Source organism: Janthinobacterium sp. SUN176 (genome assembly GCF_030587335.1).
Classification (GTDB): Bacteria; Pseudomonadota; Gammaproteobacteria; order Burkholderiales; family Burkholderiaceae_D; genus Janthinobacterium; species Janthinobacterium kumbetense.
In genome coordinates this window covers 2,563,605-2,618,776 of record NZ_JAPWIA010000001.1, presented here as the reverse complement: position 1 = coordinate 2,618,776, position 55,172 = coordinate 2,563,605, and the positions used below count along the sequence as shown (strand labels likewise).

Below are 55,172 nucleotides of genomic sequence, written 5' to 3'. Positions count from 1 at the left end.
ACCAGGGCAAGAGTGGAAAGACGATGTTGCTCAGCGATTGCTAGGCGATTGCTTGGCGCGGCAGACTTGATGCCGGTCAAATAATGAGCCGCGTCTTTCATTATAGCCGTCCTCGCGGGGCCGCTGTGCAAGCCGCATCGGCGTGAGGGCTGCCCGGCTTGCCACGGCATGCCGCAGCGGGGAGTGCCATGCTATGGCGCGGCAAGGTAAAATACGCTATGTCTACCTTACTTCCCACCCTGCTTGCCATTGAAACCTCGTCCGAACTCGCCTCCTGCGCCTTGTTGCGCGGCGATGTCGTCCTGTCCCGCGCGTCGTCGGGCGTGCGCACCCATTCCCAGTCCATCTTGCCGATGGTGCAGGAATTGCTCGCTGAAGCGGGCGTGACCCTGGCCGACGTGGACGCCATCGCCTACGGCTCCGGTCCCGGCTCGTTTACGGGCGTGCGCACGGCTTGCGGCATCGCGCAAGGTCTGGCCTACGGCGCCAAGCTGCCCGTCGTGCCCGTCGTCACCCTCGACGCCATGGCGCTCGCGTGCCACCAGCAACATGGCGCGCAACGCATCGTGACCGTGCTCGACGCCCGCATGGGCGAAGTGTACTGGGCGCAATATGATTACCAGGATGGCTTGCAGATTGTTGCGCCACCGGCCCTGAGCGCGCCTGCCGGCGTGGCGCCGCAAGGCGACGTGGCCGCTTGCGGCAACGGTTTCAGTGCATACGCCGAAGCGCTGGCCCCGCTGCCATGCGCCGCGACTGCCGACGCCGCCATCATGCCGCACGCCGTGCAAGTGGCGCAGTTGGCGCGCATCGCCTTTGCGGCCGGCCAGTTCGTGACCGCGGCCGAGGCGCAGCCTTTGTATTTGCGCAACAAGATCGCCTTTACCAGCGCGGAACGGCAAGAGATGCAACAGGCCAAGGCCGCTGCGGAGTCCGCGCAATGAGTGTGGCGGACCAGGACCGCGCTGCCGGCTGGGACTTGCTGCGCCTCGACTATCAGCCGATGGCCGAAGCGGACTTGACCGAGGTGCTGGCGCTGGAGCAGCGCGTGTATCCGCATCCCTGGACGCACGGCAACTTCGTCGATTCGCTCAAAAGCGGATATCCGGCCTGGGTGCTGCGCGACGTGGATGGCACCCTGCTCGGCTACTTTTTGCTGATGCTGGTCGTCGACGAGGCGCACTTGCTCAACGTGGCCGTCGAAGGCGCGATCCAAGGCCAGGGGCTGGGCCGCTTCCTGCTGAACCAGTCCTGCGCCTGCGCGCGCCAGCTGGGCATGGAATCGATGCTGCTGGAAGTGCGCCCGTCGAACGTGCGCGCGCTCGATATTTACCAGCGCTATGGATTTGAACAGATCGGCCGGCGCAAGGGATACTATCCGGCCAGCAACTCGCAACGTGAGGACGCCATCGTGATGCGTTATACCTTATGAGCCGCAGCGCCGTTTTCCTCGATGAAATGGGCGTCGGCCCCCTGTGGCGCTTGCGCCAGGGTGGCGCGCCCGAGGCCGCTGAAGCGGCTGACGTCGCCGAGATCGTGGAAGCAGCAGCGGCACCGGTGGCCGCCGTGCTTGAAGCTGTTGCGCCGGCCGTACCCGCAGCGGAGGTTGTTGCTGAGGTGAAAGCCGTTGACGTTGCTGCGCCTGTCGCTCCCGCTCCTGCCACGCCTGTCGCTCCCGCCGCTCCCGCCGCATCTGACGATACGGCCTGGTTCGACGATGCGCCGCCACCGCCGCCCGCCAGACAGCTGAGCGATACGGATATCGCCGCCCTCGACTGGGATGGCTTGACGGCTGCCGTCGCCAAGTGCGCGCGCTGCGACCTGTGCAAGACGCGCAAGGGCGTCGTCATGGGCCGCGGCGACCGCCAGGGCGATTGGCTGATGCTGGCCAGCAGCCCGTCGCGCCTGGAAGAGCGGGAAGGGCGCGCCTTGCCGGGCGAGCAGGGCAAATTGCTCGACAATATGCTGAAAGCCATCGCCGTCGATGCGGATCGCGATGTGTACATCACGCACTTGCTGAAATGCCGTCCGCTCGACGAGGCGGGCCAGGAACGCTTGCCGACAGAAGCCGAGTCCGCCGCCTGCCGCCCGTATTTCGAGCGCGAACTGGCCCTGCTGCAACCGCGTACTATTTTGACGCTCGGCTCGATGGCCGCCGCCGGCATCAATCCCGGCGAGAAACCCGTGCGCGGTACCGTGCGCCAACTGGGCAAGGCTGCCGTCGTTGCCACTTTCCACCCGGAAATGCTGCTGCAGGACGAGACGGGCAAGGCCAAGGCGCGCGCCTGGGCCGATCTGTGCCTGGCGAAAAGCACGCATGGTGATTCGCACGGTGAGTGATGCCGCCGCCGGCGCCTTCCAGGCCCGCTTCGAGCGCCGCTGGGGGCATCTGACGCACCCCCGCGTGCGTGCGCTGGCCTGGCTGCTCGACTCGCCCGACTTGCTGGACCCGTCCAGCTCCCACTGGGGCGGGCGCATCGCCAGCCTCGCGCCCGTCACGCCTTCTGTTGTCGATTGGCTGGGCGCGCTGCAAGACGATCCGTCGCCGCTCGATGCGGCGCTGGGGCCGAAATTCTATTCCCGCCTGGGCCTGTACGCTGAAAAGCTGCTGGCCTTTTATTTTGAGCAACACGGACTGCTGCAAGCGCATGGCTTGCAAGTGCAAGTGAACCGCAACGACACGGTGGGCGAGTTCGATTTCCTGCTGCGCGATGGAGCGCAGGGTGACGCGTTGCTGCACTGGGAATTCGCCACCAAGTTCTACCTGCTGGAAGGCGCGCCCGATCCCGGCGTCTTCAATCACTTGATCGGCCCCAACCTGGCCGATACCCTGGGATTGAAGATGCGCAAGATCCTCGACAAGCAACTGGCCTTGTCCCGCCATCCGGCCGCGCAAACCCTGCTGGCGCAGCCCGTGCGCGCGGCGCAGGCGCTGGTCAAGGGCTGGCTGTTTTATGCCCCGGACGCCACGCCCGCCCTGGACGGTATTTCCCAGGATCATGGACACGGCTTCTGGTGCGCGCCCACACAATTGCCCACGCAGCGCTATGTCGTGCTGCCGCGATTGCAATGGCTGGCGCCGTTCAAGGGCCGCGACGTGGAAGTGCTGGATGTGGAGGCCTTGCGCGCGCGCTTGTTTGATCTGGCGCAACCGGTGATGGTGGCCACGGTGGATAATGTCGAAGGCTGGGAAGTGGAGTGCACGCGTGGTTTTGTCGTGCCGCCTGACTGGACGGAGCAGGCTGCCGCGCGGCGGCTCGCTGGCATGCTGCCAGCGTAATGCCGGGGGCTGATCCGCTGGGTCAGCCTCCGAAATTAATGCTTTTGCTCGCCAATCAAGGAAAGATTGTCGTGCTCGGCCTGGTTCAGCTTGTGCTTGCGCATGATCATGTACATGGTGCCGGCGACGAACAGGCCGAACAGGGTAATGATGATGTTCAGCGGCAGGTGCAAGCGGATCATGATCGAATACACGGCCAGCATGGTCAAAATAGACAGGTTTTCATTGAAGTTCTGCACGGCGATGGAATGGCCTGCGCTCATCAACACGTGGCCGCGATGTTGCAGCAGGGCATTCATGGGCACGACGAAAAAGCCGGACAGGGCGCCGATCAGTATCAGCAGCGGGTAGGCGATCCATACGGAATGTACTTGCGTCATCATCATGACGATCACGCCCATGGCGATGCCCAGTGGAATGACGGTCAGCGATTTGCGCAGCGGAATGAAGCGGGCCGACAGCACGGCGCCGGCGGCCACGCCGATGGCGACCACGCCCACCAGGCTGGTCGCCTTGTCGAAGGGCATGTTCAAGGATTGCTTGGCCCATTCCAGCACGATCAGCTGCAAGGTGGCGCCGGCGCCCCAGAACAGGGTCGTCACGGCCAGGGTGATCTGGCCCAGCTTGTCTTTCCACAGGATGGAATAGCAATTGGCAAAATCGGTGATCAGTTTGATAGGATTGCGTTCCTGGTGCGGATATACGCAGCCCGTGTCGGGAATCTTCAGGTTGGCCAGGGTCGCCAGCACATAAATGCCGACCACCACGCACAGGGCCGCTTCCGTCTTGTTGGTGATGCCCGTGTCGATCAGGGGGAAGTCGAAGGACAGCAGCATGTCGGACACGTGGCCGCTGACGAGCGCGCCGCCCATGACGGTGCCGAGGATGATGGAAGTGACGGTCAAGCCTTCGATCCAGCCATTCGCCGCCACGAGCTTTTCCGGCGGCAGCAGTTCCGTCAGGATGCCGTATTTGGCGGGCGAGTACACGGCCGCGCCAAAACCGACGACGGCGTAGGCCAGCAGCGGGTGTACGTGGAAGAAGACGAGGGCGCAGCCGAAGATCTTGACCATGTTGGCGATGAACATGACCTTGCCTTTTGGCAATGCATCTGCGAAGGCGCCGACAAAAGCGGCCAACAGCACGTAAAACAGCACGAACGACAGTTTGAGCAGCGGCGTGATCCACGCCGGGGATTTCATGGACACCAATAAATCGACGGCGACAAAAAAGAGGGCGTTATCTGCCAGCGAGGAAAAGAACTGCGCCGCCATGATGGTATAAAAACCACGATTCATTCTGGATTGCCTGAAATCATATCTGGCTTGCTTTATACCACGAAAAAACGGCAAACCCCAAGTTTGGAAGGGGCCGCTTTGCATAGTCTTGTCTAAGCGAACCTTAATTTTTCTGCCGTAGAAAAATACACATACATGTGAGCATTTTATAAATGATGTCCTCTGCATACGACCTTGGGCGTCTGCCGTGTCCGCGTACGGTGCATCCGGTAAAATACGGCTTTCCCACCCGCCGTGAACGACGCATATGCCCAGGCCCCTTCTCGCCACCATCCATCTCGATGCCATGCAACATAATCTGGCGCGCGCCCGTGCCGGCGCCCGCGGCGCCAAGGTGTGGGCCGTCGTCAAGGCAAATGCCTATGGCCACGGCCTGGAACGGGCCATGCGGGGCTTTGCCGGGGCCGATGGCCTGGCGCTGGTCGAGGTCGACTACGCCGTGCGTCTGCGCGAACTGGGCTGGACCAAGCCCATCTTGCTGCTGGAAGGTTTTTTTGACGCCAGCGATTTGCCCGTCATGGCGCAATATGGCTTGAATGGCAGCGTGCATTGCGAGGAACAGATCGCCCTGCTGGCAGCGGCGCGCCTGCCGCACGCCATCGATGTGCACCTGAAAATGAATACGGGCATGAACCGCCTGGGCTTTACGCCGGACGCCGTGGCGGGGGCATATGCGCGCCTGCGCGCCATGCCGCATATCGGCACGATCACCCTGATGACGCATTTCGCCAACGCGGACGAGGCGGCGCCCACGCGCTTGCCCCTGGAGCAGCAGATGCTGCGTTTCGAAGCGGGCGCGGCCAGCATCGGCGCCGGCGTTGGCACATCATTGCCGCGCAGCCTGTGCAATTCGGCCGGCGTGCTGCTGCACCACCTGGACAGCGACTGGGTGCGCCCCGGCATCATGCTGTACGGCGGCACGCCCAGCGGCGCTCCCGGCGGCACGTCGGCGCAGGCGTTCGGCTTGCTGCCCACCATGACCTTGCGCAGCAGCATTATCGGCATCCAGGATATCGCCGCCGGCGAAGTGGTGGGTTACGGCAGCCGCTACGAAGCGGCCGGCAATATCAAGGTGGGCGTGGTGGCGTGCGGCTATGCGGACGGCTACCCGCGCCATGCGCCCGAAGGCACGCCCGTGCTCGTCGACGGCGTGCGCACGGGACTCATCGGCAGGGTGTCGATGGACATGCTGATGGTTGACCTGACGCACGTGCCCGGTGCAAAAGTCGGCAGTGCCGTCACCTTGTGGGGCCAGGGCATGCCGATCGACGAGGTGGCTCTGGCCGCCGGCACCATCGGCTACGAGCTGATGTGCGCATTGGCGCCCCGCGTGCCCGTGGTCGAAGCGACACAGTGACGGCGGCCCGCCGTTTGTATATACTGTATATATAGACAGCAGTTTCACCTTACCCGGGCAAAGTACACCATGGCAAAAGTCAAGACCATCTACACCTGCAGCGATTGCGGCGCCATCAGCAACAAATGGATGGGGCAGTGCACCTCGTGCAACCAGTGGAACACCATGGTGGAAACCCTGCCCGAGACGGGCGGCAACAACCGCTATTCGAACCCGCAACACATGTCGCTGGCGCAGACGGCGCCCGTGCTGTCGCTCGACGATATCGACGCCATCGACGTGCCCCGCTTCGGCACGGGCATCGAGGAATTCGACCGCGTGCTGGGCGGCGGCATGGTGGCGGGCGGTGTCGTGCTGATCGGCGGCGACCCCGGCATCGGCAAGTCGACCCTGCTGCTGCAGGCGCTGGCCAATATGTCGCACCACAAGCGCGTGCTGTACGTCAGCGGCGAGGAATCGGGCGCGCAGATCGCCTTGCGCGCCAAGCGCCTCGTCATCGACGCGAAGGAACTCAAACTGCAGGCCGAGATCCAACTGGAAAAGATTCTCGCCACCCTGGCCGATTTAAAACCGGAAGTGGTGGTGATCGACTCCATCCAGACCGTGTATTCGGACGCGCTCAGCTCGGCGCCCGGTTCCGTGGCGCAAGTGCGCGAATGCGCGGCCCAGCTCACGCGCGCGGCCAAGCAGACGGGCGTGACCATCATCCTGGTCGGTCACGTGACGAAAGAGGGCGCGCTGGCCGGTCCCCGCGTGCTCGAACACATCGTCGACACGGTGCTGTACTTCGAGGGCGACGCCCATTCCAGCTTCCGCCTCGTGCGCGCCATCAAGAACCGTTTCGGCGCCGTCAATGAACTGGGCGTGTTCGCCATGACGGAAAAGGGCTTGAAAGGGGTGTCGAACCCATCCGCGCTGTTTTTGTCGCAGCACGACAACCAGGTGCCGGGCTCGTGCGTGATGGTGACGCAGGAGGGCACGCGCCCGCTGCTGGTGGAAATCCAGGCCCTGGTCGATACGAGCCACTTGCCGAATGCGCGCCGCTTGTCCGTCGGCCTGGAGCAGAACCGCCTGGCCATGCTGCTGGCCGTGGCGCACCGCCACGCGGGCATCGCCGCCTTCGACCAGGATGTGTTCATCAACGCCGTGGGCGGCGTGAAGATCACGGAACCGGCGGCCGACCTGGCCGTGTTGCTGGCTATTAATTCGTCGATGCGCAACAAGCCGCTGCCGCGAGGGCTGGTGGTGTTTGGCGAAGTGGGGCTAGCCGGCGAAATCCGTCCCGCGCCACGGGGCCAGGAGCGCTTGCGCGAAGCGGCCAAGCTGGGCTTTACCTTGGCCGTGGTGCCCAAGTCGAACTTGCCCAAGCAAGTCATCGAGGGCCTCAAGGTCATCGGCGTCGAGCGCATCGACGAAGCGTTCAACAAGTTGCGCGACCTGGAGTAAAAGTTGGTATGGTTTAAATGCCAAGCTTGAGACAAGTCAAACAAAATTTCCGTTTAGAACTATAATATTTGTCCGATGGATGCGCCTCGCGCATCCGCATCGACAATGCATAGATAGAGAAGCGGAATACAGTGTCAGTTGAGCAAAGGCAGGGCGCACGCAAGATATTGCGTGCCAAGGCAATGTTGGTAATGGATGGCGCGGGCCCCGTGGCGGCGCGCACCCTCGATGTGGGGCCGGGCGGCATGTCGGCCGTCATCGCGGAACCGGTGCCGACAGGCAAGAAGGGCAAGGTGCTGTTCGAATTGTTTTACGATGGCGCGGCGCACATCATCGAGGCGCGCGTGACCGTCTCGCACTGCATTTTCAGCAGCGCAGGTTTCAAGGTGGGACTCACTTTCCAGCAGCTGGACATGGCCGTCAGCAGCGCCATTTCGAAATTCATGCGCTGAGGCACGCCCGAAGATAAACGGCAAGTGATTGCGCTAAAATGGTGCATATGGGTTTGCAGTCAGGAAAAACCTGTTCTGTTCGCTGTTTTGATATTCCGGTAATACTGCATAATTATCAACCAGAAGAGGGACCTTGCCGCGCCACGCGCGCCTGCCGTCCGTTTCCAGCGCAGCACGGTCAGGACCTGAACCGTGCGCCATGACCTTACACCCGACGGGAACGCCTACCATGTTTAATTCGACCATCAACAGCAGGGCCTACACCAATAACACGCAGCAGACGACGCAGGGCAATATCTCGGCCGATGTGTATGCGAAGGTGGAGCGCCAGATGCAGTCGCAAAACACGGGCGTAGTCAAGCTCAACGCCAGCCTGGCGCGCGACCAGGCCAAATTCTCCGGCCTGGGCCAGCTGCAATCGGCGCTGGCGAAATTCCAGACCGTGGCCAAGAACATGGCCGGCAGCGGCCTGGCCACGTCGGCCACGTCCAGCAGCAAGGATGTGCTGAGCGCCACCACTACCGACAAGGCGGTCAGCGGCAGCCATGAAATGAACGTCAAGCAACTGGCGCAGGGACAGACCTTGCTCAGCGGCGCGCAGAAATCCTCGAGCGCGGCCATCGGCACGGGTGCGCCCGCGCTGGTCAAGATTGAAGTGGGCTCGGCCGACGGCAAGCAATTTACGCCCGGCAGCGGCAAGATCATTGCGGTGACCATCGACAGCAGCAACAATAGCCTCGACGGCATCGCCGCCGCGCTCAAGCAGCAGGGCGTCGACGCCAGCGTGGTGAAGGGCGCCGATGGCTATTCGCTGGCCATCAATGGCAAGAGCGGCGCCGACAGCAGCATGCGCATCAGCGTGTCCGGCGACGCGGCCGTCAGCAATCTGCTCAGCTATGCGCCCGGCGCCGGCAAGGGCATGCAGCAAACGGCTGCCGCGCAGGATGCGCTGCTGACCGTCGACGGCAAGGAAATCAAGAGCGCCACGAATACCCTGACGACGGCCGTCGAGGGCGCCACCATCGAATTGAAGAAAAAAGGCACGACCGATCTCGTCATCGCCAAGGACAGCAGCCAGATCGCCAGCAACGTGGCCAGCTTCGTCACGGCCTACAATGAACTCAACAGCAAGCTGCAGAGCCTGCAGCAGGGCGACTTGAAGTCCGACACGGCCCTGGGGCAAGTGCGCTCGCAGATGGAACAAGTGCTGCGCACGGCCAGCACGGGCGTGCCATCGTCGGTGCTGGGCAGCGCCGGCGTGACCCTGGGCAAGAGCGGCGAGCTGGTGCTCGACGACAAAAAACTCAAGGCAGCCATCGCGGCCGATCCGGACGCCGTCAGCAAGATGTTCACGAATAACGGCAAGGGTGTGGCGGACCAGTTCGCCAGCAAGATCGGCGAGCTGACGGGCGAAACGAGCATCATCCGCAAGGAAGTGCAGACGGTCGGCAAGGACATCACGACGCTCACCAACAAGAAAGCCGTGCTGGCCAAGGCGCTGACGGCCCAGGCGCAGGCGCTGGTGAAAGCGTATTCCGCCCAGGAGCAGATGGGGACGAACTCGGCCTTGCCGGGTTATACCGGCAAGAATTCCCTGTTCGACTTCATGGCTTGAGAGCGCACCGCTAAAGCGCCCATGGCGGCGTTGCATCGCCTTGCCGTACCAGCGTACTGCCTGCGGCGCTGCGCCTTGCCCAGAGCGCTGTATCGGCGCGCTTTCCAGTTGGCTAGATTCTGTCGCCCTGGGCAAAGAAGGCCGACGGCGAACTGCCGAAAGTCTTCTTGAACATGGCGGAAAAGGCCGACTGGCTGGCGTAGCCCAGTTCTTCGGCCACTTGCGACAGCGGCACGCCGCGCGCGATCAGGGGCGCCGCGTGCGCCAAGCGCACTTGCTGGCGCCACTGGCCAAAACTCATGCCCAATTCCCGTTCGAACAGCCGCGCCAGGGTACGCTCCGAGGCGCCGACCTGCTGCGCCCAGTGTTCCAGGGTCTGGTTCAAGCCCGGTTTCTCGATCAGGCTGTCGCACAGGCTTTTCAGGCGCTTGTCGCCGGGCAAGGGCACGCGGATGGGGCGCGTGGCCGAGCGTTTCAATTCATCGAGGATCAGTTCGGCCAGCAGCGCCTCGCGCGCCGGTTCCTGCCCCGGATCCAGCTGTTCCAGCGCCATGATCAGCTGGCGCAGCAAATTCGATACTTCCAGCACCTTGCAGTCGTGGCCCGCAAAGGGCGCGCGCGCGGCATGGATGCACAGGGGGCGCAAGCGGGTCTTTTCCAGTATCGTGACGGCATGCTCCACGTTGGGCGCGATCCAGATGGCGCGCATGGGCGGCAACACCCAGCTGCTGTTGTTGGCGGTGATGCGCAGCACGCCTTCGAGCGCCATCGTGACCTGGCCCCATGGGTGGCTGTGCGGCAATAAAAATTCATCGGGTTGCAGGTCGCGCGCGATCATGGTCACGGGAATGGTGGCGCTGGGCGCTTCCCGTGGCGGACACATGCGGGTATGGTGGAGGATAGGTACACCCATCAGCTTGGCCTTAATTCGATAAATTATGTCGTTCTGTCGGAAAACAGACGATGGTATTTTGCATACACTTGAGCTTCACCAGTATAAGACAGGGTATGACATGATAACAACTAACTCGGCATCCGGACTTCCCACCTTGCGCGGCGATGCCCGCGTCATCGGCCTGGTGGGGCTGGCGCATGGCGTGTCGCACTTTTATCACCTGATCCTCGCGGCCCTGTTCGTCTGGCTGAAACCCGCCTTCGACCTGTCGTATGCGGAACTGGGCTTGCTGATGACGGTGTTCTTCATCATCTCGGGCGTGGGGCAGGCGCTGGCCGGCTTTGTCGTCGACCGTTTCGGCGCGCGTGCCGTGCTGTTTTCCGGCATTTTCTTGCTGGGCGTGTCGGCGCTGGCCCTGTCCACCGCCCACAGCTATGCGGCGCTGATGCTGGGCGCCATGCTGGCCGGCATGGGCAACAGCGTGTTCCATCCGGCCGACTACACGATCCTAAACCAGCGCGTGTCGGCGGCCCGCGTGGCGTACGGCTTTTCCGTGCATGGCATCAGCGGCAACATCGGCTGGGCCCTGGCGCCCCTGTTCATGACGTATGTCGCCACCAACTACGACTGGCGGGTGGCCTTGCAATGCGCGGCCGTGCTGCCGTTCGGCGTGCTGCTGATCCTGTTCCTGAACCGCCACGCCATCCGCCCCGAACCCGTGAAACAGGCCGCGCCGGGCCAGGCCGCCGGCGGTGAAGGCACGCTGGACTTCCTGCGCCTGCCTGCCGTGTGGATGTGCTTTGCTTTCTTCTTCATTACCGCCATCGCCCTGGGCGGCATTCAGAGCTTTGCCAGCGTGGCCCTCGTCAAGCTGTACGGCATGAGCCTGGCGCTGGCCACGAGCGCCTACACGGCCTATATGCTGGCCTCGGCCGTGGGCATGCTGGCCGGCGGCGTGGTGGGCGCGCGCAGCAAGCAGCCGGACCGCAACGTGGCGATCGCCTTTGCCGCCGCCGCGCTGCTGGCCGTGCTGCTGGCCATGGCCGTCGTGCCGGCCTGGGGCGCGGTGGTGCTGATGGGCGCCATCGGCCTGATGTCGGGCGTGGCGGGGCCGTCGCGCGACCTGATGATACGCGCGGCGGCGCCGAAGAATGCCACCGGGCGCGTGTATGGCGTCGTGTATTCGGGGCTCGACAGCGGCCTGGCCGTGGGCCCTCTGTTCTTTGGCGCGCTGATGGATGGCGACCATCCGGCCATGCTGTTCGTCTTCATCGGCCTGTTCCAGGCGCTGGCGATCGCCACGGCCGTGGGCGTGGGCGGCAAAACACGTGCCGCGGCGCTGCAAAAGGCATAGAATCGTTGCCATCTGCCACGAAAGGAATCCCCATGACCTTTGCCACCACCGACCTGTGCGACGACTATGCAGCCATGCTGGACGATGGCACCCTGGCCGTGCTGCCGCCCGTGTACCGCGCCTTCGGCCAGCGCGTGCGCTTCAGCGGCCCCGCCACCACCCTGCACGTGTTCGAAGACAACGCCCTCGTGCGCAGCACCCTGGAAGCGCCGGGCCAGGGCCATGTGCTGGTGATCGATGGCGGCGGCAGCCTGCGCCGCGCCCTGGTGGGCGGCCAGCTGGGCGTGCTGGCCGAAAGCAACGGCTGGGCCGGCATCGTCGTCGATGGCTGCATCCGCGACAGCGAGGAAATCAATGTCTGCCAGATCGGCGTGCGCGCCCTGGCCACGCATCCGCGCAAGAGCAACAAGACGGGCGCCGGCCAGCGCGACGTGCGCGTGCAGATCAGCGGCGTGGCCGTGCATCCGGGCGACTGGATCTACGCCGATGCGGATGGCATCCTGGTGGCACGGCAAGAGCTTGATTGAGCTGTCGCCCTCCGGAGGAGGGGGGGAGGGCGCCTGAAGACGTTGCAAATTGCTCACATTAAATATATTTTTGCAAAGTTCTTGGATTTTCATCCTGGCTGCGATATGATTTTACTTAAGGTAACTTTAATGCCAATAAGGCAAGGAAATCAACTCATGAAAATCGCCACCATCGCAGCCGTTGTCGCCCTGTTTGCTGCCGGCACCGCCAGCGCCAGCCCCGTCAACCTGATCACGAATGGCAATTTTGAAACAGTTGCTTCCGGCTATACCTTCGACAGCGGCTTTAAAGTCGTCAACAGCGGTTCGTCGGCCATCACGGGCTGGACCGTGGGCGCCAGTTCCGTCGACCTGATCCGCAATGCGTATAACGCCATCAACGGCTACAGCGTCGATTTGCTGGGTACGCCAGGTCCGGGTTTCCTGTCGCAAAATTTCAGCGTCGTTGCCGGCCAGACGTATAGCCTGACCTTTGACATGGCGCGCAATTCCGGCGGCCCCGCAGGCCAGGGCGTGAGCGTCAATTTCGGTGGCGTGGTGGGGGATTTCTACTCGACGGCCGCCGCCTCGAACACCTTGTACAGCAACACCCTGAGTTTCACGGCCGCTTCCACGGGCCTGGCGACCCTGTCGTTTGCCAGCGCCGCCAAGGCCGGCACGCCGTTCGACAATTACTCGGGCGCCGTGATCGACAATGTTTCCGTGATGGCCGCCGTGCCGGAACCGGAAACCTACGCCATGCTGCTGGCCGGCCTGGGCCTGATGGGTTTCCTGCGCCGCCGCAAGGCCGCCAAGTAATTCCAGCTTTGCGCCACGTCAAAACCGCCTGCGGCCATGCCCAGGCGGTTTTTGTTTCCCAGGCGGTTTTTGTTTTTCAGGGAGCTGGTGCTGCATCGGTATCTCCCCGCAACGGACAGGCGGCCGCCTGCGGCTCCATCCGCCGCGCCAGTTCGCCGCGCAACTGCGTCAAGCCGGCGATGCGCGCATCGATGTCGGCCAGCTTGCGCGCCAGCGCCGCGCGCAGCAGGTCCGCCATGGCCGGATCGCCTGCGCCGGCCAGCAGCGGCATGTCGGCCTCGATTTCCGCCAGCGTAAAACCCAGCTGCTGCGCCGTGCGCAGGTAGCGCAGCCAGTCCGCCGCTTCGGGCGGATAGTCGCGGTAGCCATTCGCGCCGCGCCGCGCGCGCAGCAAGCCCCGCTTTTCATAGAAGCGCAGGGTATCGCGGCTCAAGCCCGTCGCCTGCGCCATCTCGCCGATCTGCATGGAAATATTCCTTCATAAAATGCTTGACCATGGAGTGTACTCCAGCCTTGAGAATGGATGCTTTCCATACACAGGAGTTGCCATGTTGTCCGTTTCCGCCTTCCGCCGCGTGGTGCGCGCCAGCGCCATTTACGATGTGCTCATGATTGCCCCGTTTACCACGCCGTGGACGTTCCTGCTCATGCGCGAGCACTTGAATGCCCTCAACCTAGGCCTGGGCGGCGCGCCACTGCCTGTGTTCGAACCCTTGCATTTGCTCATCAGCAGCATGATGGGCAGCGTGGTGATGGTCTGGTCGGTGCTGCGCATGCTCGATCCGCAGCCGCGCTTCGGCCGCTACGACGCCGTGGCCCGCTACCTGTTTTCCACCTGGATGGCGTGGGCCTTGCTCATGACGGGCCAGCCCCTGCTGTGGCTATTCCTCGTGCCGGAGCTGGCCTGGGGCCTCGCGCAAAGCTTGCCGGTGCGCCGCAGCGAGGGTGGGCCGGAAGGGCGCGCGCGCGAATCGCTGTTGAGATGACGATAACGAAATGCAATAATGGCCGTGCTCGCAGTGCAACAATGACTGCAATGAACGACTATTAAGGGAATGACTATGCAGCAGGATGCCGCAGGAAAAAACATGGCGTTGCTCGATCCGGTGGTGGCGCCGCGTATCGCGGTGACGCGCCTGGTGACGGGCCTGCTGCAAGGCTTGCTGCTGTACTGGCTGTACAGCACGGCGCAAGACAAGGTGTGGCCCGCCACGGAAGCCTACCTGCTGGGTCCGTTGATGCTGATCAGCTTGCTGTTGCCCATCCTGCTGGTGTCCAGCCTGGGCCACATGTCCCTCAAGCGCATCGCCCTGTGGATGGCCGGCGCGGCCGTCGTGCTGGCCGTGCTGGCCTGGCACGACGTGGCGCGTGGCGCTGAGCACGTGATTTGGGGCAACTACAAGCCGGGCGCGCCGCTGCGCGTGATTTCCGCCCAGCTGTTCGGTTTTTGCGTGGTGGGGTTTTATATCGCCCACGCGCTGGTGCTGGCCAGCGCCCAGGATGGCCGGCGCATCGCCCGCTACCCGACCTACTTTGAAATCGCCTGGAAGCTGGGCATCCAGCTGCTGTTTTCCCTGCTGTTCGTGCTGGGCCTGTGGCTGGTGCTGTGGCTGGGCGGGCAATTGTTCCTGCTGATTAAGCTCAGTTTCCTGAAAAAGCTGCTGGGCCAGGCCTGGTTCGTGATTCCCGTCATCTGCTTCGCGTTTTCATTTGCCATCCACATCACCGACGTGCGCCCATCCATCGTGCGGGGCATCCGCACCTTGCTGCTGGTGCTGCTGTCGTGGCTGATGCCGATCGCCGCCGTGCTCGTCTCCGGTTTCCTGCTGACCTTGCCTTTCATCGGCTTCGAGCGCCTGTGGGCCACGCGCCATGCGGCGTCCGTGCTGCTGGGCATGGCCGGCGTGCTGGTGGTGCTGATCAATGCCGCCTTCCAGAACGGCGAAGTGGGCCATGGCGTGGCGCGCGGCATCCGCCTGGGCACGCGCCTGGCTTGCCTGCTGCTGCCATGGGTGGTGGGCATCGCCATCTATGCATTGACCTTGCGCGTGATGTCGCACGGCTGGACGTCCGACCGCCTGATCGCTGCCGCCTGCCTGCTGGTCGCCACCTGCTACGCGGCCGGCTATGCCTGGGCGGCCAGCAAGTATGGCGACTGGCTGCACCTGATCGCCAACGTCAACGTGGCCACCGCCTTCGTGACCCTGCTGGTGCTGTTCGCCCTGTTCTCGCCGCTGGCGGACCCGGCGCGCATTTCCGTGGCCAGCCAGATGGCGCGCCTGGACAGCGGCAAGGTGGGCGTGGACAAGTTCGATTTCGAATACCTGCGCTTCCAGGGTGCCCGCTATGGCCAGGCGGCCCTGCAGGAATTGACGAAACGCACGACGGGCCCGGATGCGGCCATCGTGCGGGCGCGCGCCGACGCCATGCTCAAGCGCCAGAATCGCCTCGACGAGACGGGCGCGCTGAGCGACGTGTCGATCAACCTGACCCTGCGTCCGGCGACGGCGAAGCTGCCGGACAGTTTCCTGCGCCAGGACTGGACGCAAGTGGGCCCCGCCTGGCGCCTGCCCGCCTGCTTGAAGCGGGCAGGGCCGCAGTGCGACGCCTACCTGCTCGATTTCGATGGCGACGGTAAGCAGGACGTGTTGCTGATCAGCAATGATCCGCGCGCCTCGTCGGTGTTGCTGGCGGAAAAAGAAGACGGCAGCTGGACGGCGCGCGGGCAAATCCCCACCGATGCCCTGCGCTGCAAGCCCCTGCGCGAGAAGCTGCAAGCGGGCCAGTTCCAGCTGGTGACGCCGAAGGTACGCGAGCTGGAAGTGGATGGCCAGCGCGTGCCGATGACCTTGTATACGCCGGAGGACGAGGTCAGCTGCCCGGATGAAACGGCGCCGGCCCCGTAGATGGCACGAGGAGGGCGCGCAGCGGGGCTTGCAGCGCGGCTTGCAGCGCGGGACCGAACCGCCAGCGTGCCCTGAAGGCAGCAACGTCGTGCACTGCATCATTCCGACGGTCCCGTATCGGCGGAAGCTGCGAATGACGATGGCCGGCCGGAGGCTGCCACTGAAGCGTTGAATCTGACAGCGCTGGCCGAAGCGCCCTTCTGGCGAGAGCAGATCGGACGGAAGCGGAGGTTGTCTGCTTCCCTCATCGAGGTGATTTGATTTTTCTGCAATATGTTGCGCAATATATTGTATGATTGGATTTCACCGAGGGGGAACATCAGAATGCGTTATCACTTATGTCTGCTTCAAACGCTGTCGGCCTTGTCCATCATGTGCGCACCGGGCGCCTTTGCCGGGGAGCCTGGCCTTTCGCGCAATGAAAAGAGCGAGATCATCGCCTCCCTCAATAGCACCTTGAATGCAAACTACGCGTTTCCGGACATCGCAAGAAAAATTGCGCCGGTGCTTCAGGAGCATCTGACCAAGGGCGATTATGACTCGGCGACGACGCAGGCAGAGTTTGCGGGCAAGCTGACGGACGACCTCGTCAAAGTCAGCGGCGACCTGCATTTCTTCGTGGGCGCCGACCCAGCATGGATCGCGGAATTCAAGGCAAAGGCCGACCCGACGCTCAAGGCCAAGATACGCAAAGAAGAATTGAGCAGGCTGGAGGAGACCAATTTCGGTTTCGACGAGGTCGCTCGCCTGAAGGGAAATATCGGCTATCTACGCTTCAGCTATTTTGCCGATCCGGAACTTGCCCATGATACGGCGGCGTCCGTTATGCGCTTCGTCGGCAATACGGACGCCCTCATCATCGATTTGCGCTATAACAATGGCGGACATCTGGAAATGGCGCAGTTTCTGGCGAGCTATTTCTTCTCCAGCGAGAAAGACCAGCTGCTCTTTGACTATTACTATAACGAGGATGGCAAGCGTATCCAGCGCGGGCAATGGGTGCTGCCGGGCCTGCCGGGCAAGCGCATGGTGGACAAGCCCGTGTATATCCTGACCGGCTCCACGTCGTTTTCCTCCGCAGAATGGTTTTCCTATGCGATGAAGAAGCTCGGGCGAGCGACGCTGATCGGGGAGCGCACCGCCGGTGGTGCGCATCCGGTGGCACGCAAGCCGCTCAACGACGAGTTCTTCGTGCAAGTGCCGATCGGCCAGATCCAGGATCCCGTGGACCATGGCGATTTCGAAGGAACCGGCGTGCAACCCGATATTCCAAGCCCGTCCATCCGCGCGCTGCCTCTGGCGCACAAGCTGGCGCTTGAACATCTGGCGAAGACCGATGAGGCCAGGCGAACCGAACTTGCCTGGCTGCTCCCCAGCTTGACGGCAGCGATCGAGCGCCCGCATGTCGATGCTGGGCTGTTGACGCAAGCCGCCGGAAAATATGAAGGCCGCCAGCTTGTCCTGGACAAGGGCGCGCTCTACACTATCTGGCGCGACCGGTTTCGCGTCGCGCTGGAGCCGATCGGTCCCGACCTGTTTGCGGTGGAAGGCGTGTCGGATTTTCGATACCGCTTGAATGTTTCGCGCGGGAAAGTGACGGCGCTGGAACGCGTGAACCAGGACGGCAGCATCCAGAGGTACAAGCGCCTTGACTGAGAAGACATCTCACCCGGCCGCGATCGATGACGCCGTGTTTCTCGGCCGCGCCATCGAACGGCTGAGCGTCCTGATCGCTGAGCAATCCAAGACCGTCTTCGACACGATGGGGATCGTCATCCCGGTGCGTTCGTGTTCGCTGATGACTGTTCTTGCGACGCTCGGCACGGCCTCGGCCTCGGACCTGGCGCGCGAACTCGGACATTCGCACCAGCTGGTCATGCAAAAGATACCCAAGCTGCTCCGCCTGGGCCTGATACAGCATCGGAACGATGACAATGATGCCCGGCGACGGGTATTCATGCCCACTGATGAGGGTTTGTCGCAGCTGGCGAAATTCGGGCAGTGCACGGTGCTGATACGGGCGGCCTACGCCGGCTTGTTTGCCGAGGTGGGGGACGTGAGGCAATTCGTGGATCGGGCCGCCGATGCCCTCCACGCGAAGCCGCTGGACAAACGCATCGATTCCCCGGGCTGACGCAGACGGTGTCCGCTTCAGGCCGCGAACAGAGCTTTCCGCATGCTTGTCCGGGCGGGGGGGGGCGCTGTAGCAGTCGTTCGACTGATACAGCATGTGCTTGTATGCGTCGCCTTGTGCCTTGTCCCTGGCGTGCCGCGCTTCTAGACTGGGGCCTTCTCCACCTTGCGACTGCCTGCCATGACCGAACTCTTGCCCCTGATGAGCTATTGCTTCGTGATGTCCGCCACGCCCGGACCGAACAACGTCATGCTGGCCACCACCGGCGCCAATTTCGGCTATCGCGGCGCGCTGCCGGTGATCCTCGGCATCCAGGCCGGCATCTTCGTGCAGACCGTGCTCATGTGCGTGGGGCTGGGCAGCGTGTTCGTCGCGTACCCGATGGCGCAGCAGGTGCTGCGGATCGCGGGCGCGCTGTACCTGATATTCCTGGCCTGGAAGCTGGCCGGCGCCTCGGTGGCGGGAAGCAGCGCGCCGAAGGCCGTGTCGTTTGCGCAGGCGGCGCTGTTTCAGGCGCTGAATCCCAAGAGCTGGCTCAAGGCGGTCACCATGGCGTCCGTCTTCATGCCTGCGCAGGGCAATATGCTCGCCAGCGCGCTGCTGGTGTCCGCGACCGGCACCGTGGTGGGCACGCCGTGCAACGCCATGTGGGCGCTGTTCGGCGTCTCGATCCGCAGCGTGCTGAAAGCGCCCCGCAACCAGCGCATCTTCAATCTGGCGATGGGGGCCGTCCTGCTGGTCCTCGCCGTGCTGTTTTTGCGCTAGACTGCCACCCATGTTCGCCATCGACCGCTCCTCGCCCATCGCCCTGTTCCAGCAGATCGAGGCCGCATTGCGCCAGCAGATCGCGCAACGCGTCCTGCCCGGCGGGACCAGGCTGCCGTCGATCCGCCAGCTCGCCACGCAGCTCGCGGTGAGCACCAACACCGTGGTGGTGGCGTACGACAGGCTGGTGGCCGCAGGCGTCATCGATACCCACGGCACGACGGGCTTCTTCGTTTGCACGCCAGCTGACGCCGGCAGCGCCATTCCCGACGAGGTGGCGCTGGAAGCGGGCCAGGAGCAGGAGCCGGTGTGGCTGAGCCAGCAAGTGAACGACCAGCGTCCGGGCGTGATATTGGCCAGCAGCGGCGCCTTGCCGCCCACCTGGCTGCAGGATGCGCTGCCGGCGGCCGCCGTGCAGCGCGGCCTGGCGCGCAGCGCGGCCGGCATGGCCTCGCGCTGTCCGCCGCAAGGGCTGGCCGAACTGCGCGAGCAGATCGCGCTGCTGTTGCGCGGCATCGGCGTCGCCGCGGACGCCAGCCACATCCTCACCACGTTCGGCGGCACCCATGCAATCGATCTGATCTGCCGCACGTTTTTGCAGCCCGGCGATACGGTGCTGGTGGAAGACCCCGGATATTTCCTGATGTTCGGCAGGCTGCGCCAGGACGGCGTGCGCCTGGTGCCCATCAGGCGCCGCCCCGATGGCCTCGACCTGGACGAACTGGAAGCGGCCTGCCGCGCGCACCGTCCGCGCCTGCTGTTCGTGCAGACGGCCTTGCACAACCCCACCGGGTGGAGCAGCAGCGCCGCCAACTTGCACAAGGTGCTGATCATGGCGCAGCAGCATGGCTTCCTGATCGCCGAAGACGACGTGCACGGCCATTTCCAGCCCGGCCACAGCACGCGGCTGGCATCGCTGTCCGGACTGGACGGTGTGATCTACTACTCCAGCCTGTGCAAGGCGCTGAGCCCGGCCCTGCGCATGGGCTACCTGGCCGCGGCGCCCGCCTTGCTCAAGCTGCTGATGCGCACCAAGATCCACGCCATCATGACTTTGCCTGCGCTGAACGAATACGTTTTGCTGGAAGTGCTCAAGGCCGGCAACCTGCGCAAGCACCTGGAGCGGCTGCAACGCAAGATCATGGTGGCGCGCAACGCCAGCACGCGGCAATTGAGCGCGGCCGGCGTGCTGTTCGAGCAACCCGGCGACGCCGGCATTTTCCTGTGGGGCAGCATGCCCGAAGGGCTGGACGTGGACTTGCTGGTGCAGGACGCCTACCGCAACAAGATCCTGCTGATGCGCGGCGCCGCCTTCTCGGCCAACGACACGCCCGACCAGCACATCCGCTTCAACGTCGCCTTCAGCCAGCATCCCCGCGTGAGCGCCTACCTTGAAGAGCGCCTGCGCGCGGTGGCTGGCGCACGCTCAAGCCTGGCCCGCGCCAGCGCCGCCGCCAGCCTCGGGAGCAAGTCCTGAGCATGGTCTGCGCCTTTCCTTGTCATTTGTTGATATTCTGGAGGGGTTCTTTTTTCGCCAGCGTGTCAATTTGGTATGCCGCCACCCGTCGCCGGGACGGCGCACCGGTTGCCCATTCCACTTTCACCAGGGAAACAAGGAAGCGCCATGAACAAACAGATCATCCTCAACCTGCCCGTGAAGGACCTGGAGAAATCCAGGGCCTTCTTTTCCGCCCTCGGGTTTACCTTCAATTCCCGCTTCAGCGGCGAGAACGCGGCCTTCATGAACATCGTCGACGACACCATCCAGGCCATGCTGACGACCGAAGCCTTCTTCCAGTCCCTGATCGGCAAGCCGGTGGCGAAGGCAAAGGAGGCCAATGAAGTGGTCATTTGCCTCAGTTGCGAAAGCCGGGAAGAGGTGGACAGCCTGATCGCCAGGGCCAAGGCCGCCGGTGGCCGCATACCGCATCCGCCGGAAGACCATGGCTTCATGTATGACCAGGGCTTCGAGGATATCGATGGCCACCTGTGGAACCTGGTCTGGACGGCGCCGGAAGCTTGAAGCAAACGGGCCGTATCAGTTTTTCGTGCGCACCTGGCGCACGTGGTTTTCCAGTTCGCTGAACGAGGGGCGTTCCGTGGCGGAAATGACCTTGCGGCCGAATTCCACGGCCAGCGCCGGCGCGTAGCCGTTCAGGCTGGCCAGCAGGGTCACTTTCACGCACTGGTACATCTTTGCCGTTTCATGGTGCTTGCGGCGCAGCAAGCTGGCCAGCGGCGCGATGAAGCCATAGGCCAGCAGGATGCCGATGAAGGTGCCCACCAGCGCCTGCGCGATCAGCACGCCCAGCTCGGCCGGCGGCAAGCCGACGGAGGCCATCGTGTGTACCACGCCCATCACGGCGGCCACGATGCCGAAGGCGGGCATGGCGTCGGCCAGCTGCGAAATCGTCTGGATCGGCATTTCCGCATCTTCATGGTGCGTCTCGATCTCGTTATCCATCAGGTTTTCGATCTGATAAGCATCCATATTGCCCGACACCATCAGGCGCAGATAATCGGTAATGAATTCCAGGATGTGCTCGTCACCGAGCGTGTACGGGTATTTCACGAAGATGGGGCTGCGGTACGGGTCGTCGATATCGTCCTCGACCGACATCAAGCCTTCCTTGCGGATCTTGCTGAGGATTTCATACATCAGCCCCATCAGTTCCATATAGCGCGCCTTCGTGTATTGCGAGCCGTGGAACAGGGTGGGGATGGCCGCGAACGTGGCGCGGATGGCCTTGGCGTCGTTGCCGACAAAGAAGGTGCCCAGCGCCGCGCCGCCGATCATCAGCAGTTCCAGCGGCTGGAACAGGGCCGCCAAATGGCCGCCCTGCATGGCGAAGCCGCCGAAGACGGAAAACAGCACGACGAGAAATCCGAGTATGACTAGCAAAACCTACTCCTTCATAATATTGCCATATCGCAATATTGTAGTGTAACCCGATTTGCCTGCGGTAGCCGCGTCCGGCTGCAGCTGCTGGATGAGAAAATTGATAAAAGCGCGCACTTTGGCGGGCAATTGGTGGCGGCTCGGATAATAGGCGTACAGGTCGGCCGGCGCCAGCGCGTAATCGTCCAGCACCACGCGCAGGCGGCCGCTGTCGAGGTAGCGGGCCAGGTCCCATTCCGAGCGCAGCAGGATGCCGTGCCCGTCCAGGGCCCAGCCCAGCACCACGTCGCCATCGTTGCTGGCCACCGTGCCGCGCACCTTCACCGTGTGGGTGGCACGCCCTTTGCTCAAGCGCCAGATGCCGTAGGCGTCATCGTTTTGCCGGTGCACGATGCAGCGGTGCTGCGCCAGCTCGTCCGGGGTGCGCGGCGTGCCGTGCGCCTGCAGGTAGGCGGGCGAGGCGCACAGAAAGCGCCGGTTCGACATGATCTTGCGCGCCGACAAACGCGTGTCGGGCAAGTCGCCGAAGCGGATGCCCAGGTCGTACGCCTGCTCGACCAGGTTGATGGGGCTGTCCGTCAGCTGCAGCTGCACTTCCAGCTGCGGGTGGCGCAGGGCGAATTGCGACAGCAGGGGCGCGATCACCGTGCGGCCGAAACCCAAGGTGGCATTCACGCGCAGCAACCCCTTGGGTTCGGCGCTGCCGCTGGCCAGCGACTCTTCCATGGCGCGGATATCGTCGAGGATCTGCCGCGCCTGCTGCAGATAACTTTCGCCATCGCCCGTCAGGCTGATGCGCCGCGTGCTGCGGTTCAGCAGGCGCACGCCCAGGCGCTGCTCCATCAGCACCAGCCGTTTGCTGACGGCGGGCGGCGTGATGCCCAGCTCGCGCGCCGTGGCCGACAGGCTGCCCAGCTTGGCCAGCAGCACAAAGAAGGCCATTTCCGTGGTGGCGTCGCTTTTCATTGTTAACTTCAAGTGAAGAATGGTTTAAATTACTATCGATTATACGATTACGTATCGCGGTTAAGCTGGCGTCACCATTCAAGCACAGGAGACCCGCATGAAAATCGTCGAGATCCGCGAAAAGACCATCCCCATCTCTTCCCCCATCCGCAACGCCTACATCGATTTCACCAAGATGACGTTAAGCCTGGTGGCCGTCGTCACGGATGTGATGCGCGACGGCAAGCCCGTCGTCGGCTACGGCTTCAATTCGAATGGCCGCTACGGCCAGGGCATGCTGATGCGCGAGCGCTTCATCCCGCGCATCCTCGACGCCGATCCGGCCAGCCTCGTGACGGATGACGGCGCCAACCTCGACCCGCACAAGGTGTGGGATTGCATGTACACCAATGAAAAGCCGGGCGGCCACGGCGAGCGCTCGGTAGCCATCGGCACCATCGACATGGCCATCTGGGATGCCGTGGCGAAGATCGAGAACAAGCCCCTGTTCCAGCTGCTGGCCGAACGCCACGGCACGGGCGTGCCCGACAAAAAAGTGTTCGTGTATGCGGCGGGCGGCTATTACTATCCGGGCCAGAGCCTGTCTGCTTTGCAGGACGAGATGCGCAGTTATATCGACCGCGGCTACACGGTGGTCAAGAAAAAGATCGGCGGCGCTTCGCTGGATGAAGACTTGCGCCGCATCGACGCCATCATGGACGTGCTGCAGGACGGCCAGAAGCTGTGCGTGGATGCCAACGGCCGTTTCGACCTGGACACCTCGATCGCCTACGCCAAGGCGCTGCGCCAGTACGACCTGTTCTGGTATGAAGAGGCGGGCGATCCGCTCGACTTCGAGTTGCAAGCGACCTTGCGCAGCTATTACGACAAGCCGATGGCGACGGGCGAAAACCTGTTTTCCATGCAGGATGCGCGCAACCTGATCCGCTACGGCGGCATGCGCGCCGACCGCGACTGGCTGCAGTTCGATTGCGCCCTCAGCTACGGCCTGGTGGAATACCTGCGCACCCTGGACATGTTGCACCAGCACGGCTGGTCGCGCAGCCGCTGCATCCCGCATGGCGGCCACCAGATGTCCCTGAATATCGCGGCAGGGCTGGGCCTGGGCGGCAATGAATCGTATCCGGACTTATTTCAGCCGTTCGGCGGCTTCCCCGACGGCGTCAGAGTGGAAAACGGCCACATCACCATGCCGGACCTGGTCGGCATCGGCTTCGAGGGCAAGGCGAACCTGTATGCGGAAATGCGCGCGCTGAGCGGGCAATAGGCTCAGGCCGGCGCCTGGCGTTTCACCTGCGCGGCGGGGCTGCTCTTTTCCCAGCGGAACAGCCACATGATGACCAGCTTGGTCGTGGCGCTGACGCAGGCCAGCAGCAGCAAGGGCCAGCCGGTTTCCAGCCCCATGACGCAGGCGAAGAAGATGGTGCTGGCATCCATGGCGAGGATGAACTGGCTCATTTTCAGGGAGACGGCGCCCGTCTTGCCGGAGCGCCAGATCAAGCGGATCTGGTGCGCGTAGCCCTGCGCCAGCAGCACGGTGACGGCGACGAGCAGGCCTTGCGAGATTACGCGCTTTTCATCGCTGAAGGTGGGGCCGAAGGCCAGCCCCGCCATGCCCGCGCCCAGCAATAGCGCGCAGGCCAGCAGCGCATTGCGCGATGTCAAGCTGCGGCGGTCGCGGTGGATTTCATACAGGATGGCCAGCGCGATCAGCGAGGCGACCAGGCGGGGCCAGACGATGTAGTGGTTGAACGGCGTGATCGAGTAGCCGTACACAAAGAACGCGCAATACGCGAGGAAGCTGACGGTGAATTGGTTGATGGACAGGATGTCGGTCGTCTTGCCGGCGCCGATGCCGGCATCGCGCTTGCGCTGCCAGATTTTTTGCAGCTGCGACCACAGGCCGTACAGGCTGACGACGATGAAGAGGGAATTGAGGCTGCCGGCAAGGGCGTACAGGGAAGGGGGCTGCAAGGTATCTCCAGGGAAAGCCAAGGCGCCGCCATGACAGGCCGCCTTGTCTATACATTTTATTTTGGCAATATGCTCTCATGAAATAAATTAGCAGGCAAGCAATGATTGCGCTGTCGGGGCCTGTTGCCGCGGTACTTGCCTGAACGTACCTGTTCCTGCGCTTGGCCCTATAATTGCGGCATGACTTTCTTATCACATCGTGCCCGCTCCGTGCTGGGCAGTATCGGCAAAATGGCCGTTTCCCTGATTCTCCTGTTGACCGCACTGTGGGGCGCGCTGGCGCTGTGGTACCAGTTGTCCGGCGGCACGGCCGCGCAAGCCATCGGCGCGCTGCTGTGGGGCGCGCTGGGCGTGGCCAGCATCGCGCTGTGGTGGACGCGCGGCGATGCGCGCGTGCTGCTGCCGTATGCGGCCGGTTTTCTCCTGCTGCTCCTGTGGTGGAGCCTGATCACGCCGAAGCAGCAGCGCGTGTGGGCCGACGACGTGGCGCGCAACGTCACGGGCACGGTCAAGGGCAGCACCGTCACGCTGGACAATGTGCGCAATTTCGACTGGCGCAGCGACGACGACTACACGGTCAAGTGGGAACAGCGCAGCTACGACCTCGACGAGCTGCGCACGGTGGACACGGCGCTGTCGTACTGGACGGGGCCGTACATCGCGCATACCCTGATTTCGTTCGGCTTTGCGGACGGGCGCTTTTTGACGTTTTCCATCGAAATCCGCAAGGAAAAGGGCGAGAGCTTTTCCGCCATCGGCGGCTTTTTCAAGCATTTCGAGATGAGCCTGATCGCCGCCGACGAGCGCGACATCCTGCGCGTGCGCACGAATGCGCGGGGCGAGGACATGCATCTGTACCGCGTGATGATGCCCAAGGCGGCCATGCGTTCGCTGTTCCTCGCCTACCTGGACGAAGCGCAATCGCTGAAGAACCAGCCGCAGTTCTACAACACCCTGACGGCCAACTGCACCACCATCGTCTTCGAGATGGTGCGCCGTACCGTGCCGGGCCTGCCGCTCGACTACCGGCTGATGGCTTCGGGCTACCTGGACCGCTACCTGTTCGACGTCAAGGGCCTGGTGCCCGGCCAGACCTTCCAGCAGCTGCGCGATGGCGGCCACGTCACGACGCGCGCGCGGGCGGCCAACGACGACGCGGACTTTTCGCATGCGATCCGCCGCGGCATGCCGGGCTACGATGAAACGGGCCACCCGAAGCTGCAAATGCCCAGGCAGTAAGCGCCTGCTTTATACTGTCGCTATCCCGACCGGCCGCACATTGCGGCCGGTCTCACTTCATGACTAAATAATAAGAAGGCCCGCTATGCCATTTTCCTCACTGGGTCTGATTCCCGCCCTGGTCCGCGCCGTCGACAAGGCCGGCTATGCCGCGCCGACGGCCATCCAGGCGGCCGCCATTCCCGCCATCCTGCGCGGCAGCGACGTGCTGGGCGCGGCGCAGACGGGTTCCGGCAAGACGGCCGCCTATGCGCTGCCGCTGCTGCAGGCGCTGATGGCGCCCGTTTCCGGCCCGCGCCAGGTGCGCGCGCTGATCCTCGTGCCCACGCGCGAGCTGGCGGCGCAGGTGGGGCAGACGGTGCACGCGCTGGCCAAGCCGCTGCCGATCAAACTGAAGATTTCCGTGCTGTTCGGCGGCGTGTCGATCAATCCGCAGATGATGGACTTGCGCGGCGGCGCCGATATCGTCGTCGCCACGCCGGGCCGCCTGCTGGACCTGGTGCGCCAGAATGCCGTCAAACTGGGCGGCGTGTCGCTGTTCGTCCTGGATGAAGCCGACCGTTTGCTGGACATGGGTTTCAGCGAGGAAATCAACGCCATCCTGGCGCTGCTGCCCAAGCAGCGGCAAAACCTGTTCTTCTCCGCCACCTTCCCCGACAACGTGCAGGCGCTGGCCGACGGCCTGCTCAGCGAACCCGTGCGCATCGAAGTGGCGTCCGAACCGCAGGACAAGCCCGACATCGTGCAGCGCGCCATCACGGTGGACGTGCCGCGCCGCACGCAGCTGCTGCGCTACCTGATCCTGCAGCAGCAGTGGGAGCGCGTGCTGGTGTTCGTCGCCACCAAGTACGCGGCCGAACACGTGGCCGACAAGCTGCAGCGCGCGGGCCTGCACGTGGGCGCCTTCCACGGCGAATTCAGCCAGGGCACGCGCAGCCAGCTGCTGGCCGACTTCAAGGCGTGCCGCTTGCAGGTACTGGTGGCCACCGACGTGGCCGCGCGCGGCATCGACATCGCCGGCCTGCCGGCCGTCGTCAACTATGACTTGCCCCGTTCGGCCGTCGACTACACGCACCGCATCGGCCGCACGGGCCGCGCCGGCGAAAGCGGCACGGCCATCAGTTTCGTGACGGCCGATACGGAAGCGCATTTCCGCCTGATCGAAAACCGCAACGACTTGCGCATCGTGCGCGAAGTGGTGGCCGGTTTCGAGCCGACGGAGCTGCCCGCGCCCGTGAATCCCGTCACCGACACGGTCAACGGCGGCGTAAAAGGCGCGCGCAAGAGCAAGAAGGACAAATTGCGCGAAGCGGCGGCCCTGGCGGCAAAGGCGGCCGAGGGCAATTAAATCCACCTTATGTGCGCTAGCCGCTTGAACGGCCACGTTTCCCGGACTAAGATTGTGTTTCTATAAAGCAAGGGGACGTGCATGCACAGGATCATGATCAAACGGGCGGCCGCTGCCGCCTGCCTCGCGGCGCTGGCCGCTTGCGCCGGCATGGGCGGCAACCATGGCACGTCCGGCATGCAGATGCCGGGCAAGACGCCGGCCGATGCCGCCGTGGCCGCCACCTGGTACAACCCGCCCAGCGAATTTCCCGGTATTTGCCTGACCCAGTTCAAGGATGGCAGCCTGCGTTTCGACGGCGGCTTCGCCTTCTTCAATCCAGGCCGCTGGGCCTATGATGGGGCCACGTCCGAACTGCGTTTGCAGCTGGCGCCGACCCCGTCGCTGGAACTGGCGCACGCGCAAACGGTGCTGCACCAGAACCTGCTGAGGGTCGAGGCGGCCAGGAACACGCTGGTGTACGCCGTGAAAGCCGACACGCAAGCCATCGGCCTGGGCGGCTTTGTGTTTTACCGCGACACGCCGTGTCCGGCACGGCGCGGATAAGTGCCGGATAAATGCCGGATAAGTGCCATAGAGGAATATTTAGTCGTATAATTTCAAGGCAGGCTGGCTGCCGCGCAAGACTCTCCCGCGCGGCAAATCCCCCCTCCAGGCAAGCTCCGATATCGCCGCGGCGATGAGAGGATGGTCCGATGGATGTGCACGATGAGCATGGTATGCCAGGGACTGTGGCGGCGGACGCCGTGGCGCCGCCGCGCACCTTGCTGCTGGTCGATGACGAGCCGAATATCCTCGCTTCCCTGAAGCGCCTGCTGCGGCGCGACGGTTACCATATTTTGACGGCCGCCAGCGGCCAGGAAGGGCTGGAAGTGCTGGCCAGCCATGCCGTCGACGTCATCGTGTCGGACCAGCGCATGCCCGGCATGCTGGGCGCCGACTTCCTGCGCAAGGCCAAGCTGCTGTGTCCACAGACCATCCGCATCATGCTCTCGGGCTATACCGAATTGCAGGCCGTCACGGACGCCGTCAACGAGGGCGCCATTTTCAAGTTTCTTACCAAGCCCTGGGAAGACCATCAGCTGCGCGAGCATATCGCCGAAGCGTTTCGCCTGAAGGGCATCGACGACGACAATGTGCGCCTGAATGCGCAGTTGCGCGACGTCAACCAGGCGCTGGCCGCGGCCAATACCGCCATGCAGGCGCTGGTGTGCCAGCAGCAGCACCAGATCAGCCGCGATGAAGTCAGCCTGGGCATTGCGCGCGAAGTGCTGCAATTCCTGCCGCTGCCCGTGATCGGGCTCGACGAGGACGGCATGATCGCCTTCATCAACGGGGCGGCCGCCAGCCTGTTCGAACGGGGCGCGGCCTTGCTGGGCAACGAGGCGGCGATCGTCCTGCCGCAACTGTTCGACGGGCAGGCCACGCCCCGCCTGGCCGCCATCGATGGCCAGCCGTATGTCGTGGCCGTCCATCCGATGGGCTTGCATTCGCGCTCGCGCGGCAGCCTGGTCACCCTGAGTCGTCATGGAGTGGGTACATGAGTACATGCGGACGCGAGATTTCCATGGAGCAGGCGCAGGAAGGCATGGTGCTGGCGCAAGCCTTGAACGACGCCAGCGGCGCCGTGTTGCTGGCCCAGGGCGCCACGCTGACGGCGGCGAACCTGACGGCCTTGCGCAGGCGCAATGTGGAGCGCTGCCACGTCGTCATGGACGAGGAGCCGGACCCCGCCGCGCAGGCGCATGCCGAGCAGGAACGGGCGCGCCGCCTGGAGCGGCTGGCCGTGCTGTTCCGCGCCACGCCGCCCGACTCCGCGGGTGCGGAACTGCTGACGCTGCTGCAGCGCTACCGGCAAGGGGGCGCGGCATGACACGCCTCAGTTTTGAACACATCATCCGCCAGATCCAGGAACTGCCCTCGCTGCCGGTGGTGGTGCTGGAACTGCTGTCGAGTATGGACCAGGACGACACGGACGTGCATGTGCTGGCGCAAAAGATCGAACTGGACCAGGCCCTGGCCGCAAAGACCTTGCGCATTGCCAACTCCTCGTTCTACGGCATGCAATCGAAGGTCACCAGCATTCCGCAAGCCGTTTCCGTGCTGGGCTTTCACAGCATCCGCACCGTTGTCACGGCCTGCGCCCTGACGGGCAGCTTCGCGCCCGTCAGCGGCGGCTTCGATTTCCAGGCGTTCTGGCGCCACTCGCTGGCCACGGCCATCGCCGCGCGCCTGCTGGCGCCGCACTTGCGCGTCAATCCCGAAACGGCGTTCACGGCGGGACTGCTGCACGACCTGGGCACCCTGGTGCTGGTGACGCGCTTCCCGGCCGAGCACGCGCTCGTGCGCAGCCACCGCCAGGCGCAGGATTGCCAGATGGCCGAGGCGGAACTGGCCGTCATCGGCATCGATCACGCGCAGGTGGGCAGCGCCCTGGCCGCTTACTGGAAGTTTCCCGCCGCGATACAACAGGCGGTGGCCGACCACCACGCCATCGACCGCCTGGACGCGGGCGGCTTGCCGCTGGCCGTGCACCTGGCCAATGCCGTCGCCCTGGCGCTCGACTTGGCCGGCGTCGACGATGCGCTCGTGCCGCCCCTGTCGCCCACGGGCTGGCGCAGCGTCGCCCTGGACGAGCCGGCCTGGCTGGCGCTGCTGCGGCAAACGGAACACACCTTCGATGAAATGTCGCGGATCATGCTGGCATGAACAGGACTGAGGCCATGGACACAGAAGCAGGGCAGGCACTGCCGGCCACGCCGGAACGCCGCAAGACCGATTCCATCGCGCTGTCGGCGTTTTTCGACGGCCATCCCGTGGCCACGTTCGCCATCGACACGGACCACGTGATCACGCACTGGAACAGCGCCTGCGAACAGTTGACGGGCTTCACGGCCGCCGAGATGGTCGGCACGCGCGACCACTGGAAGGCGTTTTATCCGCAGCCGCGCGCCTGCCTGGCCGACTTGCTGGTGGCCGACGATATCGCATTCGGCGAAAATGAACTCTATCTTGGCAAGCTGAAGCGCTCTTCCGTGATCCCCGGCGCCTACGAAGCCGAGGACTTCTTTGCCGATATCGGCCCCGACGGCCATTGGCTGCATTTCACGGCGGCGCCCCTGCGCGACCGCCAGGGCTGCCTGGTGGGCGCCATCGAAACCCTGCGCGACGTCAGCGAGCGGCGTCTGGCGGAACTGGCGCTGCGCAAGGCGCACGACAACCTGGAACATCTGGTGGCCAAGCGCACGGCCCAGCTGGCTGCAATGAACGAGCGCCTGGCCGACGATATCCGCCAGCGCCAGATCGCCGATCTCGAGTTGCGCGAGCGCAACCTGGCCTTGACGGAATTGAACAGCAAGCTGTCGCTGGCCCAGCAAAAGCTGCTGCAGTCGGAAAAGCTGGCCTCGATCGGCCAGCTGGCCGCCGGCGTGGCGCACGAGATCAATAATCCCATCGGCTATGTGTTTTCCAACGTCGGCACGCTGGAAGGCTACCTGGACGACCTGTTTTCCATGCTGGACGCCTATGAGGAAGCCGAGCCGGCCGTCGCCGACCCCGTGGTGGCGGCGCGCCTGCGGGCGCTGCGCGAGCAGATCGACCTGGATTTCCTGCGCACCGACATACCGCTGCTGATGGGCGAATCGAAGGAAGGCATTGCGCGCGTGCGCCGCATCGTGCAGGACTTGAAGGATTTTTCGCGCACGGACGCGCACCAGGAGTGGGTCTGGGCCGACTTGCGCCAGGGCATCGATACCACGCTCAATATCGTGAACAACGAGGTCAAGTACAAGGCCGACGTGGTGCGCGAATATGCCGACATTCCCGATATCGAATGCCAGCCTTCCGAGCTGAACCAGGTGATCATGAACCTGGTCGTCAACGGGGCCCACGCCATGGGCGAGGCGCGCGGACGCATCACCCTGCGCACGGGCAGCGACAACGCCACGGAAGTGTGGATCGAGGTCGAGGACACGGGCGGCGGCATCGCGCCCGAACACCTTTCGCGCATCTTCGACCCCTTCTTCACCACCAAGGCCGTCGGCAAGGGCACGGGGCTGGGCCTGTCGCTGGCCTACACGACGGTGCAGAAACACCACGGCCGCATCGACGTGCGCAGCGTCATCGGCCGCGGCACCACCTTCCGCATCACCTTGCCCGTGCGCCAGGCGCAGGCCGTCGCACCATGACCGAACAGGACAGCATGAGCATCAGCACCAGCGCCAGTACCGCGCCACCCACCATCCTGTGCGTCGACGACGAACCGAATATCCTGTCGTCGCTGCGCCGCCTGTTCCGCCCGCACGGCTACCGCGTGCTGACGGCCGAGAGCGGCGCGGCCGGCCTGGCCCTGCTCGAGAGCGAGACGGTGGACCTGGTCATCTCCGACATGCGCATGCCGCACATGGATGGCGCGCAATTCCTGGCCCAGGTGCGCCGGCGCTGGCCCGGCACCATGCGCCTGCTGCTGACCGGCTATGCCGATATCCAGTCCATCCTCGACGCCATCAACCAGGGCGAGATCTACCGCTACGTGACCAAGCCCTGGGACGAGAACGATATCGTGCTGGTGGTGCGCCACGCGCTGGAACGGCGCGCGCTGGAAGAGGAAAAACGGCGGCTGGAAGCGCTGACGGCCAGCCAGAACGTGGAACTGCAGGCGCTCAACGCCAGCCTGGAAGCGAAGGTGGCCACGCGCACGCAGCAGCTGAAACTGTCGCACGACGAGGTGCAGGCGGCCAACGAGCGCCTGAAGGCCACGTTCGTGACGACCATCAAGGTGTTTTCCAACCTGATCGAGATGCGCGGCGGCAAGCTGGCTGGCCATGCGCGGCGGGTGGCGGAGCTGTCGCGCAAGCTGGCGCAGGCGCTGGGCCTGGACGGGCAGGAGGCGCGCGACGTGTTCATCGCGGCCCTGCTCAAGGATATTGGCAAGCTCAGCTTGAGCGACGACGTGCTGGAATTGCCTGCCAGCGCCTGGACGGGAGATCAACTGGCCGCGTTCCGCAAGCATCCGCTGCGCGCCGAACAGCTGCTGATGGCGCTGGAGGAATTGCGCGCCGTCTCCGTGATCCTGCGCTCGCAGCTCGAGCGCTTCGACGGCGGCGGCTTTCCCGATGGCCTGGTGGGCCTGGCCATTCCGCTGGGCGCGCGCATCCTGGCGCTGGCGTCCGATTACGACGGCTTGCAGATCGGCGCCATGGTGCAGCGCAGCCTGCGCGCCGACGAGGCCCGCAGCCTGATCTACGACAGCGTCGGCAAGCGCTACGACCCGGCCGTGGTGGCCGCCTTCCGCGGCATCATGGAAGAGACGGAACCGCCGGCGCGCGACCTGACGGTGCTGTCGGGCCAGCTGGAGCCGGGCATGGTGCTGTCGCGCGACCTGATCAGCCGCGACGGCCTGATGCTGCTGGCGGCCGAACACGTGCTGACGGCCCGCGTGATCAGCCAACTGCTCGACTTCGAAAGCAAGAATGGCGGGCGCCTGAGCATCCGCGTGTACGCGCCGCCGAAAGACGCCTAGGCGTTCGTGGCGCCCGGCGGCTGCAGCGGCAGGTGCACGGTAAAGCGCGTGCCGCGGCCCACTTCCGAGGCCACGTCGATGCGTCCGCCGTGCTTGTTGACGATGCCGTACGACAGCGACAGGCCCAGGCCCGTGCCGCTGCCCACGGCCTTGGTGGTGAAGAACGGCTCGAAGATGCGGTTCAGGTGCTCGGGCGCGATGCCGGCGCCCGTATCGCCGATCTCCACCCATACCCAGTCGTCCGCGTGGCCGGTGCGGATGCTGATCACGCCGTCGCTGCCGATGGCCTGGCCCGCGTTGACGAGCAGGTTCATGAAGACCTGGTTCAGCTGCGAGGCCAGGCATAGTATCGGCGGTAGCTCGCCATAGTGTTTCTCGATGCGCGCCTTGTATTTCAATTCGTTGGCGACGATATTCAGGGTGCTGTCCAGGCCCGCATGCAGGCTGGCCACTTGCCAGTCCGTCTCGCCCACGTGGGAAAAATCCTTCAGCGCCTGCACGATGTCGCGCACGCGTTTGAGGCCATCCATCGATTCGCGCACCAGGTCGCCGATGTCGTCCTGCAGGAAGGCCAGGTCAGCCTGCGCGCGCACCTGGGCCACCCTGTCGGCCAGGGCGGGGCCGTCGAGCGGCTCGCCCATCGCCGCCTCGTATTGCGCGATGACGTCGAAGAGGGTGCCGACATAGCCTTGCAGCGAACTCATGTTCGAATTGACGAAGCCGATCGGGTTATTGATTTCATGCGCGATGCCGGCCGCCAGCTGGCCGATGGACGCCATCTTTTCCGATTGCAGCAGCTGGTCGTGCGCTTCCTGCAACTTGCTGATCAGTAGTTGCTGCTCTTCGCCACGCGCCTGCAGCATCGCTTCCATGCGCTTGCGTTCCGTGATGTCCGTCAGCGAGCCGATCACCTCGAACGGCACGCCGTGCTCGTCGCGCACGAGGCGCAGGCTGTCGTGCATCCACAGATAGCTGCCGTCGCGCACGCGAAAACGGTATTCATAGGCGCGCGCGCCTTCGACGAAGATCTGCGCCAGGCTGGAAAAGATGCCGGGCGCATCGTCGGGGTGGATGTGGTCGAACCAGAAATTGGGGTCGGCCACCATTTCCTCGGGCTGGTAGCCCAGTACATTGAGGGCATTGTTGCTGACGAACGTCATCTTGAAGTCGCCGCTGGGCACGGTGCAATAGATGATGGAGGGGGTATTGTCGAGCAGGTATTGCAGGCGCACGGCCGTGGCGGCCGAGGCGTCATCGCCAGGCGCCGACCCGGCATGCCGGCCGGTATCGGGAGTGGAAAGGTCGAAATCCTCGAACTGCATCGTCACACCTCGCTGCCTGCACGGCCTTGATGTCATCCCCGCTCGATTATGCCTGATTCTGCCTGCCCTGGGCCGCCAGCGGCGCGCTCAGGGGGCCAGCGGCTGTTCGACGATCGCCATGCGCCGCGCGATGCGCTGCGCCGCCTGCGTATCGCCCGCCTGTTCGGCGCGCAGGCGCTGCACGCCCAGCCACGCCAGCAGCGGACGCCGCCAGCCCTGGTCCGAGGCGGTGGCGACGGCCGTATCGAGCAGCTCCGGCGTGGCGCGGCTGGCGCGCAGCAGCACGCCGGCCGCCACCAGCTGCGACAGCGGGTCCTTGATGGCGGCCACGGCGCTGGCGGCGGCCGTGTCCGAGCCGGCGCCGGCGGCCGCGCGCTGCGCTTCCGGCAGCAGGGCGACGTCGGCCGTTTGCGCCTTGCCGGCCAGCCAGGCCGCATACGCGCGGTCGGCGGCCGTCGCGTCGGTTTGCAGGGCGTCAAAGCCTGCGCAGTCCTCGAAGGCCAGGCTGGCCACGCGCGTGGCGCAGCGCAGCAGTTCGATGCGCGCCACCAGTTCGAGCTTGCCCGTGCCCGCCACCTGGCTGCGGGCGCGCCGGAATTCCGTCTGTTCGACGAGGGCGTTGCCGTTCAAATACGCCGCCTGAAACCGTTCGACGGAACTTTGCGCATTCATTTTCCAGTCCGGCACGGGCGGGCCGCTGGAACAGGCGGCCAGCGCTGTCATGGCCAGGGCAGACAGGAGGATATTGATATTTCTCATGGCAGTTTGATCTCCGGATTGCGCTTGAATGGCCACTTGCGGTTGATTTCATTGACCAGCTGCTCGACCTTGCGCAGATTGCTTTCCACGTCCGCGCGCAGCGGGCCCAGGTCGGCCGTGGCCGCCTTGGCGTTGGCGCCCACGGCTTGCGCCTCGACCAGCACGGCGTCGACTTTTTTCAGGCTGTTGCGCGTGTCGGCCAGCAGGGCGTTCAGCTGCACGATGGTTGCCTGCGCATCCGTCATGACGCCCTTGTCGCCGAAGACGCGCGTATCGGCATTGGCCACCAGGCCATCCGTGCGGCGCGCCAGCTGGTCGGCCGTGACCAGCAGGGCGTTGGCCCGCTCGATCAGCAGGCGCGACTGCTTGTCGTCGCCCGTCAGCAAGCCCATGGCCCCGCCCGGACCGCTCAGCTTGCCCGTCACGGCCTGCACGTTGCGCATGGTGCCGTCGAGCGCGGAATCGCTGCCCGTCAGGTTGCCCAGGTTGTTCAGCAAGTCCTTGGCGGCGGCCAGCAGGCGGGGAATTTCCGCCGCCATGTCGCCCACCAGCAAGTCGCGCGTGGCGTCGTCAGGCAGGGGAGGGTCCGTCAGGATGCCGCTGTAGGCGCGCAACTTGGCGCCGCCCACGATGCCCCGTTCCAGGGTGAAGATGGAGCTGGTGCGCAGCCAGTGCGCGTCCTTGCGCGGCACGTCGATGATGACGCGCGCGCGCCCGTCCGGCGCCAGCTCGATGCGCTGCACGCGGCCGATGGGAAAGCCGGAAAAGGTCAGGTCTGCGCCCACGCCGACGCCGTCCGAATCGTCGGCCGTCAGCACCAGCGTCTGCGTCGCTTCGAAGGCGCCGCGCGCATACATCAGGTAGACGACGGAGCCGACCACCAGCACGAACATGAAGACGAGCAAAATGGCCGCCTTCAGTTCCGCGTGGCGCACGGGCGGCGGGGCGGGCAGGACGGCATCTTGCGCGACACCGGCGGGCGCCGTCACGTCGACCTGGTCGGGATTTTGGGGTTGGCTCATGGCTTCTGGCTCTCGTTTGGGTGGTTCGGGGATGGCTGGCGGCGGCGGGCGGGGCATCAGTAGTAATTGCCCATCAGCGAAGCCACTTCGACCAGCAGGATGACGGAAAACAGGCGCAGCATTTCAGACAGGCCATGCGCGGCCCACAGGCGGTTGCGCCGGCCGTGCGGCTCGTCCGGATAGTAGGAAGAGGCCAGCGGGATCAGGGCCACGGCAAAGCTGAAGAAGATGACCTTGAGCATCAGGATCAGGGCCACGGCCGGATTGAAGATCTGTCCCACGACGCGCGTATAGCCCTGCAGCGCCCACGGCGTAAAACCGTAGATGGTGATGTAGGCGAGGATCAGCGAGGTGACGCAGCTGACGATGGCCAGCATCCACACGGCAAAGATGCCGGACATGACGCGTGGAAAGTATTCGCGGCGCAGCAGGTCGACGCCCTGGCGCTGCATGGTATCGAGCATGCCGGAAGAGCGCATTTGCGCAAACGCAATGCCGTCGGGCAAAGTCAGGCGCAGCGCGACGAACAGGGCGGCCGTCAGCGGGATCAGTTCCAGCACCAGCACGCGCACCACCATTTCCAGCGCATAGCGCGACAGGCCATAGCTTTGCGCGCTGACGACGACGATGCGGATGAGCACCAGGCTGACGAGTGCGCAGGCGACGCTGAACCACACGAGGTTCGGCGCCGTGTTCGTCACGAGGCGGTGCGCGAGGATGGGGCGGTTGTCGCGGTTATAGCTCGACGGCGACAGGGCCAGCGAAAACACGAGGATGGCGAAATGCAGCATGCGCCACCAGCTGACCAGCCAGGCCATGGTGGCCCGGTGCAAACGGCGCAGGCTGATGATGAGGGAGACGGATAGGGTCATCATGGCATCTTAACATCAGCCCGGCCCGGCAAGCACGGCTAGCGTGCGCGGCTATCCGAACAGGGCGAAGCCGGCCATCACGACCATCAGCACGGCGATGTATTGCATCGGAATCCAGAACAGGGTGTGGCGCTTGCGCAGGATGACTCTTTCCTGCGTGGCCGGGTCGATCAGTTCGCGTCCTGGCGCGTTATTCAGGCGCACGCCCGCATACCAGCTGGCGGCGGCTGCCAGCAGGAAGGCCAGGGCCAGGGTCCATGCGTGGCTCTTCGTGTATTCCTCGCCCAGGGTGGCGCCAAACAGCGCTTGCGCAGCCACTACGACGATGAAACAGATCAGGGGGGCGAGTATGCCGAAGCCTTGCCAGATAAGCATAAAAATTCTCCAGTGGATTGAGGGAACCCGCGGCGGCGTGGCGGTGGCTGTGCCCGGCGGGGTTGCGGATTCTATCAGACTTATCAAAAAGAAAGTTTCTTCTCAGCACTATTGTGCGTGGCTGTCATGCGGTGCTGGCGGTGGCCACGCTGGCGATGATGGCATCGGCCGCTGCGCGCACGCGGGCAGAGCGGTTCAGGTCGGCATGCATGACGAGCCACACGTCGTAGCTTTCCGCCCGCTCGGGCCAGATGCGCACGAGCAGCGGGTCGATATCGCCCAGGTGCGTGGCCAGTTCGGCCACGCCCAGGCCCGCGCGCGTGGCTTCCTGCAGCATCGCCGCCGAGTTCACTTCCATGGCCACCCGGGCGTTGGCGACGGATTCGCCGGCCAGTTTTTCCGCGTGACGGGGCGCCACGGAATGGTGGTAGATGACGATGTCGTGTCCGGCCAGCGCCGTGCCGCGCACGGGTTCGCCCCGCTGCGCCAGGTAGCTTGTTGACGCATACAGGCCCAGGCTGCGCTTGACCAGGTGGCGCGAGATCAGGTCCGGGTCGGTGGGGCGCACGGCGCGCACAGCCAGGTCCGCTTCGCGCCGCGTCAGGCTGGCCAGCTGCGGCGCCACGTGCAGCACGATGCGGATGTCCGGGTGCGCCGCGTGCAGCCGCTGCATGGCGCGGATGACGAAATGGCTGGCCATGGTGTCCGTGGTGGCCACGCGCACCAGGCCGGACAGGCGGTTGTCGACGCCCTGCATCTCGCGTTGCAGCTTGTCGGCCGCCCGTTCCATCGCTTCGGCCGCGTTCAGGGCCAGCACGCCGGCCGGCGTGGGCACGTAGCCGGACGGCGTGCGCAGGAACAGGGTGGCGCCCAGCGAGCTTTCCAGCGCGGCCAGGCGGCGCCCGCACGTGGCCTGGTCGATGCGCAGCAGGGCGGCCGCACCGCGCAGGGTGCCGGCCCGGCCGATGGCCAGAAAGATGCGCGCGTTATCCCAGTCCATAAGCCCAATCCATGATGTGTTCCCCTGTCGTTATCGTGATGCATTTTTGAATCACGGTGCTGATTTTATGCCTGTTTACTGCATTCTTCAACACTCGCATAATGACTGCCCCCCCGTCCCTGCAAGGAAATACCATGCCTGCCCCCACACCACTCCTGCTGACCCTGGCGTTCGGCTTCGTCATGGCCATGCTCGACGTCACGGCCGTCAACGTGGCGCTGTCCGATATCGCGCTGGACCTGGCCATACCGCTGACGGGCCTGGTGTGGGTGGTCGACGGCTACACCCTGACGTTTGCCGCGCTGCTGCTGGCCGGCGGCGCGCTGGCCGACCGCTACGGGCCGAAAGCCGTGTACCAGGGCGGCCTGGGCGTCTTCATTCTCGGTTCGGTGCTGTGCGGCGCCGCGCCCGACGGGCATTTCCTGACGGCCGCGCGCCTGCTGCAGGGCGCGGGCGCGGCCCTGTTCATGCCCAGTTCGCTCAGCCTGTTGACGCACAGCTTTGAAGACGAGCGCGAACGCACGCGCATGCTGGGCGCCTGGTCGGCGCTGGTGGGCGTGGCCGGCGCGTCCGGCCCCTTGATCGGCGGCATCCTCGTGCACCAGTTCGGCTGGCGCAGCGTGTTCTGGGTCAACGTGCCGCTGGGTGTGCTGGCCATCGTCATGGCGCAGCTGTTGCTGGCCGCGCCGGCGCGCCAGCCGCGCGATCTATCGCTGTTCAGCCATGCGCTGGGCGTGGCGGCGCTGGCGGGCCTGAGTTTCGTGCTGATCGAAGGTCCCGTGCTGGGCTGGCTGTCGCCGGGCGTGCTGGCGGCGGGGGCCTTGACGGTGCTGTCCGCCGGGCAATTGCTGCGGCGCGAGCGCAGCGGCAGCCACCCGCTGTTGCCGCGCGCACTGTTTCACAGCAGCAGCTTCGGCGCGGCCAATGGCGTGGGTTTCCTGATCAATTTCTGCGTGTTCGGCCAGCTGTTCTTGTTGAGCTTGTTTCTGCAGCAGTCGGGCGGCGCCGATGCCTTGCAGTCGGGCTTGCGCCTGCTGCCCATGATGGCGGCCTATACGGTGGGAAACTTTATGGCGGGAAGTATTGCGGCGCGTCATGGCACGCGCTTGCCCATGCTGCTAGGCTTGCTGGTAGGCGCTGGCATGGCTTTGCTGCTGATGGCCTTGCGTCCCGGCACGCCCTATTTCCTGCTGGCGCTGGGCACGGCCGTGATGAATGTGGCCGTCGGCATCGCCATTCCCGCCATGACGGCCACCGTGATGCGGGTGGCCGGCAAGCAGCATGCGAACAGCGCGGCGGCGGCCTTGAATGCGAACCGGCAAATCGGCGCGCTGGTGGGCGTGGCCCTGATCGGCAGTATCCTGCACATGGTGCCGGACTGGTCGCTGCGCCTGCCGCTGGCCTACGCGACGATCGCCGTCGCGTATGGCCTGGCGGCGGGCCTCGTCTACCGCCACGTGCATTTGCCGAAGGCCGTGGCCGCCTGAAGATTGGCTTGACGGATTATTGCCCGCGCGTGCTGCGCCACTCCACCAGTTCTTCGATGGTCAGGATCGGCATGCCGTGCAGTTCGGCGAAGCGCTCGATATCGTCGCCGCGCATCATGGTGCCGTCCGGGTTCATCAGTTCGCACAGCACGGCGGCCGGGTTCAGGCCCGCCATGCGCGACAGGTCGACGGAGCCTTCCGTGTGGCCACGGCGCTCGAGCACGCCACCGGGCGCGGCGCGCAGGGGGAAAACGTGGCCAGGGCGCACCAGGTCGGCGGGCTTGGCGTTCGGCGCGATGGCCGCGCGGATGGTGGTCACGCGGTCGGCGGCCGACACGCCCGTCGTGACGCCGTCGCGCGCCTCGATGGAGACGGTGAACGGCGTGCCGTAGCGGCTGCCGTTGTCGGACGACATGGGCGGCAATTCCAGCGCGCTGACGACGTCCGTCGGCAGGCACAGGCAGACGATGCCGCTGCATTCGCGGATCAGCAGGGCCATGGTTTCGTTCGTCAATTTCTCGGCCGACAGGATCAGATCGGCTTCGTTTTCACGGTCGAAATCGTCGAGCAGGATGACGGGAATGCCGGCGCGCATGGCGGCCAGGGCGGATTGGATGCGACCTTCCAGGTCGTTGGAAAGCAGGGTATAGCTGTTGACTAACATGGTGAAACGCTCCTCGCATAGGCGAAAAACGCTGCAGGGCAAGCGAATAGACGCAACTGGCCGCATCGCCGTGGCGATGGGACATCACACTACTGCACATCTTCTTTCATCCGGACTATACCGTCGGCTCTGGAGTCACACCAGATCTGCTGACCTCGCCAAGCGGTGCCTGGAAAGCGCTCGCGGGCTTGACCGTTGCCGGTCTTACCGCCGGTGGGGAATCGCACCCCGCCCCGAAGACGTCGTTGTGCCGGTCCACATGACCGGCGGCAACACTTTAGCACAATTGAAAAAAGATGGCAGGGCACTGTTGAGTTTGTCATTCGACAAAGTTGCCTGGGAAAAGCAGTTTTTCCTAAGCTGTTTTTAATGGCGGAAACAGGATTTCAGTGTAAGGTATGCCTACTGAATCTTACCGTTGAGAATACATGAAGCTGAGTAAATTACGCCTGATCTCGGGCGCCGTCTTGCTGGCGTGCGCCTGCATGGCCCAGGCAGAAATCCGTTTGAGCGATCCCTTGCCGCTGGCACCAGAAGTGACCGTTGGAAAATTGCCGAACGGCTTGACCTATTACATCAAGAAAAATGCCCGTCCCGCGCAAAAAGTGGAATTGCGCCTGGTGGTGAAAGCCGGTTCCATCCTGGAAGATGACGACCAGCAAGGCCTGGCCCACTTCACGGAACACATGGCCTTCAATGGTTCCACGCATTTCAAGCGCAATGAACTGATTTCCTATTTGCAATCGATCGGCGTGAAGTTCGGCGCCGACTTGAACGCCTACACGAGTTTCGATGAAACCGTGTACGTGCTGCCGATTCCGACGAACAAGAAGGAAAACCTGGAAAAGGGTTTTCTCGTGCTGGAAGACTGGGCGCATGGCTTGAAATTCAATCCGGCCGACATCAACAGCGAGCGCGGCATCGTGCTGGAAGAGGCGCGCCTGGGCAAGGGCGCCAGCGACCGCATGAACAAGGTCCTGTATCCGAAGCTGCTGAACGGTTCGCGCTATGCGGAACGCATGCCGATCGGCAAGGAATCCGTCTTGAAAACGTTCAAGCCGGAAGCCATCAAGCGTTTCTACAAGGATTGGTATCGTCCCGACCTGATGGCCGTGGTGGTGGTGGGCGACGTGGAGCCGAAACAGGCTGAAAAACTGATCCAGCAGCATTTCGGCAAGCTGAAGAACCCGGCGAAACCGCGTCCGCGCCTGTATGCGGAAGTGCCGCAGCGGGCGCAAACGGAAGCGCTGGTGATCACGGACAAGGAAGCGCCGGACGACGCGGTCTTCATCCGCTACCCGATCCGCGCCGCGCAGGAGCCCGTCACGATTGCCGACTACCGCCGCCAGATGATCGAAAACCTGTACGGGCAAATGCTCAGCGCGCGCATGCAGGAATTGACGCAGCAGGCGAACCCGCCGTTCATCCAGGGCGGCAGCAGCATGGGCAAGCTGGTGCGCGGCTATGAATCGTTCAGCGCGTATGCCTTGCTGGGTAAGGGCGGCGTGCAGCCGGCCGTCGATGCGCTGGTGCAGGAAGATGAGCGGGCGCGCCGCTTCGGTTTCAGCCAGGATGAGCTGGACCGCGCGCGCAAGAACATGCTGCGCAATTACGAGCGTGCGTACAGCGAACGCGACAAGTCCGATTCGAGCGGTTTCGTGGCCGAGTATTCGCGCAACTTCCTGGAGCAGGAAGCCATCCCCGGCATCGCCAATGAATTGCTGTATGCGCAGGAACTCTTGCCGCAGGTAACTTTGCAGGAAATCAACGAGACGGTGGCCAAGGTGATTCCCGACCAGCAAAAGAAACTGGTGGTCTTCATGGGCGCCGAGCCGAAAGCGGGCGATGCGGCCTCGGTGGTGCCGACGCAGCAGCAATTGCTCGACGCCGTGGCGAAGGCCGAGCAGCAGACCATCGAGCCGCGCACGGAAAAAGTGCTCGCCAGCAAGCTGATGGATGGCCCGCCGGCCGGCGGCAGCATCGTCGCGGAAAAGTTGAACAGCGCCATCGGCGTGACGGAACTGACCCTGGGCAATGGCGTGCGCGTGCTGCTCAAACCGACTGACTTCAAGAATGACCAGGTGCTGATGGGCTCGACCCGCTTCGGCGGCCAGTCGCTGTTCGGCGACGCCGACATCTACAACGCCCGCTACGCCAGCGCCGTGGTCGGCAGCATGGGCTTGAAAGACCTGGCGCCGCTGGACTTGCAAAAGGTGTTGGCCGGCAAGACGGTCAACGTGGGCGCTTCGCTGGGCGAGCTGAGCGAAGGCTTCGGCGGCTCGGCCAGCAGCGCCGACGTGGAAGCCATGCTGCAATTGGTGTATTTGTATTTCCACGACGTGCGCAAGGATGCGGGCCTGTACCAATCCTTCATCGGCAAGCAGCAGGACCTGGCGAAAAACAGCATGGCGCAGCCGGAAGCCGCGTTTTACGATGCCATCCAGCACGCCATGTATGGCGACAACCCGCGCGTCGATGGCGTGCCGCGCGTGGCCGATTTCGACAAGGTGGGCCTGGACCGCTCGCTGGACATCTTCCGCCAGCGCTTTTCCAGCGCGCGCGACATGACCTTCATCTTCGCGGGCAGCTTCGAGCTCGACAAGATCAAGCCGCTGATCGCCAGCTACCTGGGCACCTTGCCCGTGGCCGAGGTGCCGCACGCCTACCGCGACGTGGGCATGCGCCCGGTGACGGGCGTGGTCAAGAAGGATATCTACATGGGCAGCGAGCCGAAGAGCACGATTTCCATCACCTTCAATGGCGACGTGGCGTATTCGGACGAGCAAAAGCTGACCTTGCAGGCGCTGGGCGAGGTGCTGAACCTGAAAGTCATCGAAGTGCTGCGCGAAAAGATGAGCATGATCTATGGCGGCGGCTTCGAGACGTCCATGGGCCAGCATCCGTATGGCCATTATTCCGTGGCCCTGAACTTGCCGACGGGACCGGAAAACGTGGACAAGGTGATCGCCGCCGCGTTTGCCGAAATCAACAAGATGAAGACGGACGGGCCATCCGCGGCGGACCTGGAAAAGGTCAAGCTGAACTGGATCACGCGCCAGCAGAAATCCTTGCGGGAAAATAATTACTGGATGAACCAACTGATGGGTTCGGTAACGCAGGGCCGCGATCCCGCGTACCTGCTGCGCTACGAGCAGCGCGTGCGGGCCCTCACGCCGCAAGCCGTCAAACTGGCGGCGCAGCGCTACCTGGACATGCACAATTATGTACAGGTAGTCCTGTATCCGGAACGCAAGAACGTTGCAGCCAAGTAAGCTTCATTGTTGAACTGCGGGAGCGGCAAGGTGGCGAAGCTGTTAAACTGCCGCTGATGGATGTGATCGCAATTTAACAAGCAAGGACTGTACGATGGCTAAGAAAGAAGAACTCGATCCGGAAACCCTGGAATTGATCAACTGGTGTATCGAGGTCGAAGGCTTCCTCGTGGCCGGCGGCGCCACCGTGGCGCAGGCGCAGGACCATATCGAAGAGCAGGTCGAGTGGTTCACCGACCAGTTCTACGACGGCTTGACGCCGGAAGAGGCGGCCAAGGAAGCCTTGGCCTGACCTGTCAGTCAGACTTCAGCAAGACATATGCGGGCGGTGCCTGCCGGGCATCAGCCTGGTAGCGCCGCCCGCTTTGCTTTTCTGAAAAGATTTCCACATGGAAATTATTTATAATTCCACATTTTATTCTTTACCCAGGCTCCCATGACTCTCCGTTCGCGCATTCTCCTCCTGTGTTTCAGTACCTTGCTGGGCATCGTCCTCATCGCTTCCTTCTCCCTGTATTCGCTGCGCCAGACCATGATGGCGGAAAGGGTCGAGCAATTGACGGTGCTGGTGGAATTGGCCAATGCCTCGGTGGAAAAGGCGTATGCGCTGGAACAGTCGGGCAAGCTCACGCGTGAGCAGGCCCAGCAGCAGGCCAAGCTGGCCATCGGCAGCTTCGTCAAGGACGAGATGTATTATTTCGTGCGCGATTTCAGCACGGACTTGCTGTACGTCCACCCCAATCCTGCGCGCATCGGCACGCCGCAAAAGAACATGAAGCAGTCGGGCGACCGCTACCGCGTGGCCCTCGCTACCAGCCGCATCGGCCTGGTGCAGGCGGATGGCACGCGTCCCGGCGTGAAGGACCCGGTGGCAAAAATGTATGCCGTGGTGAAATTTGCGCCGTGGGATTGGCTGATCGGCACGGGCACGTATATCGATGACATCAACCACAAGTTCTGGGCCCAGGCGGGCGTGCTACTGGCCATCGGCGGCGCGCTGATGCTGGTGGTGGGCGCCCTGGCGGCCCTGATGCTGCGCCGCATCCTGGGCCAGCTCGGTGGCGAACCCGACTATGCAGCGGCCATCGTGGCGCAAATCGCCCAGGGCGACCTGACGACGCAGATCGATACGCGTCCCGGCGATACATCCAGTCTGTTGATGGCGATCAAGGCCATGCGCGATAACCTGGCGCACCTGGTGAGCCAGGTGCGCAACGATGCGGAATCCATTTCCACGGCATCGGGCGAGATCGCTTCCGGCAACCACGACCTGTCGGCGCGCACGGAGCAGCAGGCGGGTTCGCTGGAAGAAACGGCGTCGACCATGGAAGAAATGACCTCGACCGTGCGCCAGAATGCGGACAATGCGCGCCAGGCCAACCAGCTGGCCATTTCTGCCTCGCAAGTGGCGAGCCAGGCGGGCGGCGTGGTGAGCCAGGTGGTCGACACCATGGGCGCCATCAATGCCTCGTCGAAGAAGATCGGCGACATCATCGCCGTCATCGACGGCATCGCCTTCCAGACGAATATCCTGGCCCTGAATGCGGCCGTGGAAGCGGCGCGCGCGGGCGAGCAGGGCCGTGGTTTCGCCGTCGTCGCCAGCGAGGTGCGCAACCTGGCGCAGCGCTCGGCCGCGGCCGCCAAGGAAATCAAGCAGCTGATCGACAGTTCCGCCGAGCAAGTGGGCGCCGGTGAAAAACTGGTGGCGCTGGCGGGCGAGACGATGGAAAAAGTTGTTTCCAGCGTGCAGCATGTGACCGATATCGTGGCCGAGATTTCCTCGGCCAGCGCCGAGCAAAGCGCCGGCATCGAACAGATCAACCAGGCCATCGTCGAGATGGACAACATGACGCAGCAAAACTCGGCCCTCGTCGAGCAGGCGTCGGCGGCGGCGCAAGCGATGAACGAGCAGGCGGCGGGGTTGGCGCAGATCGTCAGCGTGTTCAAGGTGGGCGCAGCGGCGCCGGCGGCGGCAGCACTACAGCGCAGCGTGCCTGCGGCGCGGCGCCTGACGCGCTAAGCGCTTTTTTCTGTCATTGGGGAACTTAACCCCGGCTCACCTGTCCAACTTTCTTCGTCCGCAAGGGATGCACAGAAGAGGTGAGCATGACAGACGGTTTTTCGTATCACGCGGCGTTCGCCCGCAACCTGGGCTGGGTCACGCAAGCGGAGCAGGACAGCTTGCGCGGCAAGCGCGTGGCCATCGCCGGCATGGGCGGCGTGGGCGGCGTGCACTTGCTGACCCTGGCCCGGCTGGGCATCGGCGCCTTTCACATCGCCGATTTCGACACCTTCGATATCGCCAATTTCAACCGCCAGGCCGGCGCCATGGTGTCCACCCTGGGCCAGCCCAAGGTGGCGGTCTTGGCGCAGATGGCGCGTGATATCAATCCCGAACTTGATATTAAACAATTTCCAGACGGCATACACGACAGCAACCTGGCCGAGTTCTTCGCCGGTGTCGACCTGTATGTGGACGGCCTGGATTTCTTCGCCTTTCCCGCGCGCCAGGCCACCTTCGCCACTTGCGCCCGCCTGGGCATTCCCGCCATCACGGCCGCGCCGCTGGGCATGGGCACGGCCGTGCTCAGCTTCCTGCCGGGCGGCATGACGTTCGAAGAATATTTTGGCTGGGGCGACTTGCCCGAGGAAGAAAAAGCCCTGCGTTTTCTCGTCGGGCTGGCGCCGGCCGGCTTGCATGCTCGCTACCTGGTCGACCCGTCGGCCATCAACCTGAAGGAGCGGCGCGGGCCGTCGACCATCATGGGCTGCCAGCTGTGCGCGGGCGCGGCCGCCACGGAAGCCTTGAAGATCCTGTTGAAGCGGGGCAAGGTGATGGCGGCGCCGCACGGCATGCATTTCGACGCCTACCGCAACAAGCTCGTGCATACCTGGCGTCCTGGCGGCCACCGTCATCCGTTGCAGCGCCTGACGATGGCCATCATCCAGCGGCGCCGCGCTGCACAGGGGGCATAAATGGCGCAAGCACCGCAGATCGATCCCGTGCTGGAAAACATTCTCGAGCAGGCGCGCTGGGCGCCCAGCGGCGACAACACGCAGCCGTGGCGCTTTGAAGTCGTGGCGCCGCGCCATGTCGTCGTGCACGGTTTCGATACGCGCAGCCATTGCGTGTACGACCTCGACGGCCATCCCAGTCAGCTGTCGCTGGGCGCCTTGCTCGAAAGCATGGCTCTGGCGGCCAGCAGCCACGGCTTGCGCATGGAAGCGCGCCGGCGCCTGTCCATGCCCGACACCCTGCCTACCTTCGATGTGCGCCTGGTTGACAGCCCCGGCATGCCGCCCGATCCGCTGGCGGCCTTCTTGCCGCAGCGCAGCGTGCAGCGGCGCCGGCTCAGCACGCGCAGCTTGCGCGCCAGCGAAAAGGCGGCGCTGGCGGCCAGCTTACCGTCCGGCTACGGCGTGCAGTGGTTCGAAGGCAGGCGCGCGCGCCTCGCCTGCGCGCGGCTGATGTTCGACAATGCGAAGCTGCGCCTGACCATGCCGGAAGCGCACAAGGTGCACCGCGACGTGATCGAGTGGGGTGCGCGCTACAGCACCGACCGCATCCCGGAGCAGGCGCTGGGCGTCGACGCGATGACGGCGCGCCTGATGCGCTGGGTCATGCACAGCTGGCGCCGCGTGGAGTTCTTCAATACCTGGCTGGCGGGCACCGTCGCGCCGCGCCTGCAGATGGACTTGCTGCCGGGCCTGTATTGCGCCGCCCATTTCGTGCTGCTGGCTGACGCGTCGCCGCGCCACATCGACGATTACGTGGCGGCCGGGCGCGCCATGCAACGCTTCTGGCTGACGGCCACGCAACTGGGCCTGCAATTGCAGCCGGAACTGACGCCGCTGATCTTCGCCCGCTATGTGCGCGAACGGCGCGCCTTTTCGCGCACCGATGGCCTGCAGGAGCTGGCGCAGGCACTGGCCGTGCGCTGCCAGGCCGTGCTGGGGGCGGCCGCGTTGGATCGGGCCGTGTTTCTCGGGCGCATAGGCGCCGGCCCTGCGGCCAGTGCGCGCTCGCTGCGCCGTCCGCTGCAAGACTTGCTGGTGGCGCCAACGGCGGGCCAGTGAGGCGCGCGTGACGCCGTGCGCGCGCCTGGCGGTCTCGTCAGCGCCGCCGCCGGGGCGTCAGGCCGGCCAGCGCCAGCAGGCCAGCCGCCAGCAACGGCAAGGTGCCCGGCAGCGCCATTGGCGTGACGCCTGGCACGTAGGCCAGTTCGGAACTGTTCAGCATATTCAACACCAGCGTGTAGCTGCCGGCCGCCAGTCTGTCCGTGACGGCGCCGTACTGCCCGCCGCACGTCGTGCCGACGCCCGTGCCCGTGGGCGCGCCGCAGCCGCTGGGATCGTAGGTGAACACGCTGCCGCTGGTGAGCGGCGTTTGCGCGTAGCCCGTGTTGAGGCTGGCCGCATCGGCCAGTTCGGTGCCGCCCAGGATGCCGGAGCCGAGCTTGCCGTCGGGCGCCCAGCTGAAGACGATCTGGCCATGTTCATCGATGATGCTGAACGTCATCGCCATATTCGTCGTGGCCGCCGAGCCCGTGCCGGCCAGCGCGTCCAGGTACAGCTGCATGAAGGGCAGGGCCTGGAAGTCGAAGGCCAGGGTCGCGCCCGGTTGGCCGACGACGAAATTGACGGTCATCGCGGTGCTGGAACCGTTGCGCCCCGAGGCGTCCGCGCTGCCGCCGCCCGTCAGGAAGGTTTCTGCCGCGTTCACGGTATGCGTGCTGGTCGAGCCCGGTGGGAAGGGGGGGATTTGCGAGGTGACGATTTGCGCCTCGCCGCGCGCATACGAGGCGTTGCCCATGCCTTGCGGGGTAAAGTCGTTTTCCCCCTTGGTGACGGCGCCGCGTTTCGCCTGCGGCGCGTCGATTTCGTTGCTGCCGCCATTGATGACGCTGCTGCCATTGAGCGTGGCGGTCGTGCGCGACAGGTCGATGTTGCTGAGCAGGGTGACGGAGCCGGAGGGATTGCTGATGACCAGGCCAAAGACGCTGGTGTACGAATAGCCGTAGGCGGCGGCGCCGGCAGGGCCGCTGCTGGCCAGCAATAGCAAGCTCAGCAGGAGCATGGGCAATCGGGTACAAGAAAATGTAGTCATGAAAATCCTCATCTCCTGGTCGGCCGCGTTGTAAGGAAAACCGACAGGCTTGCCACATGAAAAAGGCGAGGAAACTCCCTCGCCTGTGCATCCCCCTGTTGCCTGGTTCAGGCGCTGACTTTGCGGCGGCTGGCATAGCCCAGGCCGGCCAGACCCAGGCCCAGCAGCGCCAGGGTGCCCGGTTCCGGCGCCTGCTTGACCAGGTCCACGCTCTCCACCGCATTCAAGGTCAAGGTGTAGTTGCCGGCCGCGAGGGCATTGCTGACGGCGTTGAAGTTGCCGCCGCAAGTCGTGCCCACGCCGGTGCCGCCAGGCGTGCCGCAACCGGTGGGGTTATACGTAAACAGGTTGCCGCGCGTCAGGAAGTTGGTCGCCAGGCCGGTGTTCAGGTTGGCCGCATCGGCGTTTTCCGTGCCACCGAAGATGCCGGAGCCGACGACGCCATCGGGTGTCCAGTTGAAGACGGTCGCACCGGTCGAGTTGGTGATGGTAATGGTCATCACCAGGTTGGCCGTCGCGGTGGACAGTTGTCCCACTGTGCTTTGCAGGAAGACTTGCATGAATGGCGAGGAGAAGAAGTCAAAGCTCAGCGTTGCCGTGGGCGAACCGACGACGAAGTTGACGGAAAAGCCCGTGGTCGAGCCGTTGCGGCCGGACGCGTCGGCCGTGCCGGCAGGGCCGGCCAGGTGGGCCTCGGCCACGTTCACCGCCTGCGTGGAGGTGGAGCCGGGCGGGAACGAGGGAAACTGCGTGCTGACGATCTGCGCATCGCCGCGCGAGTAGTTGCCCGAGGCGCCCTGTTGCGTGAAATTGTTTTCCCCTTTGGTCACGGCGCCGATGGCGGCGCGGGGCGAGTCGAGCAGGCCGGGACCGCCATTGATGACGCTGACGCCATTCAAGGTGGCCGTGGCGCGCGAGATCGTGGTGCTGTTCAGGGCGGTGATCGAGCCCGTGGCGGCGACGATCTGCAAGCCGAAGATGTTGTTGTAGGCGTAGCCATAGGCGCCCGCCTGTGCGCTACCGGCGGCGCACAACATGGCCAGTGCGGCCGCGGCCGGAAGCAGTTTCAGTTTTGAGAGTTTCATTGTATTCACCTCGTGGTTGAGTGAGTCTGGAAGTGTTGCCTGAGTCCTGTCTGCAGGTGCTCATGGCCAGACTTAAGCGACTTCCATGCCAACGCATGAGGTTCTTTTGAAATCAAGGACTTGGCGTGCTTTTGTTGACGTGCTGCAGGTGTTGCCGGACTCTCTGTAAGAAAAGCCGACGCCAGCCCGTCAAGGCTGGCCGCCTTGCGGCGAAAGCCCCAGCAGGGCGTGCAGATGGGGCAGCAAGCGTTGCCCTGGCACATAGTCGCGCATGGCCGTGGCCAGCTGACGCGCCGCCAGCCTGGCCCGGCCATCGTCGAGCATGCGCGTGGCGGCATGGCGCAGGGCGGTTTCCTGGAAGCGGTCGGCGCGCAGCAGCAGGCCGGCGCCGGTCCCCGCGATGCCGTGCATGTTGAGGAATTGGTCGAGGTTGCCGGCGATGCCGATGACGGGCACGCCGGCCGTCAGCGCCTGCTGGCTGGTGGGGCTGCCGCCGTTGCAGATCACCAGGCTGGCGCGCCGGGCCGCCGCGTCGCCCGGCAAGAAGGGCGCGACGTGGGCATTCGGCGGCACGGCATCGACGCGGCCGGTGCCGGCCGTGGCCGCCAATACGGTGACGGGCAGGGGCGCCAGCGCGTGCAGCACGCGCGGCAGCAATTGCCCCTGGCCGGAACTGCCCAGGGTGACGTAGATGATGGGCCGTCCACTGCTCAGTTCCGGGCGCTGCCACCAGTCCGGCAAGTCGAGCGGCGGCGCCCAGATGATGGGGCCCAGGTAGTCGTGCGTGGACGGCATGGCGTGCGGCGGGAACAGTTGCGGAATATCCGCGTACAGGGTGCGGTCCGCATCCGTATAGATGCGCCGCAGGTCGCTGCCCAGCGAGGGCAGGCCATGGCGGCGGCGCACGCGGTTCAGCGGCACGGCATGCGAGGCGAAGGCCAGCGGGCGGATCAGGCGGAACAGGGGGGCTGCCAGCCAGATGGGCAGCAGGCGGGTCAGGGGCAGGCTGGGCACCGTGTAGTGCTGGCGCACGTACGGACTCCAGTAGGCATTGCTGACGGTGAGGTAGGGAATGCGCTGCAGGCGCGCGCTGACGGACAGCGACAGGCGGAAGTCGCCGATCACGAGATCGGGCTGGACGGTATTGAGCAGGCGCAAGTCGTCTTCCACATATGCGTGCAGGGTGCTTTCCGTGTAGACGGGCTTGCCGTGCGCCAAGGCCTGCAGGAATTGCAGCGATGAAATACTGTCGATGCGCCAGCGGCGAAAGGGCGCCTGCTTGAAGCAAAAGTCATAGCCATCGGCGCAGGCAAAATGCACCTCATATTTGTCCTCGTCGAGTCCCTGGGCCAGGCTCAGGGGGCGGCCGACGTGGGCCAGGGTCACTGCCTCGGCCATAAAGAGGATTTTCTTGCGCGCCATGGGGATTGCTTGCATTCGCAGGTGAGAGACCTGTTAGGTTGGAGTGGCGCCGCGCCGTTTAGTTCCCGCAGCGGCTTGCCACTGGCGGGCGCCAGGATTTGGCCGCATCGGCTAGAGTGGGGCAAAGGAGGTCACATGCAAACCCAATTCCGTCCTGCCCTGTTGCGTGCGCACAGCACGCCCGAACCCGATATGCCGCCACCGCCGGAAGGCGATCCCGTCACGCCGCCGCCGGAAACGCCGCCCCACATCGAGCCCGTGCCCGTCGAGGAGCCGACGCCGCCGCCGCCGCCCGTGAAAATGCAGTGACGGGGCGCGGTGCACCGCCGGCATGGCGGTGACGGGGAGATGCGCGCCGCGTTTATTTCCGATCGGAAATGGACTGCGCGGTGGCCGCCAGCGCCACGCCATTTAAACAACAAAAACGCCAATAAATGTTGCCGAGTGGATACAAATCAAGCTCTAACTGTCGAGTGTCATGCGGCCGTCACGATTCTGTTCTTATAATGAGACATCATAAAAATTCTTGTACAGGAGACCATCGTGGGCAATTCCTTGCATAACAAAATTTACCTGGGCCGGCGCCCTGTGATCACCAGCAAAAACCTCGTGGCGCTGGCCCTGGCGGGCGCCGTGGCGGGTTGCGGCCTGGCATGGCTGCTGCTGCGCAGCTACAAATAACGGTCGTCGCGCCCGTGTTTCCGCCGCCTGGCCGCCTGGCGGGCGGCGGTAGATTCACGTTGCCTGTTGCCGATGCGCAGCGGGGCGCGTACCATGGGGGCCGAACACCTGGCCTTTTATGGAAAAGTAATGAAGAACGAGAAATTAACGACCGATGAATATGACGCGCTGGAGCAAGTTGCACGCGGCATCAAGACCGAGCGCCCCAGCGCTTGCGTTGCCCGCAATGCCAAGCGCCTGTCCGGCCTGAAGCTGCTCAGCTATGCACGCGATGGCCGTTTGTCCATCACCGAGAAAGCACAACAACTGCTGTTCCTGCGCCGCTGCATCATGGGGCTGCGCGCCGTCGCCACCGATCCGCTGACCAAGCTGGACTCGGACGTGGCTTATTTCCTGGGCAAGAAAGCCCACATCGTGGCGCGCGCCGAAGGCGAGGGCCACGACATTTCCGACAAGGGCCGCGACTCGCTGGCCGACATCGATACCCTGGGCCTGTAAGTCCCGCAACCGGCCCCTGGGGCCGGTTTTCACATCCTTCCCCTTTTTCTTATTTCCCCTTTGGAGAACACTTTGGACAGCGCGATGAACTGGTCGGCCCACGAACTGACGATGACGGTCTTGATGACGCCCGATATGGCCAATTTTTCCGGTAACGTGCACGGCGGCACCATCCTGAAATACCTCGACAGCGTTGCCTATGCCTGCGCCAGCCGCTATTCGGGCAGCTACGTGGTCACCCTGTCGGTGGACCAGGTGATGTTCCTGCAGCCTATCCACGTGGGCGAGCTGGTGACGTTCCTGGCCTCGATCAATTACACGGGCACGACGTCGATGGAAGTGGGTATCCGCGTGGTGACGGAAAACATCCAGCAGCGCCTGGTGCGCCACGCCAACAGCTGTTATTTCACGATGGTGGCCGTGGATGCGAACCGCAAGCCCGTGGCCGTGCCGCCGCTGGCGCTGGAGACGCCGGAACAGCAGGTGCGCTTCGAGCAGGCCAAGCTGCGCAAGCTGTCGCGCCAGAAAGTGTCGAAGAAATAAAGCGTTGCGGGCATAAAAAAACGGCCGCCAGAGCGATCTGGTGGCCGTTTTTCATTGCATGCCTAGAGGCAATGGCAAACCGTGATTAACGGTCGCCATAGCTGCGGCGTGCGCCGTCGGTGCTGCGCGGGTTCGAACCCTTGTAGCCGCCGCCGGTGCTAGGTGCGCCGTCTTTACGCGGTGCGCCCGGCTTGCTGAACGTGCGTTGGCCTGGCTTCGCGCCGCCACGGTTGTCGCCTGGTTTCCAGCCGCCTGGACGGGCGCTCGAACGTGGTGCCGATGCCGTTTTCTTTGGCTCGAAACCTTCGATGACATTGACCGGGATCAATTGCTTGGTGAAGCGTTCGATGCGCTTGACGTTCATGCCTTCAGCGTGGTTCACCAGCGAGATGGCCAGGCCATTGCGGCCAGCGCGGCCGGTACGGCCGATGCGGTGGACGTAGTCTTCCGGGAACTTCGGCAGATCGTAGTTGAACACGTGGGTGATCGTTGGCACGTCGATACCGCGGGCGGCAACGTCGGTGGCAACCAGCACTTTGACCTGGCCGCGGCGCATGCCGTCCAGGGTGCGGTTACGCGCGCCCTGATGCATGTCGCCGTGCAAGGCGGCAGCCGAGAAACCGGCGATGTTCAGACGGTCGGCGATGGTGTCGGCGTCACGCTTGGTGGCGGTGAACACAACAGCCTGGTCCAAGGTTTCGTCGCGCAGCAGGTGGTCCAGCAGGCGATTCTTGTGCGACAGGTCGTCGACGAAGTGGACGCGCTGCGTGATGTTTTCATGCTTGTTGCTCGAGCTTGCCACCTGGATGACCAGCGGGTTTTTCGTGATGCGGCGGGCCATGTTGCCGACCACGCCATCCAGCGTTGCCGAGAACAGCATGGTTTGACGGCCTTCCGGCGTCGCTTCGACGATCTTTTCGATGTCGTCGATGAAACCCATGTCCAGCATGCGGTCGGCTTCGTCCAGCACCAGGATTTCCAGTTGCGAGAAGTCGATCTTGCCCGAGTCCATGTGGTCGATCAAACGGCCAGGGGTCGCGACCAGAATCTCAGGATTCTTGGCCAGCAATTGCATCTGTTTAGGGTAAGGCATACCGCCCAGGATCGACACAGCCTTGATGCGGCGGATGCCGGTGCTGTACTTGTCGGTGTTGGTCGTTACTTGCAGGGCCAGTTCGCGCGTCGGCGTCAGCACCAGCATTTTTGGCTGGGCAGCCTTGAAGCGTGGACGCTCGCCGCGGGCGCGCGATGCTTGCATTTCCTGGTTTGGCGTCTTGCCGGCGGCGCTTTGTTCGGCGCTGGCCAGTTTGTGCAGCGACGGCAGCATGAATGCTGCGGTCTTGCCCGAACCGGTCTGCGACGAGACCAGCAGGTCACGGCCTTCGATCGCGGCTGGAATCGCTTGCGACTGTACCGCGGTTGGCGCGGTGTAGCCCGATTCGGTCAGAGCGGCGAGGATGGACGGATGCAGGCCTAAGGATTCAAATGTCATTCTTTTTCTTTCGTGAAAATCAGCGTTCTTGCAAAAAGCAGAACGCAAAATAGCAACGCCAACCAAAACGAAATGACTCAACTAGAAAGAAATTTCGGCACAAAAGCTTTGCGCCGGGACGGTGTCAGGTGCGACACACAAGGCGGGAGGGCTTTATTAAGCGGCATCCTGTGGATGCGCTAAGGCTTGCGAAGCTGCTAAGTTTGTAGTGCATATAACTGCGGTGTTGCCATCGCTTCAAGGAAACATATTGCAGCGCACAACGACACTATACCGTATTTGCTGCCGTTTTGCACGGCTTAAATGGGAAGAAACGACAGTCCTACCACGTTTTGATCATGTTTCCTATGTGAAATCAGTAGGAATACGTAGTTTTCTTCCGTTTAATGGAGCATGGCCACGATGTCGGCGGGCAGCGGCGGCGCCTGTCGCGTTTCCCTGGCCAGGTTGATTTGCCGGGCCGCTTGCGCCACGTCGACCAGGCTGCGTTCCAGCTGGTAAGTCCCCTTGGCCTGCAGCCAAGCCAGCACGTCGGCCAGGTGCCAGATGGTGGCGCTGCCCTCATGCACGGGCGCGGGGAAGCTGTGGCGGTGTTTGTTCATCAGCTTGTGCAGGTTTTGGCGAGACAAGCCCAGCACTTGCGCCACGTCCGTCAGTCCCACGAAGTCGGGGGCGGCCTCGGCCAGCACGGCCCCGGGCACGATGGCTTTCACATCGGCCATGGCGCTCAGCAGTGCTTCGCTGGCATTGCTGGCCTCGCGCGTGAATTCCAGCGCCAGGCGGCCCGCTTGCCCGAT

Annotated in this window: 55 protein-coding genes and 1 riboswitch (1 of these 56 only partly in view); of the genes, 37 read left to right on the top strand and 18 right to left on the bottom strand. The window is 64.1% G+C overall.

Going from position 1 to position 55,172, the window contains the following annotated elements; all coding sequences use genetic code 11:
* Positions 1 to 218 precede the first annotated feature (218 nt).
* Genes tsaB through O3299_RS11805 form a run of 4 tightly spaced genes read left to right on the top strand, consistent with a single transcriptional unit; the run spans position 219 to position 3,280 of the window.
* A complete protein-coding gene (gene tsaB, locus O3299_RS11820; protein WP_305056302.1) occupies positions 219 to 944 on the top strand; it encodes a tRNA (adenosine(37)-N6)-threonylcarbamoyltransferase complex dimerization subunit type 1 TsaB in 726 nt (241 codons plus the stop codon).
* Complete coding sequence (gene rimI, locus O3299_RS11815; RefSeq protein WP_099667211.1) at positions 941 to 1,432, top strand: ribosomal protein S18-alanine N-acetyltransferase; 492 nt, start codon at positions 941 to 943, stop codon at positions 1,430 to 1,432. The genes tsaB and rimI overlap by 4 nt, the downstream gene beginning before the upstream one ends.
* The gene (locus O3299_RS11810; RefSeq protein WP_305062387.1) at positions 1,429 to 2,340 is read left to right on the top strand and encodes a uracil-DNA glycosylase; all 912 of its coding nucleotides are present in this window, start codon (positions 1,429 to 1,431) and stop codon (positions 2,338 to 2,340) included. The genes rimI and O3299_RS11810 overlap by 4 nt, the downstream gene beginning before the upstream one ends.
* The gene (locus tag O3299_RS11805; RefSeq protein WP_305062386.1) at positions 2,318 to 3,280 is read left to right on the top strand and encodes a DUF1853 family protein; all 963 of its coding nucleotides are present in this window, start codon (positions 2,318 to 2,320) and stop codon (positions 3,278 to 3,280) included. The genes O3299_RS11810 and O3299_RS11805 overlap by 23 nt, the downstream gene beginning before the upstream one ends.
* A gap of 35 nt (positions 3,281 to 3,315) precedes the next feature.
* Here the strand turns inward: O3299_RS11805 and lplT are convergent, their stop codons facing one another.
* Positions 3,316 to 4,578 carry a lysophospholipid transporter LplT gene (lplT, locus tag O3299_RS11800; RefSeq protein WP_034779369.1) on the bottom strand — a complete coding sequence of 421 codons (1,263 nt, stop codon included), beginning with the start codon at positions 4,576 to 4,578 and terminating at the stop codon, positions 3,316 to 3,318.
* Between the two features lie 247 nt (positions 4,579 to 4,825).
* Here lplT and alr point away from each other — a divergent pair, with 247 nt between their 5' ends.
* The 4 genes from alr (at position 4,826) to fliD (ending at position 9,448) form a co-directional block, all read left to right on the top strand.
* Positions 4,826 to 5,935, top strand: a complete 1,110-nt coding sequence (gene alr, locus O3299_RS11795) for an alanine racemase (RefSeq protein ID WP_305062385.1) — start codon at positions 4,826 to 4,828, stop codon at positions 5,933 to 5,935.
* 69 nt (positions 5,936 to 6,004) lie between these two features.
* Positions 6,005 to 7,381, top strand: coding sequence for a DNA repair protein RadA (gene radA / locus O3299_RS11790; protein WP_230540493.1), 1,377 nt, complete (start codon positions 6,005 to 6,007; stop codon positions 7,379 to 7,381).
* Positions 7,382 to 7,512: 131 nt separating this feature from the next.
* Positions 7,513 to 7,833, top strand: coding sequence for a PilZ domain-containing protein (locus O3299_RS11785; protein WP_305052680.1), 321 nt, complete (start codon positions 7,513 to 7,515; stop codon positions 7,831 to 7,833).
* A 229-nt stretch (positions 7,834 to 8,062) separates the two neighbouring features.
* On the top strand, positions 8,063 to 9,448 hold the full coding sequence (gene fliD, locus O3299_RS11780) for a flagellar filament capping protein FliD (RefSeq protein WP_305052679.1): 1,386 nt from the start codon (positions 8,063 to 8,065) through the stop codon (positions 9,446 to 9,448).
* Between the two features lie 112 nt (positions 9,449 to 9,560).
* Here the strand turns inward: fliD and O3299_RS11775 are convergent, their stop codons facing one another.
* Positions 9,561 to 10,361, bottom strand: a complete 801-nt coding sequence (locus O3299_RS11775; RefSeq protein ID WP_180278731.1) for a helix-turn-helix domain-containing protein — start codon at positions 10,359 to 10,361, stop codon at positions 9,561 to 9,563.
* A 100-nt stretch (positions 10,362 to 10,461) separates the two neighbouring features.
* On the opposite strand from O3299_RS11775, the gene O3299_RS11770 reads away from it, so the two are divergent.
* The 3 genes from O3299_RS11770 (at position 10,462) to O3299_RS11760 (ending at position 13,022) form a co-directional block, all read left to right on the top strand.
* Positions 10,462 to 11,697: an MFS transporter gene (locus O3299_RS11770; RefSeq protein WP_305062384.1), complete on the top strand. Its 1,236-nt coding sequence runs from the start codon at positions 10,462 to 10,464 to the stop codon at positions 11,695 to 11,697.
* Between the two features lie 32 nt (positions 11,698 to 11,729).
* A complete protein-coding gene (gene rraA, locus O3299_RS11765) occupies positions 11,730 to 12,224 on the top strand; it encodes a ribonuclease E activity regulator RraA (RefSeq protein WP_289910761.1) in 495 nt (164 codons plus the stop codon).
* A gap of 156 nt (positions 12,225 to 12,380) precedes the next feature.
* Complete coding sequence (locus tag O3299_RS11760) at positions 12,381 to 13,022, top strand: choice-of-anchor C family PEP-CTERM protein (RefSeq protein WP_251351617.1); 642 nt, start codon at positions 12,381 to 12,383, stop codon at positions 13,020 to 13,022.
* Between the two features lie 76 nt (positions 13,023 to 13,098).
* Here O3299_RS11760 and O3299_RS11755 read toward each other — a convergent pair whose 3' ends face one another.
* Positions 13,099 to 13,488, bottom strand: coding sequence for a MerR family transcriptional regulator (locus O3299_RS11755; RefSeq protein ID WP_305062383.1), 390 nt, complete (start codon positions 13,486 to 13,488; stop codon positions 13,099 to 13,101).
* Between the two features lie 82 nt (positions 13,489 to 13,570).
* Here O3299_RS11755 and O3299_RS11750 point away from each other — a divergent pair, with 82 nt between their 5' ends.
* From O3299_RS11750 to O3299_RS11720, 7 genes are all read left to right on the top strand, one after another.
* Positions 13,571 to 14,008: a hypothetical protein gene (locus O3299_RS11750; protein ID WP_305062381.1), complete on the top strand. Its 438-nt coding sequence runs from the start codon at positions 13,571 to 13,573 to the stop codon at positions 14,006 to 14,008.
* 102 nt (positions 14,009 to 14,110) lie between these two features.
* The gene (locus O3299_RS11745) at positions 14,111 to 15,928 is read left to right on the top strand and encodes a DUF4153 domain-containing protein (RefSeq protein ID WP_305062380.1); all 1,818 of its coding nucleotides are present in this window, start codon (positions 14,111 to 14,113) and stop codon (positions 15,926 to 15,928) included.
* Between the two features lie 324 nt (positions 15,929 to 16,252).
* Complete coding sequence (locus O3299_RS11740) at positions 16,253 to 17,584, top strand: S41 family peptidase (RefSeq protein WP_305062379.1); 1,332 nt, start codon at positions 16,253 to 16,255, stop codon at positions 17,582 to 17,584.
* Positions 17,577 to 18,062, top strand: coding sequence for a MarR family winged helix-turn-helix transcriptional regulator (locus tag O3299_RS11735; protein ID WP_305062378.1), 486 nt, complete (start codon positions 17,577 to 17,579; stop codon positions 18,060 to 18,062). The genes O3299_RS11740 and O3299_RS11735 overlap by 8 nt, the downstream gene beginning before the upstream one ends.
* Before the next feature lie 180 nt (positions 18,063 to 18,242).
* Complete coding sequence (locus tag O3299_RS11730; RefSeq protein ID WP_289904286.1) at positions 18,243 to 18,827, top strand: LysE family translocator; 585 nt, start codon at positions 18,243 to 18,245, stop codon at positions 18,825 to 18,827.
* Positions 18,828 to 18,837: 10 nt separating this feature from the next.
* Positions 18,838 to 20,304: a PLP-dependent aminotransferase family protein gene (locus tag O3299_RS11725; RefSeq protein ID WP_305062377.1), complete on the top strand. Its 1,467-nt coding sequence runs from the start codon at positions 18,838 to 18,840 to the stop codon at positions 20,302 to 20,304.
* Positions 20,305 to 20,451: 147 nt separating this feature from the next.
* Positions 20,452 to 20,850, top strand: a complete 399-nt coding sequence (locus O3299_RS11720) for a VOC family protein (RefSeq protein WP_289904288.1) — start codon at positions 20,452 to 20,454, stop codon at positions 20,848 to 20,850.
* Between the two features lie 15 nt (positions 20,851 to 20,865).
* On the opposite strand, the gene motA is transcribed toward O3299_RS11720, so the two are convergent.
* Both motA and O3299_RS11710 read right to left on the bottom strand, forming a co-directional pair.
* The gene (gene motA / locus O3299_RS11715) at positions 20,866 to 21,729 is read right to left on the bottom strand and encodes a flagellar motor stator protein MotA (protein ID WP_077406831.1); all 864 of its coding nucleotides are present in this window, start codon (positions 21,727 to 21,729) and stop codon (positions 20,866 to 20,868) included.
* Positions 21,730 to 21,732: 3 nt separating this feature from the next.
* Positions 21,733 to 22,692 (bottom strand): LysR family transcriptional regulator, encoded by a 960-nt coding sequence (locus O3299_RS11710; protein ID WP_289904290.1) that lies wholly within the window; start codon positions 22,690 to 22,692, stop codon positions 21,733 to 21,735.
* A 97-nt stretch (positions 22,693 to 22,789) separates the two neighbouring features.
* Here O3299_RS11710 and O3299_RS11705 point away from each other — a divergent pair, with 97 nt between their 5' ends.
* Complete coding sequence (locus O3299_RS11705) at positions 22,790 to 23,959, top strand: mandelate racemase/muconate lactonizing enzyme family protein (protein WP_305062376.1); 1,170 nt, start codon at positions 22,790 to 22,792, stop codon at positions 23,957 to 23,959.
* 2 nt (positions 23,960 to 23,961) lie between these two features.
* Here the strand turns inward: O3299_RS11705 and O3299_RS11700 are convergent, their stop codons facing one another.
* Positions 23,962 to 24,666, bottom strand: coding sequence for a hypothetical protein (locus O3299_RS11700; RefSeq protein ID WP_305062375.1), 705 nt, complete (start codon positions 24,664 to 24,666; stop codon positions 23,962 to 23,964).
* Between the two features lie 180 nt (positions 24,667 to 24,846).
* On the opposite strand from O3299_RS11700, the gene O3299_RS11695 reads away from it, so the two are divergent.
* The 8 genes from O3299_RS11695 (at position 24,847) to O3299_RS11660 (ending at position 32,774) form a co-directional block, all read left to right on the top strand.
* A complete protein-coding gene (locus tag O3299_RS11695) occupies positions 24,847 to 25,905 on the top strand; it encodes a DUF4105 domain-containing protein (protein ID WP_305062374.1) in 1,059 nt (352 codons plus the stop codon).
* 85 nt (positions 25,906 to 25,990) lie between these two features.
* Positions 25,991 to 27,253, top strand: coding sequence for a DEAD/DEAH box helicase (locus tag O3299_RS11690; protein WP_305062373.1), 1,263 nt, complete (start codon positions 25,991 to 25,993; stop codon positions 27,251 to 27,253).
* Between the two features lie 81 nt (positions 27,254 to 27,334).
* Positions 27,335 to 27,799 (top strand): hypothetical protein, encoded by a 465-nt coding sequence (locus O3299_RS11685; RefSeq protein ID WP_289910749.1) that lies wholly within the window; start codon positions 27,335 to 27,337, stop codon positions 27,797 to 27,799.
* Positions 27,800 to 27,972: 173 nt separating this feature from the next.
* Positions 27,973 to 28,797 carry a response regulator gene (locus O3299_RS11680; RefSeq protein WP_305062372.1) on the top strand — a complete coding sequence of 275 codons (825 nt, stop codon included), beginning with the start codon at positions 27,973 to 27,975 and terminating at the stop codon, positions 28,795 to 28,797.
* Positions 28,794 to 29,126, top strand: coding sequence for a hypothetical protein (locus tag O3299_RS11675; RefSeq protein WP_305062371.1), 333 nt, complete (start codon positions 28,794 to 28,796; stop codon positions 29,124 to 29,126). Before O3299_RS11680 ends, O3299_RS11675 begins: the two co-directional genes overlap by 4 nt.
* Positions 29,123 to 29,962, top strand: a complete 840-nt coding sequence (locus O3299_RS11670) for an HDOD domain-containing protein (protein WP_099667234.1) — start codon at positions 29,123 to 29,125, stop codon at positions 29,960 to 29,962. Before O3299_RS11675 ends, O3299_RS11670 begins: the two co-directional genes overlap by 4 nt.
* Before the next feature lie 14 nt (positions 29,963 to 29,976).
* Positions 29,977 to 31,440, top strand: coding sequence for an ATP-binding protein (locus tag O3299_RS11665; RefSeq protein WP_305062370.1), 1,464 nt, complete (start codon positions 29,977 to 29,979; stop codon positions 31,438 to 31,440).
* Complete coding sequence (locus tag O3299_RS11660; RefSeq protein ID WP_305062369.1) at positions 31,437 to 32,774, top strand: HD domain-containing phosphohydrolase; 1,338 nt, start codon at positions 31,437 to 31,439, stop codon at positions 32,772 to 32,774. The genes O3299_RS11665 and O3299_RS11660 overlap by 4 nt, the downstream gene beginning before the upstream one ends.
* On the opposite strand, the gene O3299_RS11655 is transcribed toward O3299_RS11660, so the two are convergent.
* From O3299_RS11655 to O3299_RS11630, 6 genes are all read right to left on the bottom strand, one after another.
* Positions 32,771 to 34,096, bottom strand: a complete 1,326-nt coding sequence (locus tag O3299_RS11655) for an ATP-binding protein (protein WP_289917854.1) — start codon at positions 34,094 to 34,096, stop codon at positions 32,771 to 32,773. The genes O3299_RS11660 and O3299_RS11655 overlap by 4 nt on opposite strands.
* An 87-nt stretch (positions 34,097 to 34,183) precedes the next feature.
* Positions 34,184 to 34,855, bottom strand: a complete 672-nt coding sequence (locus O3299_RS11650) for a hypothetical protein (protein WP_305062368.1) — start codon at positions 34,853 to 34,855, stop codon at positions 34,184 to 34,186.
* Positions 34,852 to 35,877, bottom strand: coding sequence for an MlaD family protein (locus tag O3299_RS11645; protein ID WP_099667239.1), 1,026 nt, complete (start codon positions 35,875 to 35,877; stop codon positions 34,852 to 34,854). The genes O3299_RS11650 and O3299_RS11645 overlap by 4 nt, the downstream gene beginning before the upstream one ends.
* Positions 35,878 to 35,933: 56 nt before the next feature.
* A complete protein-coding gene (locus tag O3299_RS11640) occupies positions 35,934 to 36,752 on the bottom strand; it encodes an ABC transporter permease (protein WP_369811429.1) in 819 nt (272 codons plus the stop codon).
* A 48-nt stretch (positions 36,753 to 36,800) separates the two neighbouring features.
* On the bottom strand, positions 36,801 to 37,124 hold the full coding sequence (locus tag O3299_RS11635) for a hypothetical protein (protein ID WP_099667240.1): 324 nt from the start codon (positions 37,122 to 37,124) through the stop codon (positions 36,801 to 36,803).
* A gap of 124 nt (positions 37,125 to 37,248) precedes the next feature.
* Complete coding sequence (locus O3299_RS11630; protein WP_305062367.1) at positions 37,249 to 38,124, bottom strand: LysR family transcriptional regulator; 876 nt, start codon at positions 38,122 to 38,124, stop codon at positions 37,249 to 37,251.
* A 134-nt stretch (positions 38,125 to 38,258) separates the two neighbouring features.
* On the opposite strand from O3299_RS11630, the gene O3299_RS11625 reads away from it, so the two are divergent.
* Complete coding sequence (locus tag O3299_RS11625; RefSeq protein ID WP_305062366.1) at positions 38,259 to 39,611, top strand: MFS transporter; 1,353 nt, start codon at positions 38,259 to 38,261, stop codon at positions 39,609 to 39,611.
* Positions 39,612 to 39,627: 16 nt separating this feature from the next.
* On the opposite strand, the gene ribB is transcribed toward O3299_RS11625, so the two are convergent.
* Complete coding sequence (gene ribB, locus O3299_RS11620; RefSeq protein WP_099667243.1) at positions 39,628 to 40,275, bottom strand: 3,4-dihydroxy-2-butanone-4-phosphate synthase; 648 nt, start codon at positions 40,273 to 40,275, stop codon at positions 39,628 to 39,630.
* A gap of 94 nt (positions 40,276 to 40,369) precedes the next feature.
* Positions 40,370 to 40,520: riboswitch (FMN riboswitch) on the bottom strand.
* Positions 40,521 to 40,703: 183 nt separating this feature from the next.
* Between ribB and O3299_RS11615 the strand changes: the two genes are divergently transcribed.
* From O3299_RS11615 to O3299_RS11595, 5 genes are all read left to right on the top strand, one after another.
* Complete coding sequence (locus O3299_RS11615; protein WP_305062365.1) at positions 40,704 to 43,547, top strand: pitrilysin family protein; 2,844 nt, start codon at positions 40,704 to 40,706, stop codon at positions 43,545 to 43,547.
* A 94-nt stretch (positions 43,548 to 43,641) separates the two neighbouring features.
* On the top strand, positions 43,642 to 43,839 hold the full coding sequence (locus O3299_RS11610; RefSeq protein ID WP_010399555.1) for a hypothetical protein: 198 nt from the start codon (positions 43,642 to 43,644) through the stop codon (positions 43,837 to 43,839).
* 144 nt (positions 43,840 to 43,983) lie between these two features.
* Positions 43,984 to 45,567: a methyl-accepting chemotaxis protein gene (locus O3299_RS11605; RefSeq protein ID WP_099667245.1), complete on the top strand. Its 1,584-nt coding sequence runs from the start codon at positions 43,984 to 43,986 to the stop codon at positions 45,565 to 45,567.
* Between the two features lie 86 nt (positions 45,568 to 45,653).
* Positions 45,654 to 46,523: a ThiF family adenylyltransferase gene (locus tag O3299_RS11600; protein ID WP_099667246.1), complete on the top strand. Its 870-nt coding sequence runs from the start codon at positions 45,654 to 45,656 to the stop codon at positions 46,521 to 46,523.
* Positions 46,524 to 47,624 carry a nitroreductase family protein gene (locus O3299_RS11595; RefSeq protein ID WP_305052657.1) on the top strand — a complete coding sequence of 367 codons (1,101 nt, stop codon included), beginning with the start codon at positions 46,524 to 46,526 and terminating at the stop codon, positions 47,622 to 47,624.
* Between the two features lie 37 nt (positions 47,625 to 47,661).
* On the opposite strand, the gene O3299_RS11590 is transcribed toward O3299_RS11595, so the two are convergent.
* From O3299_RS11590 to O3299_RS11580, 3 genes are all read right to left on the bottom strand, one after another.
* Positions 47,662 to 48,654, bottom strand: a complete 993-nt coding sequence (locus O3299_RS11590; protein WP_305062364.1) for an EDSAP-1 family PEP-CTERM protein — start codon at positions 48,652 to 48,654, stop codon at positions 47,662 to 47,664.
* Positions 48,655 to 48,761: 107 nt separating this feature from the next.
* Positions 48,762 to 49,739 (bottom strand): EDSAP-1 family PEP-CTERM protein, encoded by a 978-nt coding sequence (locus tag O3299_RS11585; protein ID WP_099667249.1) that lies wholly within the window; start codon positions 49,737 to 49,739, stop codon positions 48,762 to 48,764.
* A 189-nt stretch (positions 49,740 to 49,928) separates the two neighbouring features.
* Complete coding sequence (locus O3299_RS11580) at positions 49,929 to 51,161, bottom strand: glycosyltransferase (RefSeq protein ID WP_305062363.1); 1,233 nt, start codon at positions 51,159 to 51,161, stop codon at positions 49,929 to 49,931.
* A 135-nt stretch (positions 51,162 to 51,296) separates the two neighbouring features.
* Here O3299_RS11580 and O3299_RS11575 point away from each other — a divergent pair, with 135 nt between their 5' ends.
* From O3299_RS11575 to O3299_RS11560, 4 genes are all read left to right on the top strand, one after another.
* Positions 51,297 to 51,470, top strand: coding sequence for a hypothetical protein (locus O3299_RS11575; RefSeq protein WP_162835752.1), 174 nt, complete (start codon positions 51,297 to 51,299; stop codon positions 51,468 to 51,470).
* Positions 51,471 to 51,716: 246 nt separating this feature from the next.
* Complete coding sequence (locus O3299_RS11570; protein WP_257218939.1) at positions 51,717 to 51,842, top strand: hypothetical protein; 126 nt, start codon at positions 51,717 to 51,719, stop codon at positions 51,840 to 51,842.
* A gap of 129 nt (positions 51,843 to 51,971) precedes the next feature.
* Entirely contained in the window at positions 51,972 to 52,340 is a 369-nt protein-coding gene (locus O3299_RS11565) for a hypothetical protein (protein WP_099667251.1), read from the top strand.
* 84 nt (positions 52,341 to 52,424) lie between these two features.
* The gene (locus tag O3299_RS11560) at positions 52,425 to 52,883 is read left to right on the top strand and encodes an acyl-CoA thioesterase (protein WP_071326331.1); all 459 of its coding nucleotides are present in this window, start codon (positions 52,425 to 52,427) and stop codon (positions 52,881 to 52,883) included.
* An 85-nt stretch (positions 52,884 to 52,968) separates the two neighbouring features.
* Here O3299_RS11560 and O3299_RS11555 read toward each other — a convergent pair whose 3' ends face one another.
* Both O3299_RS11555 and O3299_RS11550 read right to left on the bottom strand, forming a co-directional pair.
* Positions 52,969 to 54,375 carry a DEAD/DEAH box helicase gene (locus O3299_RS11555; RefSeq protein WP_071322891.1) on the bottom strand — a complete coding sequence of 469 codons (1,407 nt, stop codon included), beginning with the start codon at positions 54,373 to 54,375 and terminating at the stop codon, positions 52,969 to 52,971.
* A 383-nt stretch (positions 54,376 to 54,758) separates the two neighbouring features.
* Positions 54,759 to 55,172, bottom strand: partial view of an AlpA family transcriptional regulator gene (locus O3299_RS11550; RefSeq protein WP_289910732.1) — the 3' portion only. It continues 108 nt past the right edge of the window; 414 of the gene's 522 nt are visible here — the last part of the coding sequence; its start codon lies beyond the right edge, outside the window; the stop codon is at positions 54,759 to 54,761.

What these genes read in the sequence shown, in the direction of transcription:
- O3299_RS11600 (WP_099667246.1), top strand. Translation starts at nt 45,654, where the DNA reads ATGACAGACGGTTTTTCGTATCACGCGGCGTTCGCCCGCAACCTGGGC.
- O3299_RS11630 (WP_305062367.1), bottom strand. Translation starts at nt 38,124, where the DNA reads ATGGACTGGGATAACGCGCGCATCTTTCTGGCCATCGGCCGGGCCGGC.
- O3299_RS11605 (WP_099667245.1), top strand. Translation starts at nt 43,984, where the DNA reads ATGACTCTCCGTTCGCGCATTCTCCTCCTGTGTTTCAGTACCTTGCTG.
- O3299_RS11595 (WP_305052657.1), top strand. Translation starts at nt 46,524, where the DNA reads ATGGCGCAAGCACCGCAGATCGATCCCGTGCTGGAAAACATTCTCGAG.
- O3299_RS11610 (WP_010399555.1), top strand. Translation starts at nt 43,642, where the DNA reads ATGGCTAAGAAAGAAGAACTCGATCCGGAAACCCTGGAATTGATCAAC.
- O3299_RS11560 (WP_071326331.1), top strand. Translation starts at nt 52,425, where the DNA reads ATGAACTGGTCGGCCCACGAACTGACGATGACGGTCTTGATGACGCCC.
- ribB (WP_099667243.1), bottom strand. Translation starts at nt 40,275, where the DNA reads ATGTTAGTCAACAGCTATACCCTGCTTTCCAACGACCTGGAAGGTCGC.
- O3299_RS11580 (WP_305062363.1), bottom strand. Translation starts at nt 51,161, where the DNA reads ATGGCGCGCAAGAAAATCCTCTTTATGGCCGAGGCAGTGACCCTGGCC.
- O3299_RS11710 (WP_289904290.1), bottom strand. Translation starts at nt 22,692, where the DNA reads ATGAAAAGCGACGCCACCACGGAAATGGCCTTCTTTGTGCTGCTGGCC.
- radA (WP_230540493.1), top strand. Translation starts at nt 6,005, where the DNA reads ATGGCAAAAGTCAAGACCATCTACACCTGCAGCGATTGCGGCGCCATC.
- O3299_RS11690 (WP_305062373.1), top strand. Translation starts at nt 25,991, where the DNA reads ATGCCATTTTCCTCACTGGGTCTGATTCCCGCCCTGGTCCGCGCCGTC.
- O3299_RS11775 (WP_180278731.1), bottom strand. Translation starts at nt 10,361, where the DNA reads ATGGGTGTACCTATCCTCCACCATACCCGCATGTGTCCGCCACGGGAA.
- O3299_RS11750 (WP_305062381.1), top strand. Translation starts at nt 13,571, where the DNA reads ATGTTGTCCGTTTCCGCCTTCCGCCGCGTGGTGCGCGCCAGCGCCATT.
- O3299_RS11650 (WP_305062368.1), bottom strand. Translation starts at nt 34,855, where the DNA reads ATGAGAAATATCAATATCCTCCTGTCTGCCCTGGCCATGACAGCGCTG.
- tsaB (WP_305056302.1), top strand. Translation starts at nt 219, where the DNA reads ATGTCTACCTTACTTCCCACCCTGCTTGCCATTGAAACCTCGTCCGAA.
- O3299_RS11660 (WP_305062369.1), top strand. Translation starts at nt 31,437, where the DNA reads ATGACCGAACAGGACAGCATGAGCATCAGCACCAGCGCCAGTACCGCG.
- O3299_RS11720 (WP_289904288.1), top strand. Translation starts at nt 20,452, where the DNA reads ATGAACAAACAGATCATCCTCAACCTGCCCGTGAAGGACCTGGAGAAA.
- O3299_RS11615 (WP_305062365.1), top strand. Translation starts at nt 40,704, where the DNA reads ATGAAGCTGAGTAAATTACGCCTGATCTCGGGCGCCGTCTTGCTGGCG.
- O3299_RS11645 (WP_099667239.1), bottom strand. Translation starts at nt 35,877, where the DNA reads ATGAGCCAACCCCAAAATCCCGACCAGGTCGACGTGACGGCGCCCGCC.
- O3299_RS11565 (WP_099667251.1), top strand. Translation starts at nt 51,972, where the DNA reads ATGAAGAACGAGAAATTAACGACCGATGAATATGACGCGCTGGAGCAA.
- O3299_RS11685 (WP_289910749.1), top strand. Translation starts at nt 27,335, where the DNA reads ATGCACAGGATCATGATCAAACGGGCGGCCGCTGCCGCCTGCCTCGCG.
- O3299_RS11555 (WP_071322891.1), bottom strand. Translation starts at nt 54,375, where the DNA reads ATGACATTTGAATCCTTAGGCCTGCATCCGTCCATCCTCGCCGCTCTG.
- fliD (WP_305052679.1), top strand. Translation starts at nt 8,063, where the DNA reads ATGTTTAATTCGACCATCAACAGCAGGGCCTACACCAATAACACGCAG.
- alr (WP_305062385.1), top strand. Translation starts at nt 4,826, where the DNA reads ATGCCCAGGCCCCTTCTCGCCACCATCCATCTCGATGCCATGCAACAT.
- O3299_RS11590 (WP_305062364.1), bottom strand. Translation starts at nt 48,654, where the DNA reads ATGACTACATTTTCTTGTACCCGATTGCCCATGCTCCTGCTGAGCTTG.
- O3299_RS11695 (WP_305062374.1), top strand. Translation starts at nt 24,847, where the DNA reads ATGACTTTCTTATCACATCGTGCCCGCTCCGTGCTGGGCAGTATCGGC.
- O3299_RS11745 (WP_305062380.1), top strand. Translation starts at nt 14,111, where the DNA reads ATGGCGTTGCTCGATCCGGTGGTGGCGCCGCGTATCGCGGTGACGCGC.
- O3299_RS11575 (WP_162835752.1), top strand. Translation starts at nt 51,297, where the DNA reads ATGCAAACCCAATTCCGTCCTGCCCTGTTGCGTGCGCACAGCACGCCC.
- rimI (WP_099667211.1), top strand. Translation starts at nt 941, where the DNA reads ATGAGTGTGGCGGACCAGGACCGCGCTGCCGGCTGGGACTTGCTGCGC.
- lplT (WP_034779369.1), bottom strand. Translation starts at nt 4,578, where the DNA reads ATGAATCGTGGTTTTTATACCATCATGGCGGCGCAGTTCTTTTCCTCG.
- O3299_RS11805 (WP_305062386.1), top strand. Translation starts at nt 2,318, where the DNA reads ATGGTGATTCGCACGGTGAGTGATGCCGCCGCCGGCGCCTTCCAGGCC.
- O3299_RS11655 (WP_289917854.1), bottom strand. Translation starts at nt 34,096, where the DNA reads ATGCAGTTCGAGGATTTCGACCTTTCCACTCCCGATACCGGCCGGCAT.
- O3299_RS11760 (WP_251351617.1), top strand. Translation starts at nt 12,381, where the DNA reads ATGAAAATCGCCACCATCGCAGCCGTTGTCGCCCTGTTTGCTGCCGGC.
- O3299_RS11705 (WP_305062376.1), top strand. Translation starts at nt 22,790, where the DNA reads ATGAAAATCGTCGAGATCCGCGAAAAGACCATCCCCATCTCTTCCCCC.
- O3299_RS11740 (WP_305062379.1), top strand. Translation starts at nt 16,253, where the DNA reads ATGCGTTATCACTTATGTCTGCTTCAAACGCTGTCGGCCTTGTCCATC.
- O3299_RS11640 (WP_369811429.1), bottom strand. Translation starts at nt 36,752, where the DNA reads ATGATGACCCTATCCGTCTCCCTCATCATCAGCCTGCGCCGTTTGCAC.
- O3299_RS11810 (WP_305062387.1), top strand. Translation starts at nt 1,429, where the DNA reads ATGAGCCGCAGCGCCGTTTTCCTCGATGAAATGGGCGTCGGCCCCCTG.
- O3299_RS11730 (WP_289904286.1), top strand. Translation starts at nt 18,243, where the DNA reads ATGACCGAACTCTTGCCCCTGATGAGCTATTGCTTCGTGATGTCCGCC.
- O3299_RS11770 (WP_305062384.1), top strand. Translation starts at nt 10,462, where the DNA reads ATGATAACAACTAACTCGGCATCCGGACTTCCCACCTTGCGCGGCGAT.
- rraA (WP_289910761.1), top strand. Translation starts at nt 11,730, where the DNA reads ATGACCTTTGCCACCACCGACCTGTGCGACGACTATGCAGCCATGCTG.
- O3299_RS11665 (WP_305062370.1), top strand. Translation starts at nt 29,977, where the DNA reads ATGGACACAGAAGCAGGGCAGGCACTGCCGGCCACGCCGGAACGCCGC.
- O3299_RS11725 (WP_305062377.1), top strand. Translation starts at nt 18,838, where the DNA reads ATGTTCGCCATCGACCGCTCCTCGCCCATCGCCCTGTTCCAGCAGATC.
- O3299_RS11680 (WP_305062372.1), top strand. Translation starts at nt 27,973, where the DNA reads ATGCCAGGGACTGTGGCGGCGGACGCCGTGGCGCCGCCGCGCACCTTG.
- O3299_RS11670 (WP_099667234.1), top strand. Translation starts at nt 29,123, where the DNA reads ATGACACGCCTCAGTTTTGAACACATCATCCGCCAGATCCAGGAACTG.
- O3299_RS11585 (WP_099667249.1), bottom strand. Translation starts at nt 49,739, where the DNA reads ATGAAACTCTCAAAACTGAAACTGCTTCCGGCCGCGGCCGCACTGGCC.
- O3299_RS11635 (WP_099667240.1), bottom strand. Translation starts at nt 37,124, where the DNA reads ATGCTTATCTGGCAAGGCTTCGGCATACTCGCCCCCCTGATCTGTTTC.
- O3299_RS11675 (WP_305062371.1), top strand. Translation starts at nt 28,794, where the DNA reads ATGAGTACATGCGGACGCGAGATTTCCATGGAGCAGGCGCAGGAAGGC.
- O3299_RS11625 (WP_305062366.1), top strand. Translation starts at nt 38,259, where the DNA reads ATGCCTGCCCCCACACCACTCCTGCTGACCCTGGCGTTCGGCTTCGTC.
- O3299_RS11755 (WP_305062383.1), bottom strand. Translation starts at nt 13,488, where the DNA reads ATGCAGATCGGCGAGATGGCGCAGGCGACGGGCTTGAGCCGCGATACC.